Source organism: Ktedonospora formicarum (genome assembly GCF_016587355.1).
GTDB classification, from domain to species: Bacteria; Chloroflexota; Ktedonobacteria; order Ktedonobacterales; family Ktedonobacteraceae; genus Ktedonobacter; species Ktedonobacter formicarum.
The window spans coordinates 1-57,671 of sequence record NZ_BNJF01000006.1 but is presented as its reverse complement, the minus strand read 5'-3'; the positions used below and the strand labels follow the sequence as shown (position 1 = coordinate 57,671).

Below are 57,671 nucleotides of genomic sequence, written 5' to 3'. Positions count from 1 at the left end.
TTCTCGCGCGCGATGGGCAAGTCGATCACTCCCGCGCCCTGGCCGATACCAGCATGGAGCGGTGAGAGCGCATGAACAAAAGTAAGCTGGGCGTTCACAATTTATCTCCTTTTACTCATAAATTCCATGAAAGCGCGAAGCGTGTTTTTGCCTTTGTCGGTGACTATAGAGAAAGAGTGGCCTGAGCTTATAAGTACTTGCTCAGGTTCAGCGAGGTATGTCTCAAAAGTGCCAATCTCCTTCTTTTCTTTTGTTTGTTCTTCAATAAGATGTAAGATTAAAGAGCCCCTTTCGAGCCGAGAACCTTTAAGAAGTAGAGCAAAGCCTTTGTAACAACCACTCTCGCAAGCGATAGGCTTTAAGATGATAGGGCTGGAAAAACGTTCATGTGTATTGGGTTGCAAATGGAGTTGTGAATCTTTCCTTTTTATATTGTTGGGATGCTTGTTGTTATGCAGTGGAAAGACGATGGGAAGGCCAAACTGTGCTTTAGGAAACTTCTTAAGCCCTTTATAGTCTGTAGGAGAGGTCGGGTTGTTTTTGAGATAGTTTATGAAGTGTGTTTCCGGCCAAACGCTTTCTTGACGACGTTTTGATTGGCGAAAGTCCTTTAAACCTTGAATAAGCCTGTTCCATATCTCGTACAATGCCTTGTTTTCTTCCCCCGAAGTAGAAGTCTTAAAAATCACGATATCTGTGCCTTCACCGAATTCTTTGGGGAGATAAGGAACATGGCTGGGCCACGTTCCAACGATTACGTGATCCTTCAGCCTCTCGTTGAGCCAACCGATCACTTGATCACTTTGGCTTGGCGCAAGATTGACAAGTTCTGGGTCTCCATTGATGCTGAGGCAACGTAAAGCACCAAAACCACGGCGCGTGCGTGCTCCCACCCCACCAAAGGTTTCCCAGGCCCAAAGCGCAGCTTCAACATCCTCCTTGTAGTCCTTATGATAAGAAATAGTGAGGGTAAAGATGATACCTTTTCTTACCTCTTTCAAAGGGACATCGTGTGGAGTAAGTGCAGTTTGAAGCTCTTTTTGGCTTGGCTGTAATGGAAATGACGCATAACCAGGGATGTCCCTGATTGGATATGGTACAAATTTGCGTTTTCCGTTGCCTCCTCTTGTTTCTCTTACTATATAGGCATTGATAGGTTCTCCCCTATTCTCATTCAAAACTTCTATTGAGAGATATACAGTATTCAGTCTTCTTTGCACCTCACCCTGCTCTTGTTTGTGTATTTCTTCCTTATGCTTGGTGGCAGCACCCCAGATAGCATTTTCCCGCGCCAGCATGTCAGCCAGAATTTGTTCGTTTGAGCGGATATTTCTTTCTTTTTGATTCTTTTTAGTAAGACCACCGCGACAGGCACGCCACCAGAAGCGGAGTTGGCCGCGAATCTCAGTACCACGAATGGGTAGGTCTTCGTCTGCCTCTCCGGGAACAGCACCACCACCAAAGAGGGGGGTGATAAGCTCATATTCGCGTGTCTGGGTAATGATGTCACTTGTGTCCTTCGGGATAAGCTTGTGCGGTTCAGGTGGTTGCTTGCGTCCCATAACTACTGTTCCTTCCTTTCTGTTGCTATCGAACCATTATCGCTTGACCAGGTGCCAAGCACTGACAAGCCGAAGCCATCGTATTCCATCTGCTTGTTTTCGTTCTGCTCGTTTTCGCAAAGATTTTGCATCCAGACCTGTTTGATCCATTCTTCAATATCTTCGTCTTTATCATCCTTGTTCAGTTCGAGGAAGAGAACAGTGCCAGCAGGTGCCAATCGTACTGTCGGCTTACAGCAAGTATTAGCCATATCCCAGCCGGAGATAATTTGCGGTCGCTGGATAGCGATTGAACGCAGTGTGATATGTACGCTGCAATTCTTTGCGAGAAACTTCTCTTCTGGCTTATAGCCCTGGGCGAAAAAGGTTGGCGTCAGTAGAATGATCCGGCAGCGTTTGTGTTTAAGAATGCTTGCTATCAGCGCTTTGGGGCATTCAGGCCAGGGCTGGGTACTCTGGTGCCAACTGACGATACGCTTCTCCCCACCAAGATGTCCAAGTCCTGGCAAGAGGTTGAAACCTTTGGTATCGTCAACCGAGACAGCTAAGCCGAGGCGACGCATTTGCCCATTGTGTTTGATGGCAAACTCCAGACCAGAGGTTCCGAATAGAGCGCCATCACGTCCGGTCCGCCGCTCCGAGTCAATACCAACATGTACGCGTTGTTCACGCTGGGGTCCGCTATGGCCGAGTCTGGATGGATCGACGATGCGAGAGGACAGATCATCATTGCGAAGCCAGACTAGAAACTCCTCCCAGTACCAATATCCAGGTGGGGTTTTCATGGGCTTGTCAAATCTCGCGATGAAAGGGCCAACAGGCCAGAGCCCATCCTCAAGATCGGTCAGGGCAGTTGTCGGGATCGAGAGTGGGGAGAGGCGTACCCGTTCGCACTGCTTCTCCTTATTTTCAAAGAGCACGGCATCCGCAGGGGCAGGAACGAGCCAGCGCACATGTTGCTCCTGCCCTGGTTCGTCGGAGAACTCTACGAGGAGTGGGCCGCGTAGAGAGAGTTCTTTCAGTTTTTTGAGCCTATCATCCTCTACAGTAAATACGCCATCTGTCGCCTTGCCTGCGTGAGAGCGCACACCGCCCGCTATAGTAGCGGGAAATGGGAACGGCAAAGATGTCGCGATGATACCAGGTGTCGGGCCAAATGGTCGCCCATCACGAAAGATAAGTGGATCATGTGGCTCAATCAACCATATATTCATCTGCTTCTCTCCTCAACTTTCCGTGGACCTTCCGCCAGTTCGCGCGCATCCGCTAGAGCCTGGGAGATGATGAGGGCATTGATAAACTGCTCAGAGCGCTTATAGAAATCGGGACGTGTCTCACTATGTTCAGCATCTGACACCTTGTTCAGTTTACTATCCCGTAACCCTGCCACCTCTAAGAGCGGAATAAGAAGCTCTTGCGCTCTAACTTTGCCATGACGCATGACCAGCTTTCGTTTGAGAATGCGCTCACTATCGGTGCGTAGAACCTGCTCAAGATCAGGCTTAAGCTCATCTTTTTGCTGGGAAGCCATGTTCTTATCACTCATTTCTTCATGATGCACACGTAAACTGAGACGCTCGCGGAGCGCACGCAGCTCGTAGGCGATTCCACGAGGGAGGTCATCGGCTAACTGATAAGCAATGAGCTGCTCTAGAACCTCTGGCAGTTCTTGCAATGTCTCAGAATCACTCCTATCAAGCAGTATTTCGCGAGGTCCAGCGATCTGATAGGACTCGCCGCTCCGTCTCTGAAGCGTGATCGCGATGGCGTTCTTGCCCGGCACTCGTTTCGCTCGACTCTCGGCATCACGCGCAACGTCCAGCGCCTCTTGCCAGAGCGCGAGATGGTGAACAATAGCAACACCTGCTGAGAGCGTTGATTGCTTGCCCTGCTCATTCTTGAACAGGCGCATAGCTGTTTGATAGTTTTCTGCGAGTTCTTGCACACATGCAAGCATGCTGTGGAGTGGGAGAAGCGCCATAACATCATCGCCACCAGCATAAATGAGCGCTCCCCGGTGTTTCCTGACGGTTTCGCGAACACCTCCCGAAAACAGAGCAAGCGCGCGCGATAGTTGTCGATGTTTATCGATACCAAGATGAGCCTGATGATCAATCACTTCACCCATACCATCTCCGTCTGCTACCAGGATCGCATAGTAAGGAGAGGGAGAAACATTGGAGCCCAGGACACTATTGACCTTGTGAAAGAAGCGTGTAAGAGCCGTTTGTATCTGCGCGAACTGACTTTTGTCGATAGAATAGAGAAGGCGTTCTTCGAAGAGGAGGGAACCATCATGTTCTCGTAGAATAGGTGGCTCCGCAATAGGTTGTCCTCGTCCCCTGTAATAACCATACACAGTTTCCAGCACTTCTGATGTTTCCTGTATGTCTGTGTTCTGGTCCTTATTGCCAGATTTCGCTGCGTCGCGGACAAGGTTCAGATACGTTGTCCATTCCTTCTCAGCCTCTGCTCTTTCTAGCACAGTGAGTTTTTCCAACCGTAAGAGGTAAGGAATGGCGGAAATATGCGAATTGCTGGGATAGTGGGAAGCATCCGCAGGCCCGCCTCTGCGTTTGAGAAGATCAACGCCAGAGAGGCGCTCCGCAGGTCCAGCCCCATAGATAGTATAGAGTTTGAGCGTCTTCTGAAGGCGCCCTTCCCGCGCGTCCTTTGATTGCGGATACATCTCCCATGGAATGACGCTTTCTAGTTGACCTGTAAGCGAGGATTTGGGCTGACTGCCGTGCTTCTTGTCGTCAAAACTAACAGCAGTAAAGTTACGTGTATTCTTACGTGCTGCCAGAAGTGCCTCCAGATCCTTGCGGACAACAGGATATTCGCTTTCGTCCTCGAAAGGTATAGCAACCCAACTATATTCCACGAGTTCATCAACCTGCCTATGCGCAAGCTCATACAGCAGGGAGGCTTCTCCTGGGAAGGTAAGCGCTTTTGATGCGATCTCTTTAAGACGGTTACCAATCGCCAGCTTGACTATTGAGCCCATTTCGCGTGGCGATCCCTGTATTCGGGCAACAATCTTATTAGCGACGCTCAATGTGCTTCCCGCGATAAGGTCATCTTCCCTTGCTGGTGCAGGAAAGATCAAGGTTTCGAGGCTATTTCCTGGCGCTCTCACGATAGCAAGTGCGGCAGCCTTTGAGAGTTCGCTAAGAAGCCAGGATCCAGTATAGAGATCACGTGTGCGACGCGCGCTGGCGATAAAGTCCTGAACGGGGCCAATACTGGCTTCAAACAAATAGGCCATAGGTTTATATGTACCTCTTTCTTGATATCAATTCTGGCGGGCACATGTAACGTAATCCAGCATACTTGGCTTTAAGAGCAAACGCATCATCAAATTTGCTGAAGTTTTTCAGCAAATTTGATGATGTTTTGTAGCTTGTCATCATTTATACTCTTCCTCAGCATAGCGAAAGTAGTTGGCAAATTTCCTGTAAAAAAAGTGGTAGTCCAGGGAGACTGTCGGCTCTATCTCCCAAGCGTTGGCACAGAGGACGAGTAAAGCCGTTTTATGTGAGTTGACGGTCGCGGGTGAGAGGTGTAGTTGTATCGCAACCTGTTGTGTCGCCAATCCTTTGCTATAGGCGCGCAGAACACGCCTTTGCGCGGGAGTTGACTCCTGCTCAACGCGAGCACAACGTGAGTGTTCCAGCGTTTCTACCTGCCTTCGGCGCTCCTGCTGGGCATGCCGAAACGAGTCTGTTTGCGGATAGAAAGGACCAAGCAGGGGAACAGGGACCTCAATCAGGCGAACTCCCGCATCTGCGGGAAAGTGCATCTGGCGTCCATCCGATGCCACATCCTTGACCTGCTGAGGAGTATAGAGGTGCCAGATATGGTCATGACGATCAAAGTTGAGCGAAGCGACAGCGGTGGCGAGCAACGCCATCAGGCGTCGCCCACTACTCACTGAAAGGTGAACGCGATACTCCCGGCGCTTGAGATCTCCAATTAAGCGATGAAACGTGTCGAGCGTTCCGTCAGCTTGATCGTCACCATCAATATCATCGATGGCTGTGCCGTGCCATCGCAGGACATGTGATCTTAGATGAATAACACGTTCGGCAGCCTGGTAGTAATCGCTGATGAACTCAGACTGTATAGAAGAGAGAGCCTGCTGCAAGCGGGGTTGTGCGGGTCTAGGGTGGACAAGAATGACTTCGCCAATTGGGAAACCCTGGGCAAGAAGGAGATCGAGTGTGAAGGTTACGACCTGTGGTTGGCCACCCAGGGTCGCAATCAGAATATGCTTATGAGCAAACAAGGAGCGTTCTCGCAATTCTAATACAAAGCATACAAATGAACTGATGGAGGAAACAGATGCCAAATCTATTACCAGCAGTCCTCATTGGAGGACCAGCCCATGCGGGTAAATCAGTCTTGTTCTATAGTCTGACACAGGCTTTGCGTGAACGCGGTGTACGGCATCACGCTATTCGTGCTTGCCCCGATGGAGAAGGCAACTGGTCCCAGGAATGTGATCCCGAAGTTGTGAGTGAGATTCGGCTACGTGGTCCCTGGTCCAATGAGTTTGTGAGACGCATCTGTCAGGATCTGGAACATCGTTGTCTTCCCTTCCTAGTTGATATGGGAGGTCAACCCAAAGCTTCACAAATTTCGCTCTTCCAGCGGTGTACGCACGCGGTGCTGTTGTTACGCGAAGATAAGCCGGAGGCATCCGTAGACTGGCAAGGTTATGTAGATGCTAATGGTCTTATTCCTCTGGCAAAAATATTCTCGCGCCAATGGGGTGAATCGCTAGTGACCACCAGAACTCCCACACTTGAAGGTGTTCTGACACATCTGGAACGTGGCAATCAGGTTCGCGTGAAGGGGCCACTCTTCGACTTCCTTGTTGAGCGGATCGCGACCCTCTTTGCATCATATGAAGTACATGATCTGGAACGCGCAGCCTTCGAACAGGCACCAGGCGAGGTGCTCAACCTGTACGATGCGCTTCACGCCTTTGATCCCAAGACGAGTATTTGGCAACCAGAAATGTTGATGCCATTCCTCGCAGGAATGCAGCCAGGTCCACAAGCTTTGTATGGCGCAGGACCGAATTGGCTTTATGCTTCCATCGCCGCTCATACAAACCGACAAGCGCTTTACCTGTATGATCCGAGGCATCCCTTTGGCTGGATGCAGCCCGCCCAGGTCCAATTCGGCACAGAGCCCCACCCTGAGTTACAGATTGCGACGCAGGAACGAGATGATGCGACAGTGCTCTCTATCACCATTCCTTCGACTCACCTGGAATACTTCCAGCCTGGGCCAATCACTTTCCCACCTCTTCCTCTTCATAAGGGTCTGATCATTAATGGTAGATTGCCTTACTGGCTATTGACCGCGCTCGTTCGCCTGTATAAAGATGCAGGGATGTATTGGATTGCACCTTATCATGTCCCATTGCAAAGTGGCGTTATCGCCTATTCCCGAGACCCAGATCAGCACCCAGGAGACCGTATCAGTTACAAAACAGTATAAGTGAATATTAACATTCAGTACAACAAAATCCTGTAAATGGTTACAAATGGCTATTAGCGCATTAAAGTGTTTTAAAGCAAAAGAGGAAGAGTACCTAGTATAGGGAGGAGTGCGCATCTGCGACGTCGTAATGCCTCCCTATATTTTTAACAACGGCCCAATACTAAATCAATAGACCCTCCCAAGCCTTTTTGAGCGCTTGTGGGAGCTTGATTCGAAAACCGCCACACCACCAACGGAATATAGGGCCTAAAGCGCCCTGATAGAATCATCGGGCGCCCTAAATACATATAAAATTATCCAACACACATTTTATATTTTCGAAAATCTTCCGGCTTTTGGCGCAAAAAACGATTTTCGAAACAGTGCACTATCTGGTATACTAAATAAGAAGCATTCGAGAGATTCGACGCGCTGAGACGCCCAGGAAACAGCCTCAATAACTCAGAATGAGAAAACACTCCACCCACTATTCACAATAAGTATCTGGTAGCAATGCCTTCGATCCGCTTGAGGATCCTGGAAGGCGCCGCTCACGTGGGAGCACTTATATTGGTGCAACGTAGCAATGCCTTCGATCCGCTTGAGGATCCTGGAAGTATACCTGGGGTCATTGAAGTTCTTAAGATCATCCATGTAGCAATGCCTTCGATCCGCTTGAGGATCCTGGAAGAGACTGGATTACGCGTGATCTGTTTGAGCCACAACTCACGTAGCAATGCCTTCGATCCGCTTGAGGATCCTGGAAGTGATGGACAGCGGCGGTTAGTGTAAGGGTAGTCGAACCGGTAGCAGTAGCTTCGATCTGGTCGAGGATCCTGTAAGTACACACCATCGCCAGCAAAATTAAACCATCTGCACAATGTAGCAGGGCCTTCGATCCGCCTAAGGATCCTGGAAGTCTTCGTCAAGGATCATGATGTGTTCGTCGGAGAGAGGTAGCAGGGCCTTCGATCCGCCTGAGGATACTGGAAGTGCGCCTTTGCCCTGGCTCCAATCGGGCTTGTGAAGTAGCAGGGCCTTCGATCCGCTTGAGGATTCCTGGAAGAGGTGAGTGTCGCCAGGCCAGCGACGATCTGCGAGACGTAGCAGGGGCTTCGATCAGCTTGAGGATCCTGGAAGTGGCAGGACGCGACTTCTGCTCGGCCTAACCGCGCTTTGTAACAGGGGCTTCGATCCGCCTGAGAATACTGGAAGCTACCTGGGGATCAACAGCATGGCCGATAGCACAGGCATGTAGCAGGGCCTTCGATCCGCCTGAGGATACTGGAAGAACTCACGTGGTGGTCCTTCTGGTAAGTACATCATTGTAGCAGGCCCTTCGATCCGTCTGAGGATACTGCAAGAGGCAGAGGAAGCCGAGCATGCCCACCGAAATGAGAACCGTAGCAAGGGCTCCGACCCGGGGTAGGGTCCTGAACACGCCGCGCAGGGAATCCCTTGCTAAACCATACAAACTGTAGCAGAGGTCTTAACACGAGTCAGGATTCTACAAAGATAGTTGTAAAACTGTTGGACAACTATCCAGTATATAGTAGTCACCTTCGGGCCACATGAGGATGCATTGAATATGGTTTGACTTCAAGCACAATAGCCAGGAAAGAAGGGCATCAACTCTTCTCTCCTGGCTATTGTGGCATATGCAGTTGTAGAGCTAAGACTGGATCTGGTACCAGCCGTTGCCTTTGACGACATTCTTCCCAACGTGAATGAGTTCGTCAAGGGCGAGCAGTTCGAGGAAGGGTTCCAGGTCACCTTCAAAGGTCGCCTCCCCCATCAATCCACTGGTGAGAGTCGTACGTTTCTGGCGATTGGAGTAGCTGCGCAACTCTTGCCAGCATGTGTTGTCAGAGACACAGCGAACGCCGTCAGCTAGGCGTGCAATGGTGTCGCGCTCTTCCTTGCTAAACGCAATTTCGGCGTTGCCGTAATGTTGTTCAAGGGCCTGATAGCGTTCGAGCAGACGGCGAATGAGCGGGCGAAAGCGGGCCTGCTGGACCAGGTGATCCTGGTCGATGAGGCGCAACGGTGTAACAAACAGCAGCGTCATATGCCGCTGGTTCAATTGCTCGGCACGCCGCTTGTAACAGGAAAAAGCCTATCCGTACGGATAAATCCGCTCTTGTCAAGCCGCAGGGTGGAACCAAAGTATTGTTTGATGCTCTCCTAAGCTTCGATCAGTGTCCGATGTAATAGAAATCCTCTCATGCCTCTGCATCCCCGCTCTACAAGCCGTTCCATACCATTCCCACCACCTCTCATAAAGCCAGGTAACAATCTCGTAGCGAAAAAGTGATCAACATCTCAACGAAAAGGAATACCTCCCCTTTTCTGGCCTTTCTTGGGTCCCATCCGAAAATCGCCTCTTTCTCTAAAACAAATAGGATACAATCAGCCCTGATAAGCCCAGATCGGCGCACGTATAGTCCCTTAAGCACTATAATCCGCAATTTCTGTTCGAAAATCCCCTGGCTTTTGGCGCAAAAAACGATTTTCGAAACCTGACGCAATCTGGTATACTAGACGAAGTAATTCAATTAAAATCGATGCTCTGAGACGTCCAGGAAACGGTCTAACCTCATTCAAAGAGGAAAACACACCGCCCACTGCAAACTGCAACTACACGGTAGCAGGGGCTTCGATCCGACTGAGGATACTGCAAGACAGACACGCACCACACGCGCCGTCATCGAAACGAGTAGCAGGGGCTTCGATCCGACTGAGGATACTGCAAGGCCATACGTGTTCAGTACACGCAAGACGACCGAGCACTAGTAGCAGGGGCTTCGATCCGACTGAGGATACTGCAAGCTCCATAGATACCACTTCTGAGGAAGAAGCACGCGATCTCGTAGCAGGGGCTTCGATCCGACTGAGGATACTGCAAGTTGTAGATCAAGAAGGGGACGATCCTGACCTGGGAGTAGCAGGGGCTTCGATCCGACTGAGGATACTGCAAGACGCCGGCCCGGAGCCGTACACGTCGCCACTGTAGAGTAGCAGGGGCTTCGATCCGACTGAGGATACTGCAAGTACCACCACAGACAAGTGGTGCCGCGTGCCGAACGGGTAGCAGGGGCTTCGATCCGACTGAGGATACTGCAAGTACCAGAAGATAATAGCTTCGTCCTGGTAGAGCATGATGTAGCAGGGGCTTCGATCCGACTGAGGATACTGCAAGACGCTAACGCGCTGACAGAAGAGCCAAAGTTGTTTGGTAGCAGGGGCTTCGATCCGACTGAGGATACTGCAAGTTTCTCGCTGCTGCGCTCGTCGTCGCCGCTCCTCCTGAGTAGCAGGGGCTTCGATCCGACTGAGGATACTGCAAGGATCATGCGCGCCAGCTCGTCAAAGTGACCAGCCAGGAGTAGCAGGGGCTTCGATCCGACTGAGGATACTGCAAGTGGCTGTCATTGACGAGTTGCGCGACCTGCACCCCGTTAGGTAGCAGGGGCTTCGATCCGACTGAGGATACTGCAAGACGCGATCGCGAATGCGCTGCTCTTCGGCCGTATTGGTAGCAGGGGCTTCGATCCGACTGAGGATACTGCAAGCATCGTCACAGATGGGGATGATCTGGCGCGGCCAGACCGTGTAGCAGGGGCTTCGATCCGACTGAGGATACTGCAAGTTCGAGGCCAGGACCGTACGGACGAAATCCGATCTGCGGTAGCAGGGGCTTCGATCCGACTGAGGATACTGCAAGACTCTCCAAACAAGGGATCACGAAGACCGGCACCTCAGTAGCAGGGGCTTCGATCCGACTGAGGATACTGCAAGAGCCAGTGATCCAGAAGCCCTCCCTCCCGCGTCCTGGCGTAGCAGGGGCTTCGATCCGACTGAGGATACTGCAAGAATAAGAAACCAATCGCTACAATGCTTTGAATCGCCTGTAGCAGGGGCTTCGATCCGACTGAGGATACTGCAAGCTTCTTCGCCTGCACCTTTGGCTGGCATAGGTGGCGCAGTAGCAGGGGCTTCGATCCGACTGAGGATACTGCAAGTGGAGAGGAGTACAGTCAACCAGCGCGTACAGATCGGCGTAGCAGGGGCTTCGATCCGCTTGAGGATACTGGAAGGTTTTCTACGTAAAACTTGAACGTCGCATAGAAGCGCGTAGCAGTGCCTTCGATCCGGTACAGGATCCTGGAAGGCATAATGCGGGTGATGGGTGTCTAGAGCTGCTCGGTAGCAAGGCTTTCGATCCGACTGAGAATCCTGAAAGTGGATGCGGGACGTAAAGGCATGCAGCAGGGATGCAATCAAATTGCAGCTGAAAATTCCTTATGGATCGAAATGGCTCGACAGAGAGCAACTCGATCCAGGACAGAAGTAGTCGTAGAGTATCTCTCCCAATAAAACAAAATATGGCCCACTATGGCTATTTCTAAATGATCCTAACTTGGCAAAATTTTAAATAAGCCTGATACGGTCTTTTTCAAAAACTCATGCCTTTCAATACACTTTACCTATGTGTAGCGGCATCTCCGGTTTTAGTTGATATACAAACAAAACGTTGAATGAATTCATGCATTACTCTCTAAGCGCGAATATGCTTGTAACACAAAAGCATACCAACATATAATTTCAGTATTCGCATACCGAATAAGGAGAGAAATTGCCCCCCATGCTCGTCACATAGAAAAAACTGCAAGAAAGAGAGATTTACTCATTCATGCGATTGTCTAGCGAGACCCTAAACCCTTCATTTCTTCCTGTTTCAACGAGACCGCACAAATTGAATCCTAAATCCGTGCTCTTCTGACACTCGATTCGCGAACAAAAGGCATATTTGTTACATTTATATAGGAAATGGACAGTGCTCATGAAGCTAGTTTATTCTTCAGCACCTGCAGATTACACCTTCCGCGAACAACTCTCGGTGCGGCTCAATTTGCTCGTTCAAAGGGGCTTACTCACAGAATGGCATGAGCAACACATCCCCCCTGGTGCTGATAGAGGATCAGAACGTCACAACGCCTGGCAGTCCGCAGATATCCTTCTTCTTCTCCTGAGTGCAGACTATTTTGCTTCCGATGATTACCAGAGCAACGAAATGCAATTGGCGTTGAAACGGCACCAGCTTGGACAACTACTTATCATTCCCCTCCTCATACGTCCTTGTGATTGGAAATCAACCACCATTGCGCATTTACAATGCTTGCCTCGAGACGAAGTACCTGTGGCGACCTCAGCAAATCGGGATGCAACACTTCTCTCTATAGCACAGGAGATTCAGCAGCGTATCGTCTCACAGCCTGCATCCACAAAACCTCTCTCATCAGATCAACTCACAACTCGGCAACGCTTACTCAAACGAGTGCGTACAATTTGGATTGAAGGTTTACTTGAGCAATCACTTCAACATGCAACCTGGGTTGATTTACATTTACAAAAGCAACCATATGGTCTAGAGAACCCCTGGCGTTTAATGGTGCAAGAACTAGACCGTGGACCCCGTCCATTACCTCCAGGAACAAATATTATCCAGGTGTTTGATGAAGCCGATGAGGAATTACTCATTCTTGGCGAGCCAGGGTCAGGAAAGACCACTCTGCTGTTATATCTGACGCGCACTCTTCTAGATCGTGCTGAAGCCGATGAGCACCGCCGCATACCAGTGATTTTTAATCTTTCCTCCTGGACACGACAACGGCTTCCACTCTCCGAGTGGCTTATTGAAGAACTGAAGATACGGTATCAGGTGCCAGGAAAAATAGGGAGAGCGTTGGTGGAGGCCAATGAAATATTCCCTTTGCTCGATGGTCTCGACGAGGTTGCAGAGTCAGCTCGAGAGGCTTGCGTTCAGGCAATTGTATCCTACGCACAAAGAGAGCAAGACCATATTTCTCTCATCATTTGTTGTCGCACTGAGGAATATCAAGCAATCTCAGTACAACTTCCCTTACAGTATGCCATCATCCTTCTGCCTTTCTCAGATGAGCAAGTTGAAGCCTATCTTTCTAGCGTCTCAGGTCAACTTGAGACACTCCGTCAAGTTCTACGCGAGGATAAAGATCTCTTCGAGTTAGCACACCGACCGCTAATGCTTTCGATTTTCGCACGAGCCTACCATGGCGAAACTTCGGTCGAACTCTCAACCCCAGCGACGCATGAAGGGTATCCTCGCGCACTCTTCAAGCAGTACGTAAAGCATATGTTAAAGCGGCGAACACAATTGCAACATGGCACTGAGGAGCAGGTTCATCGCTGGTTATCCTACTTTGCAACCCAGTTACATGATCAGCAACAGACAATCTTTGCAGTGGAAGAACTTCAGCCAACATGGCTTCCAGAGAAATACCGTTCCAGGTATCGCTGGTGTATGATTCTTACCTATGGATTGGCCTTTGGCCTGCTCTTCGGACCGGTCTTTGGGCTCACCTTTGGTGCTATCTATGGGCTCATCTTTCAAACGCTCGCAAGATTCACCTTTGGTCTTACATTTGGCCTTATTTTGGGCATAGTTGGAGGAATAGCTGGTGGGTTAGTCTTCGGTCTGGTGTACAAATACCACCAGGTGATCCAATCTGCAGAAATTACCGTCTGGTCGCCAGCATCGGCCAAAAAAGGGCTTCTGGTTGGAGTTCTAGGAGGGCTGGTCTTTGGCTTAGTTGGTGGATTCGTTGGGTGGGTAGTCGCAGGGCCAATCGCAGGAGTCATACTAGGGTGTATCGTGGAAGGTATTATGGGGTCGGTAGGAGGACTTGTTGGAGGATTATCACCAACCCAATTACCCGAAAGAACCTCACTGTCTCCGAACGAAGGCATATGGCGCTCAGGAAGACGCGGTATGATTGCGATGCTGTTCCTTGTACTGGTCGTTGGGTTAGCTGGGGGGTTGATGGTTGGGTTATTTGGAGCATCAATTGGAAATCTCATCTATGCACTGGTTTTTGGCCTCGTCTTCGGATCGGGGGGAGGGCTGATATTCGGGCTGTTCTTTGATCTAGTGGGAGGGCGTACAGGGCTTGCTGCCTTTTTGCAACACTTCGTACTCCGCCTTTTCCTCTGGCGACTCGGGCTGCTACCATGGGATCTTATTGCATTTCTTGATGAAGCAACTGAGAGGCTTCTTTTACACAAGGTGGGAGGAAGCTATATATTTGTGCATCGTCTGCTTCGTGATGTCCTTGCATCGCAGAATAATGAGGCATGACCACACTGATCGCACATCGCCTTAGTGTATTAGGAGGCATAAAAAGACGAGGAACAATGATAGAAGTTTTGCTCCTCGCTTTTTTGAAGCAGAATCAAGGAGAGTGAAAGTCCTCGATACGAGAAATTAACCACTCTCCTGAAGCGCTTCCATTAGCTTGCAATGCGGAACGACGTTTTATTTTTGTCCATTGGTGGTGAGTCGATTTTATATAGTTCTAACCTCTAAGATGCCAAATTGGATGTCAAAATTTCCACCGCATGGCTTGCTATACAAGTAAGGTTATGGCTGTAGTATATTGCAGTTGTAAAAACAACTACATGCGGGCACCTGCTAGCCTATTTTCAAACCACTTTTCTAATGATGCTGCGACACATTCATTTCGCTCGTTGAAGAGCCGACCGCTGATTGCATCAATAGAGGTAAAACATGTGCAACCATGGTAACAGAGCGGAAGCATATATGTAGGCCAAGCATGATCTGGTAGTTCATAATGATAACTTTGGATCGCTCTCTCCTCCCAGACATTGCCCAGGTTGTACCAAACGTTCAATGTACATGGAATCTCTTCATAATCTTCCAAGTGAAGAAGTGTTTGCGCTTCAGAAATCTCTCGCCGGTACGATTGCACAATATCAAGTTTGGGACCGTCGAATAATGAGGGAGTGGTCATGCGAAAGCCGCCTGGTGTTCCGACAATACCTTCACCAGGGCCAAAACCACCATTGGCGATCTCTGTGTAGAGGAGTCGCAGCAACGGTGGTAATGGGAAGCCCAGTTGTCGCTCGGTTTCTTGAACCTGTTCTTCTGTAGCTGGAGGAAAGATAGATGGTCGCCAATGAGCGCGAATACGGGTGAGGAGATCGTCATATTGATGATCTGAATCCATTTCAACCTTCTTGAGTAACATGAGGAGCGCAAGGAATAAGCCTTACTGTTACGGCTTTCATTTCACTTGCCACTCGACATACATTGATCAGTTCTATTATACCTTATTTCTTAGGCTTTGTATGTGTTGTGAATCTATAGCTTGCCATTGATGCAGATGAAGGGATTCGACGGAGCTTGTTTGCGATACTGTTTGTCATCGTTCTCTTGGCGCTCTAAATCTAGTCTTCGCGTTTGTGTGTATTGGTTTGTTCTTATGCAAGTTTGTGTGTATTGCTGTACTTGCTGTACTAATTTTTAGGTTTGTGGTGTTTTATGACTTGTTAGGGACGGTTTGGGGATCGCTTTTGTATCTCTGATGGGAAGTATTGGGCAAATCTCGAATATATCCTATTGCTCTTTTGTGCTGTCGTGTTCCACTATCCATCTAGCGATGAATAAACCTATAGCCACAACAACTGATAGGACAACGATATTAAATGGATTAAGTTTATTGACTGGATTCTTCGTTCAAATGTCTAATACAATCCATATTAGCCCAATAAAAATTCCCATTGCCATTGGGAATACCCAATGTTCAACTCGTCTTCTTCTCATAGAAGATCTACTATTTTATCGTTAGCCATTAAAGGGCAGTCCTATCTTGATCGCGTAGATCAGGATTTTGATGCGGAAGTGATACGGAAACGAGTATACCAAGTTTTGCTTTCAGCATATGATTTGAAATTACTATTTTTTCTCTTTATCTATCTTCTCTGCTTGAGGGTTCAAATCTCGATAACGGCGCAAAAGCTCTTCAGCATCTTTAATATTATTTGACTCAAGTGAAATTTTCGTCCCTTCAATATCTATTGATATTTTTATTTCCGATTTTTTGCGCGTTGCCCTTAGAAAATATACTAATGTCCTTATTGTACTGTAAAGAGAAGACGTGATAATAAGCAGCGATGCGCTTGTGAGTGTAATATTGTCTGCTATCGGATAAATATTGATTATCCCTAAACCATTCAATATTTGTATGGTGAGGAGGATTATGGCTATTACGCCAGCAATAGCAGTTGTCACGCCAACTGATGAGATTAAATTTTTACTGCTATCTTTCATGAATTTGTACCCCCAAATGCAAGTATTTTTGCCATAAGGGAATTTAAAATAAATAAGGCGATACTAGCAGCTAACATAAGCCATCCAATTGGATTAGATGGAGTAGATGTGAGTAAATTAATTCCCCACCCCGTAAATACTGTTGATATTAGGATAAGTATATCTCCAAAGAATGACAGTATTTGGCCATTTTTCTTTCTTTCTGTTAATTTTATATTGCTTTGCTCAAGGGCCTTCCGCATAAAATCGATCTCTTGCTCTTTGAGCTTTAGTTTTGTAAATAAGTCATTACGTTCTTCCAGTATGGATTTTGCTTCAGCTTCTTTTTGACGAAGATCGTTTATAATTTTTTCGTGTTCTTTCTCTTTTTGAAGTGAAGCTTTAAGCTTTTCCCTTATCGTTATTAGTTCTGTCGATGGATCGTGATAATTATTTCGTTTTGCCCCCATTTAGGGTACTCCAATTATCTTTTTGCATTTAAAATATTGCATATTATGCTTTAATTATAGCATAGTTATTGTATCAAACTTAAATAATTTTTAGCGCTTTTAGCCTTGAATGCAAATCCGCAATAGATGTCAAAATGGATGCCAGGATTTCTCCTGTAAGGCTAGCCATGCACGCAAATTGTGAATGACCTCATCACAGTAGGTCTGAAAGAGTTGCTCCATTTCTTCTCCAGAGACAGTATGTCTTTTTGGGTTACCAACCAGAAACCAGAGGTGACGTGCGGCATCTCTACTGACCTGCTGCTTCACATGAGGATCGTTATCACTGACTTCCAGCCATATCTGAGTGATCGCATCCATAGTCAGAAGACGTATCGACAGACGCTCATGCGAAAGAAATGTCTCCAATAAAGAGATATAAGCAAGTTGGCGCGAAGTACCTAAGTGGTGCATCCACCAAATTAACGGACATTGGCCGGGATGGCAATCCCAGATGAACGACGAGGGCGATGACGCCGCCTTCGCCCCCAAACGAAAGGATGACGATGAGCGTTCCAGTAAACTGTCGCTCGATCAATAGCATCGCAGACCTGTTCCCAGGTCTCGAAGCGCCGCCCTTTGAGCGCCAGGGAACGCAGCGTTTTCCACCAGGGCTCAATCAGGTTCAAGTAAGCGGCATAGGTCGGCTGGAAGACGAATTCCCAACGCGGATACTGCAAAGCAAACAGCAGAACATCGGTTGCCCGATGCATTGCCAGATTATCCAAGATCGCGTAGATGCGTTCGACGCTTTGGGGAACCCACTGCTCAACCAGGTTGAGAAAATCGATCCAGTTTTCCGTCGTTCGCCGGTCGTAGGGCCTCGTCAACGCCTCGCCAGTGGCAGGTTGAAAGGCACCAAAGATATACCCCTTGGCCCGGCGTCCATAGTCGATCTCCTGGCTGGCCCGCTCGGCGGGCTTGCCCTTCTCTGGAGCGGGATGAGCATGAACCAGTTTCTTCCCCAGAAAACTTTTCGCCGACTCAGGGCCCATTTCATCGAGATTCACGACGGTGCTCCTCTTTGGTGGAACCGTGTAGAGGGTGGTAATGAGCCCCTTTTTTTGGCGAAGTCGGGATCGACCCGTTCGCCAAACCAATGCTCATCTTTGCGCCATCGCAGCCCTTCCGCCTGCAAGATTTCGTTGATCCGGCTACGCTTGATGGCGATCCCTTTTTCCTCATTGAGGTACACCTCAAGCCGATCTAGGGTCCAGTGCCCAAAGGGCAAACCGAGGTCATCGGGCTTGGTAAGAGCGGTCGCCACCACGACTGAGACCTCCTGGGGACTATATGTTGGCGGTCGTCCGGTTCGGTCCTCATCGAAGAGTCCAGGTAATCCTGCCTCGTTAAAGCGATGGAGCCAGTTGCGCACGGTATTCTCCGCGACTCCTAACCGGGTCGCGATCTGGGGAACACGCTGCTGTTCGCTCGCCCATTGCACTATCCTGGCTCTTTCTACCTGCCTTGCTGGCGCTGTTCTAGAACGGCTCAAATGCTCTATCATCTTGCTTTCTTCGTCAGTCATCGCTCGTACTTGTAAAATCTTTGGCATGGAACACCTCACTTTTGAGATGTTCCCATTTTACCATTACTTGGTGGATGCACCACTAAGATGCTAATAGCGAAATCTAACCCATGCAGTGATGGGAATGACGTCATTCTCTCTGCCAGAGTTTCATAATCAAGGTATTCGCGGATAGGATTATACTGTTCGGCAGTATCTACCAAGGAGAAAAGGTCCTCACGTGCTTCATTATCTGTCTCCTCAAGGGCCATTTTCAGCAGCTTTGAAGCGATGGTTCCGACCTCCTCAAGTTGAAAGACGTCGCCATTTTCCAAGCTCCAATCTAGGTCAGCACTGGCATGTAAGCGCGCTTGCGGGTCATGTAAACATTGAAGGAGCTTTTCGGTTTCCTGGTATAATCTCGATGAATCGTTCATCTGCTGCCTTGCTAAATTATAAAAGTACAAGAAAAAAGAGTCCGTAGTATATGCTATTGTAGCAATTTTAAAACATAGGCAATGAGGGATAATCGTATTCCATTCCCAACAGCTAGCCATTGATGCTGATAAAGGGATTCGAACCCCCGGCCAGCTGTTTACCAAACAATTGCTGGAATGGCCTGATTATCTCCGTACTCTCATCAAAATTTTTCCCTTTGGTCGAAGTGTCAATAATGGCTCTGGTTCTACTGGTTCAGAACCAACAAATTCAAAATTCAGGCGCTGCGTCAACGTGGCAAGAAGCAGATGGCCTTCGAGGAGCGCGAAATGCATACCAAGACAGATATGAGGGCCCGCACCGAAAGGAAGATAGGAGTAACGCACGAGCTCATGCTCCTGTTGAGGAGCAAAACGGTCAGGGTTAAAACGTTCGGGGTTAGGAAAAAACTTTGCGCGTCTGTGTAATGTATAAGGACTAATAACGACTGATGTTCCTTTCGGAATGTAATACTCGCCAAGTTGGACAGGAGCAGTGGATCCCCTGGTAAAGGCATAGACCGATGGATAGAGACGCAGAGCTTCCTTAAAGACTTGCAACGTATAAGGTAAATTCGACAAGTCTGTAACCGTTGGCAAGCGACCAGCAAGGACACGATCGCCCTCCAATTTCATTCGTGTGTAAACCTCGGGATGCTGAGAGAGGAGATACCAACACCAGGTCAGGGCGGTCGCCACTGTCTCGTGGCCAGCAACGAATAAGGAGAGGATCTCATTGCGAACTTGCTGATTACTTAGTACATCCGCGTGCTCTTCATCCTGTGCTCGAAGCAAGCTCGAGAGAAAGTCCCCACGATCATTATCGCCTTGGCGCCGCTCTTCTATCTTGCGATAGATAGTTGCATTCACATAAGCAAGCGCTTGCTGAGCACGTCGATTCTGAGGGGTAGGCCAGGATTGAGGCAGGCGAAGTGGGTTAGTCGCAGCAGAAGCGAAATGGCGGAAGGTGTACGTCAAAGCCTTACCCAGTTCACGCTCTTCACCAAAGATATCTGCATCAAAAAGAACTTTACTGATAATCCATAACGTCAGACGCATCATCTCATCAGCAAGATCAATCACTTCACCTTCATTCCACGTTTCTTGCAAACGTTCAGTGCAGTCGACCATAATCTCGGCATAGTTCCCCACACGGCTATGCTGGAAATGAGGCGCAAGGAGTCTGCGTTGTCGGCGATGCTCCTCCCCTTCGCTCAGAAAGACGCTATTGCCAAGGACCGGTGTTCCCAAAGCACGCACCGTAGCAGTCTTTTCAAAGACCGTGCTTTGATCGACGAGAACCTGGCGAATGAACTCTGGAGAGTTCAGAACTGGAACCAAGCTTGGTCCAAAGTGAAATGCTCCAATATCTCCAAACTCATGGCTAATACGCTGTAAGAGTTCCAAACGTTTATTGCGGAGTGCAAAAACGTTCCCAAACAAAGGCAATCCTGGAAGGCAAGGGATTGGTGTATGGTGAGATGATGTGAAGGCCACAAATATCACTCCTGCAAGGGGTCGTAAATATATACATCGTTTGCATTGCAAAAACGAGAGGAATGCTGTTTAGGGGATTACTTCTCTGTCGTAACAGGTTTTCTTCATTATTGTCTGTCCACTCTAGCTGAGAAGTTTTCGTTGGGAACCTCGTTCCCACAAATTACTCATTCTTAGAATTTGTGAATGCTGGCACATTTCTGACACGAAAATGGCTCCTCTTCCATAAGGTAGTTGCATCGCTGATTGATACGAGAGGAAATTTTGTATGCCTTCAACACGAGTTGATTCGGTCATACCTCTTGTAACTCACGTGTGCGTCAATATGCTCCCAATGTTATACCGAGCAGTATCCCAATCTAGTACATCAGCTAATGCTTGTCGAAATGCTTCTAGTGCCCGTTCGCGTTCAGCCTCGTTTGGCATGACAGTGCTCCTCCAGATCAACACAATGTCTATCTGCCCAGCGATGGTGTCGCTCTTCGCTATATAACGGGCAACCGTCCCTGGAAAGAGGTGTTTCCCGCTATTCTTTATCTCTTCAATACAATGCATCAGCTCTTCACTCAGATGGCTCTTCACCTGCACAGAAATAGAGGTCATAAACTGAGTGTTTTCAGCAGAGGATATTCGCCAGGCAAGAGTATTTTTACGTGGGCGACCAGCATTCTTCCGGGTAAAACTTTTGACATTCTCCAGAGGAATCATGAGAACATCGGCGGCCCGAACTGCTGGGAGACGTTTCATTTCAATATACAGGCGTATCCGTCGCTCTGAGATGCCAAGCATCCTTGCAGCTTCCTTTGTGGAGACGTAGCCTGGAAGATCAGGAATTTCATCGGCCATAGATATAGTATATTTGTCGGTATCTTTTGTTGAAAAAGACCTTCTTAGGACCAATTTTAAATAGTCCTTACATTGTTTATCCTATCTTCATCGTCTAAACGTTATAACTGCAGAAGTTCCGGCGATTCAATGGTATACTGCTCGCCCCCCATTGTGATACTATAAACACCTAGACATATATTGCAGCTATTTGCTCTAGAAGGAAGCAAAGTACGCGAATGAACAAGATAGACGCTCATGCAAGGTCCATCGCCGATCTTCTCAGCAATAAAAAATATACCGTTGACTATTATCAACGGGAATACAAATGGGAAGCAAAACAAGTGAGAGAATTGCTTGAAGATTTAGAGGCCAATTTTCTCAATGACTACGAAGAAGGCCATGCCCGTAGCGCCGTGGAAACGTATAAGCACTACTTTTTAGGCTCAATCATCGTGAGTAATCGAGATGGCAAGAAATTTATTATCGATGGGCAACAACGTCTTACCTCAATCACCCTCCTCTTGATCTACCTGCATAACCTCCAGCAGAATCGCCCTGACAATGAACACGTCGATATCAGCAACCTTATTTTCTCGGAAAAGTACGGCAAGAAATCCTTTAATCTGGATATTGATGAACGTGCTACTTGCATCGAAGCCCTGTATAACCAGCATGCAATCAGTTTTGACGCAAATAATGAGCCCGAATCCATTCGCACCATCCTGGCCCGCTATGACGATATCGAGAGACTCTTCCCTCCCACCCTGGCTAATGGTGTGCTCCCCTACTTTATTGATTGGCTCAAGGAGAATGTCGATCTGGTTGAAATTACGACCTTCTCTGACGAGGATGCCTACACCATCTTTGAAACCATGAATGATCGTGGCCTGAGCCTGAGCCCTACTGATATGCTTAAAGGCTATCTTCTCGCCAATATTACTGACACTCAGGAGCGTGCAAAAGCGAATGATCGCTGGAAAGAGCAAATGCTCAAACTCACGCGGGCGGGAAAGGAAGAGAATGCCGACTTTTTTAAGGCCTGGCTACGCGCACAATACGCATCCTCTATTCGGGAGCATAAAAAAGGGGGGAATCCAGGGGACTTTGATGTTATTGGAACTACATTTCACAAATGGGTACACGATCAGAGCAGAGATATTGGATTAAGCAATGCAGAAGATTTTCATGGCTTTGTGACAAAGCACATGCAATTCTTCTCGAGTCAATATATTAGTATACGGCAGGCTGCCGAGACCTTGACCCCCGGGCTAGAATATATCTATTACAATGCCCACAATAACTTTACGCTTCAATACCCACTCCTCCTTGCTCCGCTACGGCCAGAGGAAGATACCGATACCACACAACGCAAGATACGACTCGTCGCCGGTTACCTCGATATCCTCATTGCCAGGCGTGCTGTCAACTTCCGCACTATGGATTACTCTTCTATTGTCTATACTATGTTTAATCTCATGAAAGAGATGAGGGGGCTCGATATTCATTCGCTTGTCAGGCTCCTGAAACAGAAAGTTACGACCATGGAAAACTCCTTTGACAAAGGGGTGCCATGGTTCCGCTCGAACCTCTGGAGCAAACGATACGTTCACCATATACTTGCGAGAATGACCCACTATATTGAGACCCAATGCGGCATTGAATCAAGCTTTGTCGCCTACACCTCAAAGTCCATCAAAAAGCCCTTCGAGATAGAGCACATCTGGTCAAACAAGTACAGTTATCACCAGGAAGAGTTTTCTCATAAAGAAGATTTTGATATTCATCGCAGTCGCTTCGGTGGACTGCTTTTACTCCCGCGAGGATTCAATCAAAGCTTTGGGGATAAACCGTATAGCGAAAAACTGGATCACTACTACGGGCAAAATCTCCTGGCCAGATCGCTCCACCCTCTCTGCTACAAAAATAACCCATCCTTCTTACACTTTATAGAACAAAGCGGCCTCCCCTTCCGACCATATGAGACCTTCACCAAAAAGGATCTTGATGAGCGCCAACACTTATATCAGCTCATATGTGAACAGATATGGAACCCTAGCCGCTTTGATCAGGAATTACAGTAAGAGAGGGTGGCGAGATTTGCTCAAATCTCGCCACCCTCTCTTATGGATGATATTCTCTATCGGGATCAAGATTTTCAGCGATCCAACAAAGAATACCATTCCCTTTATGGCCTATAATTATTTCTCGCAGTTTTCTTGCCCTTTGCTTATCTATTGGCTTGCCATGAGCTAAATCGTTTCGTGCATTGGACACTTGCTCATCATATAACCTCTTCATAATCACTTCAAATTCTTTGGGCAACACGCCTGATTGAGTAGCCACCTCAACCATCAAGTCCCAATTGAAACGATTATTCCCTTTTCCTTCTCGAGACTCATATAAAAGCTTTGGAGTACCAAGAGTCCAACTTTTTTCTTTGATTGTATAGTCAAATCTTTTAGGTGCATAAATTCGACGTTTTATCTCTCGTTCTAACGCACGACAATACTGAATAGCAGGTGCAGCCCAATCCTTCAACCCTGATTTCTCGTATTCATCCCAGACATATTCTCCGCTAAGAAGGATATGTCTGGTTTCTTCCGCTAGAGAGCGCAAATGATGCTTCCAATAATCACCAAAAACCTCGCGCAAATATTTTTCCTGTGATTGCACATCACCATGCTTCTCAAAGTACTGCTCAACCATGCTCCCAACACTATGCAGAATCTGACTGCTCAATTGTTCAGCTACATTTTCACGGTCTACATCACTTATCTGGAGGAGAGATGCAGCACCATAATCACGAAGTTTATCAATCTGCAACTTCAGGTCATCCATATTCAATACCCGAGCAACCCGAGGTGGAAGAGCAACTTGACCAACTATGTGACAGACACGGGGATCTCTGCCACAATGATGTTTACTGTGTACTAAATCAAAAACGCCTGATCCTATATGAGGCTTAGGGCAGACAGTATCAAACGCTTGCAGACTATCATTGCTATCATTGATGCTATCGACATCGAGCATAAAACCATGGCAGGCAGGAGCAACTCGCTCAGGTAGAGACACTACTGCCTGGAAGAGGATAGCATGTAGGCGCTTTTGAAGGTGATCGAGAGATAAATCAGGTGCGAGCTTATAGAGTGTCAACGAAATGTGAGTGCTCACGCTATTCGCATACTGGCTCTCCTCTGGTTTTACAACACCAGAGATATCCTGGCCTGGCTCTGGCTCTATCACAAGAGGACAGCACAGAGCTCCCTGGGGCGCACGTTGCACCTGCATCAGGCCTAATAGGCGTTGGATAGCCTCTCCCAGGCGTTGCTCTTCATGCTCAGGTATTGGAAATACTGCCGATAGGACAAAAGGTGGCTCCTGCCAGATGAGTGTGTTTTTATGCTCTATCTTTAATGGATTTTCACGCGTGATAGTGATGCTAGGCTGCACCATGGGCATATTTTGCCAGGCAGATGGTGAAGCATCCTTGCTGGATGAGAGTTGGCGCTGGAAGTAAAAATGGAAGCGACGCTTCTCCCAGATAAAGCTCCAGCGCAATTGATCACACGTCACAATTACGTTGCTGAGATGGGCTTCTGGCGCCCCTTGAATGAAGGTCAGGAATTCAAGGGCTAACCAGAGTTCATACAGCCACTGGGTCATCTGCGCATCTCTACGTTTAGAGAGCAGGGTCAGGTGGCGCTGCTGCTCAGCCGCATTACCTGTAGCACCTATGTAGAGGGCACTTACGTGTTCCCACCAGGCAATTAAATCTCTGTAAGGATTACCACCTGGATGCAGTTGTGCACTTACCTGGGGTATCAGAGTCTCCAGATCAGCTGTGCGAGCGTCCTCTATCAGAGGACGTGTATAAGGAGTCGCCAATTCGCGCTCTAGCCGCTCATCGATACTGACAAGTTGCTGGCGCTCCTGGTTACTAAGCGTCTCCTCGCGCTGATCATCACTCAACGTATCCTGAACCATTTGACGAAAACGTAGAAGAATGGCGACGACTAGCACATTCTCGGGAATATGCATGCTCTGCTGGCGCAGACGCGTATCGAAGCGTAGCGGCGGCTGGTCTGGTGACTCACTCAGCGTTCGCGCTATTGTGCGTGCCCAGTCGATCTCTCCCCGCACAGGAGCTTCTTCATTGAGCGAAAGCTGGCTCGTTTGCAAACCCCACTGTGTCCGCACTCGAGGCAAAATATCATCTAACAGATCCGCACTAAACAACTGTAATTTCAGATGACGATCATAGAACTGTAGAAGCGGCAGTGTGGGGAGGCTACTCCCCACATAGAAGGTGCGAAATTGCCCCTGAAACAGCTTCTGGTCATGGCGTAAGAGAAGCTGCATGACGCGGCGCTGCAAATGCTGAAGCCACAAGCCACGCTCCTGGGTAGCCGCTGACAGTGAGTGTTGTATTTGGTGACTCATAGACCACGCTCCGCTTTATAGGAACGCAGGCGACGCGCAAACTGAGGTAGCTTAAAGGCGGGGTGATTCAGATGGAAGGCTACCTGAAGAATATTGGCGGAGACCGCTGGCTCATCCAACCCCAGCAAGATTTCAACCTCTTCATCTGTCAGCAACTGCCCTTGTTCGGACTCCACAATATTGCTTAAGGCCTCCAGGTGAGCATTAAGACGCCGAGGCTTGCCAGCCAGGCCCAGCAAGAACATATTATAGCGCTCGATGAAGGCATCCGCGTCTAGACGCACATACCAGAGCAAGACATCCAACTCATCTGGTAACAAGACCTGGAGTTGATCGGCAATAACATCACAGAGGGCAATATCTAACGCCTGCAACCACTGATCAAAGGTAGTATAGCCATTCAATATACCAGGCGTAAGCATCTGGCGTACGAGAGAGATAACCTGCGCAGTTCCTAACTGGCGGTAGACACGCAGAACCTCCAACAGCGGCCAGGCGATCTCGGTGAAGACCTGATAGAACGTAGACTCACCCTCCCAGGCACAGGTATAGCTTCCCTCCGAATCTGTCCCAATCATCACAACATTAGCCCAGGTCAGTGTGCTATCCTCTTCGAACTTGATGGACTCAGAATTGAGATGTATCAAGTCGCACAATGCCTTGTAGAGCACAATGCTTTGCTCTTGCAGTCGATACACACGCGTAGGGGGCAGAACCTCTATGAAAGCAAAGCGGCGCTTGAGTGCCTCACTTATCTGATTAAGATAGTTACGATCAAAGCTGTTGAGTGTACCAATGATACGGAAATCCTTTGGAAGTGGGACACGTACTGAGGTTCCATCGATAGGCACTAATAGTGATTCACCATTGCCCAATGCCGTCAGAGCTTCACCTAGTGCGCTATCGATTGGTGCGCGATTAAACTCGTCAATGATCAGCCAATGGCCTTTATATTTCGAGGAACCGTTCTGCACATACTTGCGTTTTGAGAAATGCCAGGTTGCAGGCGCTCCCTTCGCTGCCATCCAGTTGTGCAAAATGGCCTCGGTTAGGTGACCGTACTGGGTGCGATAGGTTAATCTCGCTTCACTAATCACCGGAACGATGCTACTAATCAGGGTGCGAGTACTCCATTCACTAGTTGCAGTCACCAGCGTCGTCGTATACGCAGTTTCTGTCTGCCACTGTCTCGAAGTAGCTTCGTCGTTCTGCCTCTCAGCAGTGTCATCTTCGCTACGCCAGAGTATTTCTGGAAGCAGACGAGCCAGTTCGGTCTTACCAGTTCCAGGAGGGCCAGTCAGAATCACATGACCATTAAGGAGAGCATGATAGATGCGTCGAACCAATGACTCTTCTACCAACACATGTCGACGAAGCTCAGCGATTAAACGGGAGAGTCTGGGTTCTGGGACTCTCGCTAATTTATCATCATCAAACTGCTCATCACCGTCTTGTTCAAACGCCTGATGGAATGTTTCGCGTTGCTGGGGAATAGCAAACTCAACTTCCTGGGTAGCATAGTGCTTCCCACGCAAGCCATAGACGCCTTTGTCCACCTTCTCAAAGAGATGAGGATTTTCTCCTAACACACGAATAACTGTCTTATCAGGAGTTTTTCCCCGTGTCTGCATACCTAACGCGATGGCTCTCGTCGCAATATCTACATACCGTAGCGGCTCCTCCGCATCCTCTAGCACCTGGATAACATAGTCACGCCATCCTCTTAGCGATGAAGCCTCATCTATGTCTGTATTGGAACGCATCAATTCTAGAGGCCTCTCATATACAAAATCATCAGATGCAGAAGAAAGAGGTTCTACGTCCCCAGAGAGAGTCTGAACCCGCTTCTGACGCAATAGAGGATCGTGCCTGGCATCCAGAATCCGACGCTCAGCCTCGATCAAATTCTGCACACGCTTCATTCGATACACTGTGGTCAATTTGCCCTCGATATCAGGAACCTGATCAGGCTGCTTCCAGGGCTGCAGAGAGAGCCATTCAACAGGCAGACAATGTGGGAATGTGCTGGAAGCATCGTAAAAATAGTCACCCGTCACCCGCCCTATACCAAGCACTGTCGCTCCGTCAGAGGCCAGTACCTGATCGCCTTGAGTAATAGACCAGCGAAAATCCAGGAATTGGCGACTGATACGTCCAATCTCTGAGGCGTGTTTATCAGGATATGCCTCTTGTAGTTTCGCACGAATCTCCTGCCGGCCAGCGTCATCGTATGTCAAGGAAGATAGGTCACCAATCTCTGACCACCCGATGGCACAATAATCACCATCCCGCATCTGCTCCCAGATGTTTTCGCCACTTTTCCATCCCCTCGTACCAAGACGCCAATAACGATGAGGATCTCCATTTCTATGATTGGTTAAGCGCGTCAGCGTATTCACAGCCATTTCCAGTTCACGAGCAATCGCCAGAAAGCGACCACCAGCAGCGTAGCGTCCTTCAATAGAGGGTGGTGCTTGTAAAAGCTTGATCAAGTGAAAACGCTGATACTCCAGCACATGATAATCGTCCAATTTGTCAGGAAAAAGCAAACTAAAATATTTATGGGCCCAGGCCGCATTACTCACATCAGGAGCCACACGGTCCATTTCTTGCTGAAGATACTCATAGTCTTCATCAGTGCCCTGAGCTGGCATACCCTCTAGAAGAGCAACTCCAGCTAATAATTGATCACGCTGCTGGAGTGCTTTGTCAATAGCCTGTCTACGAGTCAATATCACCTGGTTTTGAGAGGATCCAGTCATCCAGGTTCCCGTATCACGCTTCAGGAAGAGACCGAATTTAAATGAGCTTCCACCAGCAATACTGCCAAACCCCGAAGGGAACTCCGCATCATCTTTAAACTCTAACCAATAGGCAAGGCTATCTTTATTAGGACCATGCAAGGCATGTAACAGTTCCTCACCTTCCAGTGCACGCAATTGTTCAGGACCAAACTTATGACGGAAGGTATCATAACAACGCTGAAGGTCAGCCCCAACACGCAGTTCCCCAGCAGCAAGCAATTCTGGATAGAGCGCGAGAAGCTCCTGACGAATCCGTTCATCAAGTAGTGCCATTATGTACAAGGCTCCAATTCTAAAAAATATGAAATAGTGTGAGATGGGAAATTATACCAAGCAACCTATGAAAAGAGATAGCTAAATTTTTTATATAGAGAAAACGCTTTAAATGCAAAGCATGTCAATTATTGTAGGTACCTATCAGCTTACTTGTCAAGGGAAAATGGTATCAAACTCAACAATTTATACTTTTGGACGTTACCAACAAAAATAGTACGCTTTTTAGAAGCACATGACGCTCGGCTTCAACATGAAAGTGGAAGCTTGGTTAGCTATAGCGTACAATAATGATGCTCATTACTTAATAAGAGGCTATAAATGCTCTTAAGGGTATCTCCACTTCATCGCCAATTGCATCAATCTTCACTCACCATAGCCAGTATCAACAGAAAGAAACAAGAGAAAGCAGGAGCCAGGCTTTATGTTTGCATCAGACTATCTGACCGTCGGCAATATATACACAAGAAAAGAGTTGCAACGACAATTTCAGATTAAAGACGCAACTATTAACACTGGAGTATTTCGCCCATCTGGTTACGATTCCATCTGGCTTTTCATTACTGAGCTAAAACCCAAAGATAGACCACAACTGCACGACAAACTTGAAGGTGAGACGCTATACTGGGATGGTCAACCAACAGGAAGGACAGACAAACTGATCATACATCACCAAACGCAAGGGCTTGAACTACTTGTCTTCTACCGCCACCATAAAGATGAATTCCCTGGCGCTGGCTTTAAATACGAAGGGCGTTTTAACTATATTTCTCATGAAGGCTCAGAACCTGCCCACTTCATTCTTAAAAAACAGAGCCTCTCTTTGGAGGAAATAGTTACGAAAGATATTGAGGCATTACTCATAGAAGAGGATATAAAGACGATTTACCAAGCAGGGAAAACTATGCCTACGCTAGTGAACACCTATGAACGCAACCCTAAATTGAGAACCGAAGCTGTCAAACTTCATGGGACGCGGTGCCAAATATGCGGCTTTTCTTTTGCTGAAACCTACGGAGAGCTTGGAAAAGACTACATTGAAGCGCATCATCTTCAACCTATCGCAAGCTATCAAAATCAGGAGGAGGTAGATCCACAAGAAGAGATGGTTGTTGTCTGTGCGAACTGCCATAGGATGCTTCACAGAAATCCGGAAAAGCCGCTGATGCCAGAAATATTACAATCGATTGTTGTATCTAGAAAACAGAAAGTTGAAGAAGACGAATAAAGCCCTCTACAACGATGTGATGTTAGCTCCTCTTCATCTATTCTGTATCGTCTCTTGTAAAGCTTGGTGTTCCGCCATCGGCTCAATAGCGAGAGGATTCTTTGTTTAGAATCTGCCCTTACCTGAAGCAATTTAAAGACTAACATATGAACTCAAATTGTAGCCGTTTTGACTGGATGATTTTATCGAGACCCTAAACGACTATCCCTCTCAAAAATTACTACACTCATATTAGTGCACAAGCGCAAGTACATAACCACCAAACGAGCAGTAATCATTATTACTGTAATTCAAGTGCAGTATCAACAAACAGGGAGGTTGGCAAAAGCGCTATGACGTTTCTTCACTCAAGTTGGTGTGGCCTACAATGGACCCCTTGGGTCCCTTTTGAGAGTCCTGACATTTGTACACTGCCTACAGGGCCTGGCGTCTATCGCATCAAAGCCATCAATATTGACGAGCTATTTTACATTGGGCAAACGGGCCGTAACCTTCAAGAGCGCTTAACAGCTTTAATCCGCAATACATTAGATAACCCCAAACAGATGCCTTTTAACGATCCACACACAGCAGCTCCCTCTCTGTGGGCTTGGAGAGATGCAGAAGGACTCGACTTTGCATGTTCCGCTGCTTCAATCCCAGCCACGCTTTCTACTGAGAAACGCGAAGCGTTCGAAAGCAGCATTCTCTGGCGCTATCGCCTTGAATATGGTTCATCAACTCGATGCAATCATGGGCGTTTTCATCCACATTATATCAAGTCGCGGAATGGAGCGAGCGGTTTCCGTGGTGGCAAATTGCCTGAAGGAGAGATCAATCCAGCTTGGGAGCCAAGTTATCCAGCACTCCTATTCCAAGGAGTACCACAAGATGAGCATTGGATGTCACTAGAATGGACTCCATTGTCTCCTTTACGCTCATCCGAGATCGCTCATATTCCCAAGCAACCAGGCACCTGTAAACTTCTTGATACGGAAAATAGGCTTGTTCTCGTTGAATTCGATCAAAATATTTATAATCTTCTTGTTCGCCTCTGTCTAAGAGCTTGGAAACCATCAGGTATACAATTTTCTGTTGCAACATTTGCTCCAAATATCTCACCCTATCAACTACGTGAAATAAAAAATGATCTCATAGCGGGGTACTATAGGCTTACAAGGCAACCACCACTAGAGCAACAACGATTCAATTAACATAAACCATGAAGGTGAAAAGCATCTTGAAAATATAGTGAGGCCATCAATCAGGGAAGATTTGTTTAGAATGATCATGCCCTCTGCCTTGCATCGATACTACTGAGTGTACAAACAACTCAAAAGTATTCAAAGGACTCTCACATCATTTCATTACCACGGATGCCAACCAGTTCGTTTACAGTAGCGGCCTCGACTGCAGCAATGTACTTAAAGATTCCAGCCTCCAAGGCTGGAACGCTTTCCTGCATGCTAACTACAGTTCCATACAAGAAATTGGTAAAGTGGCACAGAATAACCTCATTACGGATGCGTCGGATACATAAAATGAAGAGCATTCTATGTCAATTATGGTCCTCAACTCATCACACATCATATTCAGCAACTGGGATTATTGTCAGCAACTACAATTTGCGCATAGACTCTGAGCGATCTTATACTCAACCATCAAAGCAAGCCGTACCAGCGCCTATACCTTCCTGAAAGCCCTCTTTATAACGGGTCTAGAGCTCGACCTGATATATTCCTGTATCAACAGCATTACGATTCACTCCGCCAAAGGTCAGGAGTTTCCCCATTGTAACTGAAGGGCTTTATCGAGAGCATCTGACGTGCGAGTATACTTCATTCTCCTAGCAATAAAATACTTAAGTAACGCGCCTTACTCGAGCACCGAACCTTATTCCTCTGTTTGGCATGCACTATGCTTGCATTCTTATTATATCTAAGAAAATGCCTCATCACTGATGGAAGGGTTTAAAAAGCACTTCCATATCAAGAGATAAACTACTTCCACAATAACAAATGCCACTTTAACTGAACTATATAGACTTTTTGAGATTCATATATTATAATCCCCCTATACATTTTTATGCTTCTTTGTCCTCTTTGATTAGAAAGTCTTACCTATATATGCCTAATAATCGCCTTACGGCTCCCGTAACTGCTGCCTTAAATATTCGAGAGCAGTATCACAAAGATGTGTTAGAGCGGTTGCGTATCGAAGGTATAGAAGATGATATCTGCCACTCAATTGTTACTGATATTTATGCAAAAGATGATATTTATTTTTCGCTCAATCGTCACTATGAGCCTATCCAGTCTGCCTTCCCAGACTTTCGGCAAGCTCAAGGATTGCACCCAAGGCTAGATCAATGCTTCGCTACTAGCTTGAGGCTCTATAAACATCAAGCCCTAGCCATCCAGAGCATACGCGCCGGGCAAACCACTATTATTGCAACTGGAACTGGTAGTGGCAAAACAGAGTCCTTTCTTATTCCTATCCTGGACCATTGTCTGAGGCAAAGAACTACTATGTCAAAGGGTATTAAGGCCCTCATACTCTATCCACTTAACGCATTAGCAAATGATCAAATTCGCCGCATCCTTGACGCTGTAAAGGGTACAGGAATTAGAGTGGGCTGTTTTGTTGGCTCTACGCCAGCCACACCAGATGACAAACTCAGAACTGGGAAGGATCGACCAGAACATGTGATATCGCGTAAGGAAATGATAGATAATCCACCTGATATCCTGATCACCAACTTTGTTATGCTCGATAGGTTAATAACCAAAAGTAATACACGGTCAATGTTTACCAAATCTTCCGCAACACTTAGATATGTCGTAGTAGATGAGCTTCATTATTTTCGCGGTACAAAGGGTACTAATTTAAGTCTGCTCTTACGTCGCTTGCGTACTTTCTGCCAACAACCTCTTCTCTATATTGGAGCCAGTGGTACCTTGAAACGTAGCGGAGGTTATTATCCCGATTCGACAGATAAGAACATCAAAACGTTCATCAAACAAGTTTTTGGCAAAGAGCCAGACCTTGAAGACCAACAATTTCAGGTTATTGAACCTGTCTTTCTCCCTTTAAAGGATGCAACGCTCGAACCACTTCCAGCTACAGATGATATAGATGGCAATTCATTCTTTAACCGCCTAGATGCAACCTGGGCCCAACAAATCAGCAACCAGTTGTTTGGACCCATATATCAACCAACATCGGTTGGGTCATATATTCCCGGATATGAGGCAGCAAGCCATAGTCTCTTTATTCATAAAATAAAAGAAAAACTGAGCCAGGGTGCCTGCACCATTGATGATTTTGTCGCTCAATTTACCGAATTGTATCAAGATACACATCACAAAGCACCACGCAACCCGCGCAAGGTCGTCGAGGCGTACTGGAGCCTGATAAATTATCTCAATCAACGCTGTAGCGAGAACGCTCAATCTCCCTTCCTAGATTATCGCTTACATATTATTCTCAATAATATTGGTGAAGAGCTTACACGCTGTCTGCTCTGCGGGAAGTACCATGATGGGCGTTGCTCGTACTGCCGCTTCTGTAACAACGGATTACTCTTCCAGGTCTCTCGTACCAATCCCAGGCTCTGCATTGCCTACCTTTCAGGAAACTTACTCTTCCCACAAAGACAACACACTCACACGCAAAATGCGCTACCTGTTCTCGCCGAGTTTATTGACCCTTCAATATCTTCAACGCAGGCACAAGTTACGCTCCAAGCGGACATACAGCCACTCGATGATATTAAAAATTACCATATCAGCACCGCACAACTTGGCGAATGTGGGGTCAATATTCAATATGCTCATGAGATTTCAGACCAACAACCACTATTACTGAGCGATCGCTACACCTATTGGCACAATGTATTGAAAATAGCTGATGCCCTTGTCCTGGATCCACAGGTACACATTGCTGAGAAGCTTCTCAGTTTTATCGATAACAAAGAACATGCCTCAAATATCAAAGTCAGACTCAGTGATGAAATAGCAGACCGTGTACTCTCGCAAAAAGCTGCTTTGATTTGGCAGCAAAACGGCCCTACTCTTAATCTTCAGCACGCCTTTAATTATATTGCGGAACGTGGTGAAGTACTTCTCCAGAACGACGATAAGGATGATATAGATGACAACAAGTCCTTTTTCGCTAATCTTGAGCTAGAGTTCCCCTTCTGGTTCAGCCGCATGCTTTCTTACACAGACACACAAGATGTCTATCGCTATTGGCGCCTCTCGGCTACACCAGACACTATACTTAATGAAAACGAGCAGACATTCCTAGATATGCTGCTTCAAGTAGGTGCAATAGACCGCACAAGCTTCTGGACGGAAACAGAAACAGATACTAACATTCAGCATTTTCATCTAGATAAAGCGCGTCTTACTACTGAATATGGGGTGGGACTACAAAGTGTACGCGAACAAGGGCATGCAATTTATTCACTGGGAGAACAAGGAAAACGCTTCCAAGAAATTGTCGAACGGTTTGGCAGCCAGCAAGTAGAAAGTGTGCTTGAATCCCTCATGCAACGAGAGATCATTGTACGCAAAGAAACACCTGCTGGCATACCATTTTACCAACTGAGTCCTGAGTCTGTTAACCTTGAGGTCTTCGAGGATCTAGCTATTGAGCTACCTCAAACCTACCCTATCATTGCGTGTCATACAGCTGATCATTCTGACCAGGAAAGAACTCTTATAGAAAAAGATTTTAACGATGATAAAATTAAAGCGCTCATCTGTACGCCAACCCTCGAAATGGGCGTAGATATTGGGAGGCTTTCCAGTGTCTTAATGATTGGTTTTCCTCCCAGTCCTGCCAACTACACCCAACGAGCGGGTAGAGCTGGTCGTGGTAATGGGAAAGGCACCCAGAACCGCCTCGCGACCATTGTCACACTTGCCTCACAAGATGCGCATAATCAGTACTACTATGCTGACCCACGCAAAATGATAGATGGCGAAGTCACCCCCCCACAACTCTCACTCACTAACTACAGTTTGCTTACAGCTCATACTCTTGCATATCTCGCAGCTGTAGCCACCACACCCCAAATATTCACACAATCGATAGAGTTGGCACAAAGAGTACAAGATTTTTGTCGTAAGGATCCCTTGCAGTTGCGCCTGGAATTAGATAAAGATGAATATAAAGAGTTCACACACCATCTACAAGCAACAAGTTCCATGCTTGCTCAAAGACTCGTAGGCCGAAGAATCGACTGGGAATTTTGCTATAGACAACGTATCTTCCCCGATTATGGGTTTCGCCAAGACGGCACACCACTTCTGGACCACCGGGCTTTAAATCAGAACAACGATAGGAACACATACACCGACAACGAGGAAGAAGACTGGGTCCTTACAGCTCGGGAACCAGAAACGGCGCCACGTAAGCTTGTTCCTGGAAGAACGCTCTTTTGCAGTGGACGCGTCGCAAAAATCGCCTCTCAGCAGCCCGGGCTTTCTTACCGCATCGTCACAGATCCCTATAATCAATCATTTCGCATGTTCAGGTATCTCATAACAGATCCAACAACAAACATTCACGTTGAACGCTGGCGTGATTCCGATACTCTCTATCGCGTTTCACACCTATTGCAGCTCTCAGATGATCTCGAAGAAATCCCACATTTAGGACCCAGCTATTGTCGTTCGTATTACATTCGCAAAGGGTTAGTTTACTTTATCAATGAAGGAGAAGTGAAAGATTCGATCACACCTTTTTCGGATAATAAAGGAACATATCGCCTCGGAACAAAACTCACACGCGAGGGGTTACTCATTCGCTTTGCAGATAATATTCTTCCTACGAGCTTTAAGGCCAATCTACTAGCGGTGCTTTTACGGTGCATTCCTGATTACTGTAACCTGGATGATAGCGAAGTGCGTATTCTACAACATATAAACATACATACGCCATCCCACCAAACAAAGTATGCCTCATCACCCATCAAAGAGAGTTATGCCTTTCTCTATGGGCAAGACGAAAGCAAGCTGGTACCATTCCTCCACATATTCCAGGCATTCCAAGAGATGCTCAATATTGCCCGTGCAACTTTGCAAAATTGCTCATGTAAGGGAAAAGGCTGTTACCTCTGTCTCTTTAGCCTCAACTCTTCTTCGCTAATGGGACACTTATCTCATCAGCATGCCATGGAGACATTGGAAACCTTCCTTCAATATACATTATTGAAGCCCCACATTCTTGTTCCACAGACATCCTTTTTTACTCCCGACGTGCTCCTTACCCTCAGCCTACGTGCCGGCGTATGCTATATCCGCGCCGAAAACCCGCAAACAAGGCAAAAAGAAGAATATCAAGAGCGCATCGGAGAAGACCAAAACACAACTATCTACCATGTTCTCCTGGAAGCGCTGCAGAGCGAATGGCAAAAAGGGGCGAGATCAGTAAAGATTTTTAGTTCTTTAGGCTACATTACTCAACAGCTACAGAGCGAAAATATCGTGAAAAAGGGGCGTGGCGCCTTTGTCAATCTCAAAATGCATCTGCTTTCCTGGCAAAACTGGACTATTGATCACATTAGATAGGATATGCCACTATGACTGCTCAAATTATAAATGCATCCGGACCTCATTTCAGCCAAGGAGGTGGGGCTGCTGAGAGAGACTTATTAGTCTTCTTGCAAAATTTGCCCGGTGATTACTACGTTATCCGAGAAGGAAAACTTACGCCTAGTAGGCAGAAACAATCCCAAGGCTCTAAAGAGGATCGACCAGACTTCATAGTCATCGGTCCAGCAACTGGTATCATGATTTTAGAGGTAAAAGACTGGAACGTCCATACCAGCACATTCGAATTCGTGAATTTCGACCAGGTGCGATATACAAAGCGACGTCTACCTCAGACAAGTGAATATATAGACAATCCCTGGCATCAGGCCAAAGAGTATAACCATGCCATCCGCAATCTTTTTCAAAAGTTAGGCGAAAGACAAATTCCATGGGTCAGCCATTTCGTTGTCTTTCCTAGATTAACTCGTGCAGATTTTAACAACAACATTTCAATCCCCCCTCCTACGAATCCGCAAAACGTTCAAGTACTAGATAGTGAAAAGCATGCCCTCTTCAAAGACGATTTAGATAAGTATAAATTTTACCCATTAGACCTTTTAAAGTCAGCTCTCGCGCCGCACCTTCCAAATGCATACATGTCACTTTCCTATTCGCCAGAACAAATCCAGAAAGTAGTAAAACGACTTATTCCCCATGAGATTCTTGTTGGGGGTCTTTCTCCTCATATCGAAGCAGAAAAGAAACTTGCACTTCTCGACCAGAAGCAACAAGAGTGGGCATTAAGTAATCAGTTTGATGAGAAACGATACCTTGCAGATGTAGCTGGAAGTGGTAAAACAAACGTCCTTCTCTCACGCGCAATACATCTTGTACGCAAACAACTTGAGCAAGGTGGTAGTTGTAACATTCTTGTTACGACATATAGCAAGCCGCTCGGTGAAGAACTTAAGCGTATTTTTCACACCAAACTTGGCCAGGAAGACCTTGATTATGATGACTTGGTCAAGGCTATCAAAATTCAAGACATTCACAGCCTGATGGAAACGATTGCGCAAGAAGGTAAACAAGTTGGCCTAGATTTTACTAAAGAAAATAGGGAAATGCGAGAGACCACCCCTGATAGTTACTATAACGAATGGCTGCCGGGGCTTTGTAAAGACATCATTGCTCAGGACCAAGAGCGCTTTAAAAAATATGACTTTCTCTTTATCGATGAAATCCAAGATTTTCATAACGAGCTTATGAATATAGCACGGGGAGTGCTCAAAAATCCAGATAATATCTTAGCTGTAGGCGATATTGGACAAAAACTCTTACCACATACACTCGATTGGGGACAATATAATATCATTCGCAATCGTATTGCCCTCCAAGGCACCTTCCGTATGTATCGCAATCCTAAACCAGTAGCCAAGCTGGCTTGGCAGTTCCTTACAAGCGATAGAGATATTAGCCAGGAACTTCAATCAGAAGGCTACCAACTGAATATTGCACATAAAAGCCCTCTAACCTACAAACCCGTCTTTATACAGTGCACCAATGAAGACGAGTTGCTTCAAGATGTATGCCAGAATATACAAGACAAACTATATACGATGAACCCCGCTAAAATTTTATGCGTTGGGCTCAACAATCACCTCCTCTTACAGCTCTATCATCGTTTAAAAGCCGCATCCATTCCTGTGCGTATGACGACCGAACAATACAAGGCAGGGGATTATATTATTCTGGCTGACTACATCGATGCGAAAGGATTGGAGCGAGAACTCGTCTATATAATTGATGCAGATAATCTGAATCAGACTGTGCCGCAATTCACCTCTTTAGAAGTCCAAAGAAAGTATACACAGCGGGAAAGGATTAAATTGTTTGTTGCTCTTACCCGTACCACTCGTGAAGTCAGGCTCTATTATATCGACAGAACCCATCCATTCATCCGTGAATTGCTGTCTTACTAATAAGAGACAATACAAGAGGAGAGAGCATGGACGAACAAATAACAAAAATTTTACAAGATAAAGCGCGAGAGGTGCGTGACTTACTTGCTGAGCATCAAATTATATGTACTACTTACACTGTTATAAACTACGGCATCAACTTTCCACTGCAGCATAATGGGAAAAGAGTCAATTTGAATCTTAGTTATAGCTCCAACAAAAACCGCTGGACTGCCCAATCGGCTGATAGCTGGATTAAGACAATTGTAATTCCATTATTAACCCCCTTGCTCTCACCTTCTCAAGAGTCAAAGCTAGTGTCCAAGCAGATCAGAGAACATACATCTTCTGCCTCTTATTTCGAGACTGCTAAATACTGCCTTACAATGCTTGAACCATTCCAGGACGATAACATCGACTGCTCAATCATCATCGAACAAGCCCAACGAGACATACAATTTCTGCTTCAAGATGTTCAATATGGCCGTCTCAATAGAAACATATTACAGGAATTACTTGCACATCCAGTCACAGTTGACTTCCAATCAGCAAAGGAGTTCCTCTCACAATGCCTGAATACAATAACGAACTAGACCAGCAAGCCAAAGCGTACTTTAGTCAGGGAGATTTTGTCCAGGCAGCATCCCTTTACAAACAGCTCTATGATCAATCACCCAATACAGCTTTTTATGCTAACCACTATATTAGAAGTCTTCGCAAATTAAACAAATCTTCTGTCGCCGTTGAATTTGGCCGCCTGTTGTCCAAAAAGGTGCTCGATAATGCTTATGTTCATACCTCTCTCGGCTGGGCTATTTATGATACCTACTTTAAGAAGCATAGCCAGAATAACCAGGAAGAAAATACCGAAACTATACCTAGCTCCCCGAATGAAGTGGATTTCGCCCATCTACAAAAGAGAGCTGCTTATATCCTATCCCACAAAGAGGTAGACAACCTGCTACGCAAGAAAATCGTTTTTGCACTCTGCGCTCAAGCAAAGCACCGGCAAAAATGGCAGATTATGTACAATTTTGCGTCTCAGCTTGATCCAGAAAAGCTCAGTACCCAGGAGGAAGATTTTAATGGTAGAAAATCTCGCTCAGAACATCAACGCTGGTTAGAAGCCATGACAAGGTCCTTACTCGAACTAGAACAGTATGAAGAATGTCAAACATTCACTCAAAAAGGGTGCGAACTCTATCCTAAGGAGAAACTCTTCCCTTGGTGGGAGGCAATACGGAAACAAAAGCAGGGTAAGATCGAAGAGGCTCTTACCGATCTCCTACGCATTAATACTCGCTTCGCAGAAGAGTGGTACATTCAACGCGATATAGCACAAATTTACGAGCTAACTCAACGCCTCGAGGAGGCATGGTTATGGTACTGTAAAGCTGCAGCTCTTCCCGGCGACAAAATCATGCGTTATAAGATGCTTATCTCCATGGCCCAATACTTAGAACACCATGATCGCTTGCAAGAAGCCTATGAACATCTAAACCTCGCCTACTTCTATTGCCTGCAAGAACAATGGGAAGCCGCTGCAAACAATCTCAAGGGGCAAATTGACCACTTTGTTCAACAACATTCTTTCCATCTCACTCAATTAGAAATAGAGCCCAAGGATTATGCCACCCTTGAGCATAAATGCCTTCGCTTATGGCAGAGTACAATATCGGCATCGCGCCCTCAGCGGGTCGGCACAATCAAAATGTTTAATCAAGAAAAAGGGTTTGGCTTTATACAGGCAGAAGACGGAGATACACACTTCCAAGTTCGCAACTTCCAACGAAGAGTAACGCCCCAAGTTGGCATGCGCGTGCAGTTTGAAATCGAGTCATCTTATGACCGGTCCAAGCAGAGAGAAAGTACGAAGGCGGTTAATATCAAGCCAATCCGCTGAAACAAAACGTATCAGTCATTATAGCTGCTGCATCTGTGTTTCTCACTACGCGCTATGTAGACGCTCAACCCAAATGATGGAAATTGCGTTTAGTATATCTCGCTTGCTAAATCAGAAGGATAAACACCTGATATATCGATAAACAACATCATTTAAATAAAGCAAGCTGATGGCGCTGTTCTTCAGTTAGCAATAATGTCTGGTTACGTTGAACAGGAAAGATCTCATTTTCAAACCATGTTTGTTCTATGACACTAGTAGCAACGCCAATCTTCACATTACGCAATTTTAGAGCTTGATGCAGCCTTTGAGTCTCAAAAAAGTAGACATATTCAATTAACCAAGGTCGAATTGCACCACGTGAGGATATTGCGGGAGATTTGGGTCCAGTAAGCACAAGATAATAATCAGGAAAATGATTAAGATTTAAATCCAGTAAATTTTCCCGCTTGGGATACCACTTGATATTCACAGTATGTCCTGCTAGGGAACTAGAAACAAAGTGTCCGTCACTGCCTTTTTGCGTAGCAGAGGCATGAAGTCGGATGCCAAAAATAGCTGATGCAATATACTCACCTGCATGACCTACTTGTGCAGGGCGTCCTATAATACTAGCAATTTGATTATCGACAATATTTTTCTCTTTGATTAAAAGAGCTAGTTTAGCGAGATCAACCATACCTATTCCTTTGCATTTCAAAACCAGGAAGCACGAAATACATATAATTAACGGCAATATAACCTAAACACCATCTAGAGCTAATTCAAATATATCATTATATACTAACTTATAGCAAGTTTTTTTGTGTTAGTTTAACATAGAGGATAATTAAAAACTATAAGTAAAGTCTCCATGAAGAGGCCGCGAGCAACGAGCCTGACAATTGAACACATAATGTTGGCGGCAAAAAAAGATCGAACAAGCCCAGGACATCGCCAAAGGAATTGTGAATCAATGGTGCAAAAAAGTCGAGGAGCAGAGGTAGATGCCCTGCTCCTTGTCTGCGTTTTCAGGAGCCATCCATGGTTTCATTCTATGTTTCTTCCATCCTCGGCGGCTCGATTGGTTGTCCGATGACATGACAGATGCGTGGATTCTTCAAGCAATCTCTATCCCGATTGACAATGTCAAATACACTCGGGCCGATATGCGGTTTTGGGCAGAGTATGTTGCATGACTGTGGTGTATAACCTGCTGCATTGACGGTTCTCCTCTCTAGAAAGGTTCCCTGACAGACTGGTTTGGGTCGTTCCGGCAGGTTATTGGTGGCTCTGTCGAGGATGGCCCGTAGCCGCTGTTGCGAGATGGAGAGTGGAAGCTCCGGACTGATCTGATACAGGTGGATTTCTGGCGAGGCGATTGGGGATGGCTGATAGTGCCCCTCTCGACGTTGAATGGTGCGCGTTATCTGAGTATCCTCTGTTGGCTCAGCGATGAGGGGAAAGAAGAGCATTCCGCATGATGATCCCAGCAACTCCATATCGCCGAGCATCTTTTTGATCGGTGTATGAGTACTGGTTGGGTCGCTACCGCTGAGATAGTATTTGGCGTCGAGAATAACGGATGGTTCACGCCAGATCAAATCCTCCCGATGCTTGACTGTGAGTGGCGTTTCGCGCTCGATGGTGTAATCGGGACGCGTTGCGGGGCCATACTCCCATGTCGATCGATAGTTGCTTGATGTGTCAAGCTGGCGGTTGTAGATCAACCGGAAGCGTCGTTTCTGCCAACTAAACGTGCACTGCAACAGATCGGTAGCAATTGTCATGTCCTGCGGCTGAATTGCGGTCTCCTGCTGTAAAAGGTGAATCATCTCCAACATGATCCAGAGTTCGTATAACCATGCGTCCGTCTTTTCATCGTTGCGGGTGGTACTCAGGGTTGTGGACCGTTTGTCGATTGCACGCCCGATCCTGAAGTGGGTAAAGTGTTGCCACCATGCCAGGAGATCCCGATAGGGTCCGCGATGCAGGCGGGGTGCAATCGTCTGGATGTGAGCCTGGATATCGATCTTGCTGGCATGTTCTTTGAGTAGACGGGCATAGGGAACGCTAAGCTCGCGCTCGACACGTTCGTCGGCACCGACCAGTGTCTGGCGCTCCTGAACGTTCAAGGCTTCGTCGTCAAAAAATTCTCCGATGGCCTGCTGGACTTCCTGACGAAAGGCGAGCAGAATGGCGACAGTCAACAAGTTCTCTGGCGTTTCCATACTGCGCTGACGGATACGGCTCTCGAAGAGCAATGCAGGTTGTCCGGGTAGCTGCTGCCAACTTCGCTCCAGTGTACGGTTCCAGTCGATGGTGCCACGCGTTGGCGCTTCCTCTCTCAGATGGAGGTGATTGGTCTGTAAACTCAGTTGTCGCCTGATGCGAGGCATGATGTCATCCAGGAGCTCATTACTCAATGTTTGTAATTTGATGTAGCGATCGTATTTCTGTAAGAGAGGGATGGATGGTAATGTGCTGCTGGCAAAGAAGAGATGAAACTGGCTGCGCAGGAGCGGCCGGTCGTGCTGTATGAGGAGACGCAGCACACGTCTTTGCAATTGTTGCGACCAGCTGTATTCTTGTGCCTGTTCCGTTCTCTTGTCACTGATGGTTGATGTCTCGCTCACGTTTATGCTTTCTAGTTCTTGATCCTCATCCCTCTATAGACCACGTTCCGCTTTAAATAAGCGCAGACGACGGGTAAACTGGGGAAGCTCTGGAGGTGAACTTTCGAGGTGGAAGAGCCAGTGTAACACTGCTAGAGAAACTTGCGGCTGATCCTGGGCAACGATGCGTTCTATCTCCTCGTCGCTCAATATTGGTTGGTTCTGGTTATCGCGAACACTGCCAAGTGCAAGCAGTTGCCCAGTGAGACGTTGTTGCGTACTGGTCAGGTTCATCAGTAGAGTGTTGTACTGTGCACCAAAGCTCGTATGATCGATGCTAAGGTAGGTATGCAGAACGTCGATTTCATCGGGCAGTAGAACCTGGAGCTGGTCCGCGATGGTATGACAGAGGGCATGATCCAGAGCCTTGTGCCATTGCGCTTCTGTAGTGTAGTTTTCGAGTACACCCCGAATGAGCATATGCTGAAGCAGCGTAATCGTCTGGGCTGTTCCCAACTGACGGTAGATGCGAATAATCTCCAGAAGATTCCACATCTGCTCGAAGATATTCTGAAAGGCGAGCTTCTCCTGCTCCCAGTCGATGGTGTAGGTCCCATTGCTGTCGGATCCAATGGTTACGTAACCCTGCCAGTAGATGCTGTCGTCCTCACCGATGGCGATAGTTGGGCTCAGATGGCTGATCTTCTTCAGGGCCTTATAGAGCGCGATGCTTTGTTCGGCGGCACGTTGTGTTCTTCCCGGTGGATTGATTTCGATGAAGGAGAATCGACGTTTTAATGCCTCGCTAATCTGGTTGAGATAGCTGCGGTCGAAGCTATTCAGGGTCCCGATGATACGGAAATCCTGCGGAATGGGCAATGTTGCGGTGCCTCCATCAATAGCAACACGCAAAACGTCGTTGCCACCCAGCGCGGTGAGCGCATCGCCGAGCGCAAGATCGATGGGGGCGCGATTGAATTCGTCGATGACGAGCCATTGCCCTCGAAAGTATTGCGCCACGCCACGCTGGAAACCACTGGTAGTCGTCACGGTGTTTCGCTGGAGTGTGACATTACTCCAATCCTGCGGTTGGTTGCCCTGGAAAGACCAGTTTTTGAGAATGGCGGTAGTAAGATGGCCGTATTGTACGCTGTAGGTGATAGAGCCATTCTGACTCTGGGGGGCGATTCCACTGATTAGGGTACGCACACTCCACTCGTCGGTAGCAGTAACCAGTTGCGTTGTATAGGCGGATTTCGTGGTCAGGTTCGGCTCACTCTCATCATCGCTCTCTGGATTTTCCTCGCTCCTCCACAGATATTCGGGTATGATGCGGGCCAATTCGGTTTTGCCGGTTCCCGGCGGGCCCGAGAGGATGACGTGCCCTGCCAGCAAGGCGTAATAAATGCTACGAATCGTCTCTTCATCGAGGAGAATCTGCCTTTGTACCTCTTGAATCAGGCGCGTGAGAAGTGGCTCCGGGGTGGCTTGCAGCGGCCCGTTCTCGATCAGTTGAGTGGTACTATGCTGGGTGATGCCCGATTCCGGAACGCTATCGGACGATTGCTCACCGTCTATATCGATGACATAGGTGTCTAACGTTTCATGTGTGGTTTCGGGCTGGGATGGTCTATGTGAGAGCCTAGTATTGATATCTATCTCTTTGATCAGCGTGTTGGTTGGCTCAGCGAGAGATTGCAGATGCTGGGTAATCCAGAGACAAAAATTTTCGGCCCAGTAGGCGTCGTTTTTGATGCGTGCATCTTGCTCGGCGAGAGAATCCAATAGGTGCAAACAGGCCTGGTGATCGGCATTCGAATGCACTTCAATGGCATTTGGCCCTAGCTGGAGGTTTGGCGGCTGCGATACTATATAGGCTTTGATCAGCAAGAAGACTCCCTTGCGCAAACTTTCATAATAGATGATGCTGCTATGCTCTGCATCGAGCCAGAAGGCGAACAGCGAGATCATAAAGGCGCTGTTGCGGGCGGCGACAATCATATTACTGGATTTACCTTCGCGACGGAGACGATCGCGTTCCTGGAGTAGGAACTTGTAGCATTGTTCGATGCGTTGTCCCAGGTTGCTTGCACTCAGGTCACGCAGGATATTGCGTAACTGCTCCTCGGCATAGGAACTGGTATCATTATGATATTTTCCAAATTTATTGAGCTCCATCATAAAGCCAGTTCCTGTAGCACCCCAGTCTTCTCTGGCGTGTAGCGTTTTATCCAGCTGCTTGCGGAAACTCTGTATATCGATGTCTCCGCCTATAAATTCCTGAACGAGGACGCGTAGTGCTGGAATACTGGCATCCCGCCTCGCAGCTCGCTGGACACGAGCTTGCCGAAAGTTTGTATCGGCTAGATAGGCATGTATGACTTCTACCAAGGTGGTTGGCATGGATATGCTCCTTGTGACCGCCATCGGCGGTGGGGGAAGAGGGAAAAATTGCTGGCATCCCCTGCATCCCTGCTCATACTAGATGACGGGAAAAAAGGCCAGGTTGCTGCTGTCAACGGTGGGTACAAAGACCGAACGATCCAGGTATTTGTTGCCACGTTCGCAGGACGTTTCGGGTAAGAACATGCAGGCATGGCAAGCCGCCCCATGCAGTTTGTTGTCGTCAAAGTGCGTATGCTCGGCGCATAATGGATCTGAGGCGCAGCGCTGCATCTCTTCACGGGCACCGTCAATGTGGTAGCCAATGCGCTTCCCCAGGCTGACCAGACCACCCAGCGTCCCTTCGCTGTCCGATGCGGCTGTATAGAGCAGGATTCCCGCCATGGGCCCGTTTTCGTGTTCGGGCGGCAGGGCATAGATGCGTTCACGTATGCTTGCAGCGGTATACCCAGATTCAAGGGTGAGCTGGCGTATCAGGGCATGGGCGAAGGTGTGCAGCAGCACATAGCGTATGCCAGGATAGTTGGCCTCTGGACTTTCGATGTGACGGGCACGACGCCATCGGCGGTGCGCATCGAAGAAGCTAGCGTTGTGGCGTTTGACGTCGTAACTCTGCAACCACTCCTGAATGGTGTCTTCACGAAACTGGATGAATAACCCCTCACCACGGACTTCGGATGCCGGGACCCAGGTGGTTCGCTTACGTACCAGCGGCATGATATGATCTGTGGGCAGATTGTCCTCTTCGGCGTAGTCATTGAGCGATTCTATACGCGTGAAGCCGGTGAGTGCCCGCACTTCGCGTAGCCGTTCAACCAGCACTACCTGCTCTAAATAGTGCTCATAACCATCAGGCAGCACCACTGGAGTGACTTCGAAATCGGCGGATTTTGGTGCCTGCTCTGGATGGCTGAGCGTCTGCCACTCTGGAACTTTGAGATCGGCTGGTCTGACCGTTTCCTCAGCATTGCCAGTAGTTTTCTTTAACTCGACCCGGTCCCAGATCTCGTCGTCGCTATATTCGCTGAGATCGCCCAACAGCCTCATCCGACGCAGCATGGCGATATTCTCGGCACTCTGGACCTCCTGGAGGATGGGCCATTTGTTCTCGACACGCTGGCCCAGCAGATCTGGCGTGCTTGGTAGGGAGAGTGTCGAGAAGATGAGCGGAAACCAGGTGTTTGATGCGGCCAGTAAGATCGAACGTGCTTTGTTCGAGCACGCTTTTTCTTTGTCACGCAGGTGGGGGCGTCGACCAGTGCACGTTGGATGATACTTTTGCTTCTCGTCATTACTTAGTGCATCAGACATCGGACGTTTGGCCCCACAGGTGTCGCAGACAATCAAGATGTCTGATGGCTCACCCGATACTCCCAGTTCGAGCATGCGTACCATAGCGTTGCAGTGTTTATCGCCATGCAAGAAGTGCATCCACGGGAAATCATCCAGATGACCGGCTTCGCAGGCAATCATAAAGCGTGAAGGAAGGACAGTTGGTTGGTGCTGACAGTTGACATGGATATAGCGTGTCTGTTCTGGCTGGTAGCGATTGACTTTGAGCTGGAAGTAGCCTGACTCAACGGGCGCGAGCAGATGACAACGAGGGCAGACAAGCCAGCGAGGAAAGGCGGCAACCGGCACGCCGATGCGGGCCTCATAACTAAAGGGATTCCCTGGCTCAACTTCACTGGCCGGTGGTGCCAGAAGACGCTTGACCTGAGAACCAAGCGCGCTTTGAATCGCATGCAACAAACGCTCTTCGGTAATCTCTTGCGAATTGTTGACGTCCCAATCATCCAGCCCCATGATCAGGGCTGAAAGGTTGGGTAATGCAATCAGTGCTCCAACACCGTAGGTCTGCAGGAGCTGGCTGGGGCGTATATCACCAACGTGGTATTTTTCCTTGATCTTCATACTCATGTGATCCCTCTGCTTGCTATTGGGCAGCCTGTTCGCCAGTTGCTATATCGTTATCGTCGCCGCTCTCGTTATCGCCACCTATTGGGCGCTCGTCGAAAATAAGCCGGACCGTTGGTTCAACGTCGCGGAGTGAGTTCAGGCAGGTAAAGGGTTCCCAGTTGCCACGCTCTGGTTGCTTCAGCAGTTCCTGCGTTTTGCCGTCACGTCGCGCTTCGTAGCCAAGAACTGGGACAGTCTGCGCTTTGTGTACCCAGTAGTGCTTGAGGCGTTCCAGGTCACTCTGCACACGATCAACCTCACCATCGTCATTATTAGTGATCTCCTCCGCGCGCCGTGCGATGGCCTGCCGGGCCTGCTCAAAGTAGAGCGTCTCATCAGTGATATCACCAGCCTCCTCGTTCTTGTTGTATGCAGGACCCGAGAGACGTACAAAGCTGGTGAGTAGCGCGGCGAGTCCACGATCCAGTGCACGCGGCGCGAATGGCGTGACCGAGAGCGCTTCGACCTGCTGATAGAATGTGGCATGATAGTGCTCGAACTGTTCGTAATGCGAAAGATCGCGTGGGCGTGCCCAGTTGAAGACGGTGCAAACGAGGCCGGGAAACGTACGTCCAACACGGCTGGTGGCCTGGATATATTCGGCAGTTGTCTTTGGTTGTCCAGTAACAACCATCAGACCAAGGCGCCGTACATCGACGCCAACCGAGATCATGTTGGTTGCTAGCAGGACGTCTATAGGTTTCTCGCCCTCGGAGCCAAAGCCAACCTCCAGTCTCCCGAGAATCTCTGGGATAACGCTTGAGCTCTTTCGTGAGGTGAGCTCTTCGACAATGGGTCGTTTGCGTTGGGCCAGCCCACGTTGGTTCATACGCCAGATACGCATGCGCACATCATCTTCGACCAGGCGGCGTGTGCCGCCAAGTTCACTCATCGAGTTAAAGTAGCCAACGAGCGTCATCCAGGGATCCACAGCTGCACCATATTTGTTGTAGAGCGCCTGTGCAGCCGAGAGATAGGCAGCATAGACGCGAATGAGGGCAGCTTTCAAGCGGCGACCATTGGCACAGATGCCAAGGTAGCGTCGTCCTGGCGTCTCCTCGCTCGGTGTACGCTGGCGCGAGAAGAAGTTGTCGCCAACGTCGAGTCCCTGCGGTGGAAAAATATTGACCTTGCGCAGGAAGAGCGCCTGCAATTGATATTCCGCACGTCGAATGGTGGCGGTGGCGGCAATCACCTTGGGACGTACTTTCTTGCCGTTGACTTCCCAGGTTGCCAGATGATCGACGGCGGTTTCGTAGAGTCCGACAAGGGTGCCTAGTGGACCTGAGATGAGATGCAGTTCGTCCTGGATAATCAGGTCGGGTGGGCGTAACGGGGCATGCGGCGTGGATATGGCACGCGGCAACTTGCCATGGGCGGGATGAGCATCTTTATCTTCGAGGTCGGGTGAGCGAAATCCGTGACGGCTGCACTTTTGATTAACCTGTCCAAAGAGCATCTGTGTGGCGCCGCGCCAGGGAAGCTGCGCGAATTTGTCGACGGTGGCGATCAGGAGTGCTGGGAGCAGACGGTAGATCTCTTCATCGACGACAACAACGGGGAGCCCTTCCTCAGACGATTTCCGCTCGCTAAAGGGACACTGCCCCAAGTTATCGCCACAATAGATCAGTGTACGTCCTCGACCACGATTGAATGGCTCAACTTTGATATGCTTGCCACCTTCGATCAAGGTGCCGCACCAAGGACAACTAGTCAACTGACGTGGGCTGCCGATACCACCGACACCACTGTTATAGACACCATGTGCCAGCTCGTTGGCCTGTTTGCTCTGCTCGGTGGTATTGGGCGTCGAGCGCATACCAACCCACAGACCGAGACGAAATGGTGTGCTTCCCCAGGTCGCGGGATCTTCACGGCGGATGATCTCACAGGCGCAGATTAATGAAGCGGCACGCTGGAACTGCTGTAACGTCAAGAGACGCAGCGTGTAGCGCATGATCACGGCGACACCATCCATGCCAGAGCGTCCCTCGACAGTTCCCTGCAAGCGACGAATGGCGAGCGTGTAGGCGGTCAGCCCAAGATAGGCTTCCGTCTTACCACCACCAGTCGGGAACCAGAGCAAGTCGGCGATAGCATTAGCGCTTTCGCTCCGATTGGGATGGTTCAGATCGGTCAGGGATGGCAGGTTGAGCAGGATGAAGGCGAGTTGGAAGGGCCGCCAGCTACGATTCTTGCTCTGATCGACATCTTCCAGGCTGATGTTGTGCCCTTTGCGGCGCTCTTCGGCGTAGAGCGTATGGATACGCTGCTGCCACATGGCGCGGTTCATAAAGGCAAAGGCCTGAGCGGCCTCGTCACTATTCCCTAGTTGTTGAATGCCTGTCTGGATACGAAAGAGTGTACGGTTGCAGCCTTTCAAGGCATCTCTGGCGGCGGTATCGTAATTGGCCAGACCGCTCGCGGGGTTGTTGATACGTTGTTCCTGCTCTTCAATCCACTGCCCGTAGGCGGTAATCAAAGGCTGCAATTTATCAGATAGCTCCTGTGCCGGGGTTTCGGCCAGCTCGCGCATGTCCAGGCAGAGGCCATCCAGAACTGGCACTTCCGCTGCGGTGGGAGCGTCAGTGCGCGGGACATCGTATGCAGGAACAATGCGCGTTGAGAGACGCACGGCACAGGTAGGATCGTCAGAGGAAGTCTCGGCGTGGACGCTCACGCCGTGCCCGATGGCGAAGCTAACATGCTGGCGATAGAGCATGGCCATCGCTTCCTCTTCTTTGGTATAGTGCTTCTGCTGCTCGTTGGCCCGACGCTGAAAGACTGGGCTTCCGTCCGGTGCCTCGACAACAAGCTCTGGCTGAAAGAGCCATGCCTGGTCTCGCAGGCGTTCGGGCTCCTTCTGTCCATTGACGAGGAAAAGCGTGATCATCCAGCCATCGCCAATATCACGAATGAGTCCCTTGATGTGAACCTCCGGCTGCTCTTCCTCTTCCGGCGACCACGGCATGATAGGTCCAGCTTGTAAGGAGATCTGTTGTGGTGTGCCACCGCGCGGTGTGCGCCGCCAGACGGTGTAAGGGTCTCCGTTGGCTTTCATCTGGAATTCACTAGTGGTTCGCTGATATTGTCCCCAACTAGCCGTGACGAGCAGGGCGGTGGCCTGTTTCTCGACACAGAAGCTCAAACCCATCGATGAGGGACTGAGGCTGGACATCTGCGCGACATCGGCATCGACGGTGCTCTCCTCGCTATTGCCCTCTTCGAGCGTTGTCAACGAGTCGAGCTCTTCGGGTTGAGTCTGCACTTTCATCGGGGCAAGCATCCCAACGAGGTAGCGATCGCGTACGCGGCTCTCTGTATGGTCGAGCTCTTCGTGCTCACCACCCGCTGGTCCCAGCAGATCCCGCAGCACCAGCTCTTCAAGCTCGTCGCGGATCGCACTCGGCGTTGGGGCCTCCAGCAGGGGAGCGGTATCCTCTTTCTGGATTTTCGGTGACGGCTTTTTGCTGATCACGGTGGCTAAGGGTGGATCGTCCTCTTCGTCCACAATGGGCGTCAATTCTTCCTCCGGAAGCCAGACATCTGGGACGCCGCCGACGGGCTGCTCGGTCTCTGGATTGTCCTGTCCCTCGTCCACCACATCTTTCTTCTCAAAGTGGGCCAAGACCACTGGTAAGACACTCTCGGATATCGTCCCGTTGTCGAGAGCGTCTATATAATCGGCGAGACCTATATCCTGGAATAAGGCTACCAGTTGCTCGCTTGTGATCGGCAGCTTCACATCCGACCAATCGAGGGTGACCTCTCGATCCCTGAGTTGTTGATTGAGGAAAGCCAATTCTTGCGGATCATCTGGTAACTGCTCTGGTAAACGAATCCTTTGCACACTCGTTCTCTTTCTATCGTCTCTCTATCTCAACCATCAATTTCTTCTATGTTCATATCTTTCTGGTAAAGTTCCAGTATGTTGCGTCGAAGCCCTCGAAAAGCGATGTGCCTGGATCGGTCGGCGTGATGACAAGTAGGGCGCGCATGGCACGGGTCATTCCGACAAACATCGTGCGCCGTTCGCGGGCCAGGATCTCTCGTTGCGCCTCTTCCGAGGCGGAGGAGGGGAAATAAGGATAGCTGCTACCAACGAAACCAGCCAGCGCCACAATCGGAAACTCCAGCCCTTTCGATGAGTGCAAGACCAGCACCTTGATTCCGGATCGAGTCAGGTTGAGATCATCGCCAGTCATAAATGTAGCCTCTAATCCCTGATCACTAAGAGCCTGGGCCAGCGTCTTACCAGCGTGCTCACTGGGGCAGAGCAATGCACACGAGCCAAGCGTCAGTCGAAAACTGCGGGCGGCCTTCCGAAAGAAGCTGGCCAGCAATTGCGCTTCATAATATGCATTGTGGACCGAGCGTGCATCGGGCATGGGGCCGCTATGAATATACTGCCGCTCAATCTGTTCAGGTTCTAGCGCACCGTAGGTGAGATAGGATTGTGCGGCCTCACCAATCTCCTGCGTCGAGCGATAATTGGCACGTAAAATACTGGTACGTCCCTGGAACTTCAGGCAGGCATGGACATCCTGCCAGGAGAAGCCACTTCCATAAATAGATTGATTAGCATCGGCAGTGACAAAAATGCGATTGGGTGCCTTGCAGAGTTTGATGAGCAGACGGATCGCACTTGGATCAAGATCCTGCGCCTCGTCGATCACCACCACATCATACGATTGGGCGAGTGGGCTCTGTTCCACAATGCGCTCGGCATGTGCGCGGCGCTGCTGCCACGTCTCCTTGCCGCTTGCTTCTTGTAGAGCACAGAAACGTTCGTAGATCTTCCAGAGCATTGCACGCTGATTGGCATTCAGACGCACCTTGCGTCCATTGCGTGACGCTTTTTGATAGTTATCAACACTGTTCAACTGACGGGCGATGATGACGGTGTTGAACTCCTGCAAGAGATACTCGTAGCCCATGCGTTCGAGCGTCTGTTTCTGTGCAAGCTGCTGGAGCGGACTGCCCGTCTTTGGCGTCTCGTCCACCGCCTGCTTAATCAGGGCAAACTGTTCTCGCTCGCTCAGGATATCTTTGACCTGTCCAGCGTGGTGGAGGAGCTCACGTGCCAGCTTATCGACGGTATCGACGCGTACATACTGCGCCTGATTGCCCAGCAGTTGCTGCAAGAGTTGCTCGGACGATTTGATCAACGCCTTCGTATACGTGGTGAAGAGGATGCGTGGAGCTTTGTTGGTTTTGGTGAGCTGTTCTAACAGAGAGCGAATACGATAGAGCGCCACGGTACTCTTGCCGGTGCCAGGACCACCTTTGACGAACGTGGGACCGCTGGCGTTCATCGGCCAGTGGGCATACTTCTCCTGTTCGGGCGAGAGGTGTAGCAGGAAGGTGAGTAGCTCGCCTTCTTTATAGCGCAGCAGATCATCTACCTCCTTGAGAACGAGGTTGGGCTGCTGCATGGCCTGCTCAAGTGGCGTCTCGAAAAGTTCATGGATCAGTTGCAGAATGACAGCATCATCGACCTGACCTTCGCAGTTGTACAGTTCTTGCTCTGTTTTGGCAGCCAGCAGCCGCTGATGATAGCCCTTCGGTACATGGAGTTTATTCAACAATTCTGATGTGATCGGTTCCGGCAGGAGCCGACTGGTATCCCGTGGCTTGAACCACTCCTCCTGATACCATGCATCGCCAGTTGGAGCTTCACTGAACGCTCTGACATCATCGAATTCGTTATCAAGTCCCTCGATTGGCGCTGTCATGAGATTCTGCTTATAGGTATTTTCATTGCGTCGCTCAATCCGATAGACGCAGACATTTGCATCATCGAAGTTATAGAGAATACGATAATCGCCGGAACGAATGCGATAGGGTTTCCCTGGATGATAGATCAACTGTTTTTTGACATCGCCATCAGGCAAGGGATTGTGGACCAGCGTATTGACCTTGGCAATGATCTGGTGGGTATCCTTAGGTTGGAGTTTTCCCAAATCCTGCAAAAAAGCCTCTTTCATCAGCATTTGCCATTGTGTTGCCATCGTGCCAGACTTTCCATCCGGGCGGCGGAGCAGTTCGCCATTGACCTGCATTATGCTATTCAACATGCATCCCTGCTCGCCCGTCCAGAAAAACGAAAACGTGTTGTTGGAGCCTAGAATAGCATGCTTTGTAGTGTGCTATCGTTATTCGTAGCGTTGCCATTCTGTCCGTTCTGTGCCCCCTTCGACGCTGGTGTGCTGCGTTTCCCCTTCGTACTTTTCCCTTTGCTCCCTTTCGCCGCTGTCAGACCAGCTTGTTCCTCTTCGGCGTGCCGTTGATGGTTGAGCAGTAGTAGCCTATCGAGTACTTCACGACGTGCAGCTTCACTGATGGTGTAGCGTAGCCCCTGCTTGGTTTCGTGGAAGCCATGCTCGAGTATGAGATCATCCCAGCCGTAGGCGTGAGCTACCGCTTCATCCATCTCTTTGTGCAGTTTGCGCAGTTGAACGATGTCGGATGAGGATTTGTCGGGATTGTGGAAGCGGTTGTAGGTTTTGGTGAGCCCTTCCTGCTGTACGAGCATGATGGATTGGCGACAGATATAGTAGCGTTCGCCGATGTCGACGAGTGCTTCAGTTGTGGTGGGGAAGGGAAAGGTTCCAAAGCAATCACTTGGTGCATATACTGGAGTGTTCCCTAACGTCGAACTAGTCATCAATACCCACTCAGTATGAAATGAAGATTGCAGCTGTGCAAAATCTCTATAAGAATCCAATGCAAAAATTACCAATTTCTGGTCAAATACCATAGTTGTAGGTGCAAAGATAAAACTATGATATTTACTAGTTTGTGCTACAATTAACACCCGTTCCATGTTAGAAATTGTAGAGTAGAGTGCAGGGCGTTTGTCTGCGTACATCCACCACTTTTGAGGCAGTGGTTTGCGAAGAGCATACTCCCCTGTTTCTTTTTTTCGCTGTCTTTCCGGTTTGACTTTCTCCTCTATAATTCTAAAACAGTCAGGATAGGTTTCAGCTCTCTCAAGAGGCCAATCATGGAAATTGATGATCCAGCGGCTTGGTGATTGATCTGGGCGAGTATTTAAATCTTCTCCATTTAAGTAAGGGAAGATAACATCTTGATTGTGAGCATCTTTTTGTATTAGTGCTTGTACTTCTTCTAGTTTTAAAATGAAACCTGTTCCTAATACATAAGAGCCAATGAATGATTTATTGGTATTGGCTTGAAGAGGATATGATTTCCCTATAGTTTTCCCTTGTATTGTGAGAGATGAAGCAATATTATGCACTACTTTATCATCCAATAAACATGTTCCTTGCCATTTGCCATTTCTTAACCAGACATGAGCAACTTCCAGTGCTGCCTCTCCTGGCCATGTGCGGCTTGGTATCGCACGGGGAATGGTCCAGCCTGAAGATGTTATTTGATCGAGCCCGACTTCTAGTGTATCGCCCTGCGCAATCGTATTTGTTGCAAGAAGAGCACTCATTCCGTTTTGCCGTGTTAACATCGTCCCTCTTAGGAAGAAATATGCACACAAATCGGCGTGGCCTGTTACATTATTTGCTAAATATTTTAGTAAGTAATCTCGATAATCCGTTCCCAATGCCCCAGTAATCTTTTTGCCACCTTGAAAGGGCGGATTTCCCACAATCGACGCGAAGCCCGCATCATTGCCCTTGCCCACAAATATCTCAGGGAATTCCAGGTGCCAGTGGAACGGACGACGATATTGCTGGTTGTAGGTTAGCAACTCATCTACTTCTTTGCGCAGCTTGTTAAATGCATCCTTTTTTGCTGCCCAACCGGCTTCCGTTTGTCCCTCGTAAATCGCCTCTTCATAGGCTTTGGCCAGGATTGAGTATTCAAGCGTCAGGGTATCCTGAAGTGCCTGCTGGCGTTTGGGATCACTCAATGTAATGCCTATTAATAGGTCTGCTCCGAGGGTGAGAATGCAGGTCACCTCCCCGGCCTTCTTGAGATTGTGCTCTTTTTTCTCAGTATCATGAATGTCAATATTTGGTAAGTTGATGATTTGTTTGCGCAACACGATGGCGGTATCCAGGTTGCGCCTGATCTGATCTCGCAGGCCCCAAACGGTCTTGCCGATCTCACCGGATTTAGCATCGAGAGACCAGTTGGCGAGTTGACGATCACTGACACCTAGCAAGGCATCGCCGCAGCGCAGGGCATGGTCTAGAAAGGTGAAAGGGCGACCTTTGGCAAGCGTGATAAGCCACATCGAGAGCTTGGCCATTTCTACGGCCATTGGGTTTTTGTCGACACCGTAGATGCAGCGCTCGCTGACGAGGCGACGAGCCATGATCAGGCGTTCTCCTCGATCGATCGGGAGAATTTCTTCGCTGATGCTACCCTGTGATGGCCCTCCTTCGGGAGCTTTCTGGGGTTTGGATGTGAGGCTATTGCCGTGCAAGGCAAGATCGACGTTTTCCCATGCTTCGACGAGTTTCTCCGAAAGGTAGCGACAGGCCTGGACCAGGAAGGCGCCTGATCCCATGGCGATGTCACAGACCGTGAGATTAAGGATCTCAGCCGCCGAACGTAGTTGCCATTGCTCTTCAGGCCACCCCTCCGCCGGTCCTATGTAGACGAGGGGATCGAGGGTGTGCTTAACGATGGGTTCGGTCAGGCTGCGGGGTGTGTAGTGGGTACCGGTGGAGCGGCGATCCGTGCCCTTGGTCATGTAGACCGAACCAGGGGCGACGATCACGAAGTTGTTGAAGGTGTCTCGACGCAGCAGGCCCACGAAGGGGAGAACACGTTGAAAAATGCCTTGTTTGTTGTCGCAGGCTTCCATCAGACGGCTGCGTTCGGTCTGCTTCTCCAGCACCGCAGCGAGACTTTTCTTGAGCGTTACGGCACTGCGTCCGGTCAGTATATGGAGGTAGTCGAGGAAGGTTTTTTCTCCCTTACTGGCCTCGTGCTCTAGATCATCCAATGTGGCTTCGGGCTCGGTGTCACTGGTTCCCTGGAGCCCTAGCAGTGCCCGTTCGGCACGTTTCACCGTATGGTCTAGGAGACCTTCATAGACATGTCCAATTTGTTCGATGTCCAGGCTGCGGAAGGAGAGACGGCGCGCCTCAACGATATTGCCGACTTTGATCTGCAGGTATTGCAGGGCATTGAGCAGATAGAGAACGGTACGGTTATCAATGCGCAATGGGTGTGCCTGGACATCGCGCCAGGATGTTCCCGTCGTACGGCCTTCGAGAAAGGGGAAGCGATCAGGATCAAAGAGATGTCCACCATATGCGGGCAGTTGCAAGTCGGGATAGTCAACTCCACCAAAGACCGCACGGAAGATGGCAAGCAAACGACTCCAGGCATCGTAGCGCAATCCCAACACCTCCTCACCATGCTGGTCGGATTGCTCCTGGAGCTGTTTCTGGAGCGTCGAGACGGCATAGTTACCGTCATAGACCGGATCGTCCAGCAAGAGCAGTTTTTGCTCCTCGGCTGAGAGCAGGAAGACCAGCCGCATCATCATCGTCAGCGCTGCCTCATAGAGTTCAGTCTCGGTAATGTCTTTGAGCAAGGTGCGCTGGCTATCCTTGTCAATGCGATCGAGCGTCTGCACCAGCACCTCGACTGCGCGGCGGACCTGGTCACCGAGCTGGGTCGTTACCTCCTGTTGCTTGTCTGCACTTTGCGTCAGGAGCGCCTCGACGGTCTGATCATCGGGAACGCCGAAGAACCGCTGCATCCCGAGCAGGCTATAGAACGCACGTAGCGTCATCGGCTCTTCTAGCCAGAGTGAAGTATACCAGGAGTAGTAACCCGTTGGTTCATTGGCGGGTGCATCGACGAGCATCCACTGTTCGCCATTAGTGATCAGTCCCAGACGCGTACTGGTTGAGCGTAGTAGATCCATCATGCGTGCGGCAGGCGTGGCCTTCCAGGTGCTCTCTGCAACAGATTTTTCGAGATTCTGTTGTGTTGGGTACAGATGGATCAGCAGGCGCGGTTTGGGTTCAAAGGGTGAGCGAATCATCAGTGTCGGACGGAGGAGCATGCCATTTTCTTTATGCTCATAGCAGATTGATGCGGGAATCTGCGGTCCCTCTAGGATTGTTTGTGGTTCCATTTCCAGGATCTCTTCGAGCACAAAGCGAAGCCATTGATGGTGGATGGCTGGATCAGGATGTGCACCACCCTGGTTGTCGGCCCACTCTTCATAGGCCAATCGTAGACGACGACGAGTTTCAACGTCATCCTCGCGTAGATCGAGGCCATCGGGGAAGGTTTCCTGGAGAACCGGCAGGCTAACGAAGGGGCCGGATATTTCAATCAGCGAGAGCCAATCAGCATGTTGGTGCGTAATGGTTTGTTGTGCTGGCATGGTTGTGCCTCAATCCTTTCAAAAAAAGGAGGGAGCCATCCATATATGGATCAATCGATATATGGATGGTGCGCTTCCTGTGCGTAATGTTGCTTACTTCTTGTGTGATGGGTTGCCGCCTACGGCGGTGAGGAGGAGGGAAGGGGGATTTTGGAGCACAACTCCCAAATCCCAGTTAGAGGATTGCATTCCCTGCATCCCTGCCTCTCGCGAAAACTACCGTGCCAGATGTGCC

General features: G+C 48.5%; 33 protein-coding genes and 1 CRISPR repeat array (1 of these 34 running past the window's edge). Of the genes, 9 read left to right on the top strand and 24 right to left on the bottom strand.

The window, feature by feature from the left end; genetic code table 11:
• From cmr4 to K3T82_RS38230, 5 genes are all read right to left on the bottom strand, one after another.
• On the bottom strand, positions 1–98 hold the 5' portion of the coding sequence (gene cmr4, locus K3T82_RS38250) for a type III-B CRISPR module RAMP protein Cmr4 (protein ID WP_220198774.1). 814 nt of this gene lie to the left of the window's left edge; the window shows 98 of its 912 coding nt (coding positions 1–98); its start codon is at positions 96–98; the stop codon falls past the left edge of the window.
• A 3-nt stretch (positions 99–101) separates the two neighbouring features.
• Positions 102–1,562, bottom strand: coding sequence for a type III-B CRISPR module RAMP protein Cmr1 (cmr1, locus tag K3T82_RS38245; RefSeq protein WP_220198773.1), 1,461 nt, complete (start codon positions 1,560–1,562; stop codon positions 102–104).
• Between the two features lie 2 nt (positions 1,563–1,564).
• Positions 1,565–2,776: a type III-B CRISPR module-associated protein Cmr3 gene (locus K3T82_RS38240; protein ID WP_220198772.1), complete on the bottom strand. Its 1,212-nt coding sequence runs from the start codon at positions 2,774–2,776 to the stop codon at positions 1,565–1,567.
• Positions 2,773–4,830: a type III-B CRISPR-associated protein Cas10/Cmr2 gene (cas10, locus tag K3T82_RS38235; RefSeq protein WP_220198771.1), complete on the bottom strand. Its 2,058-nt coding sequence runs from the start codon at positions 4,828–4,830 to the stop codon at positions 2,773–2,775. Before cas10 ends, K3T82_RS38240 begins: the two co-directional genes overlap by 4 nt.
• Positions 4,831–4,971: 141 nt before the next feature.
• Positions 4,972–5,850: a CRISPR-associated ring nuclease gene (locus K3T82_RS38230; RefSeq protein WP_220198770.1), complete on the bottom strand. Its 879-nt coding sequence runs from the start codon at positions 5,848–5,850 to the stop codon at positions 4,972–4,974.
• 56 nt (positions 5,851–5,906) lie between these two features.
• Here K3T82_RS38230 and K3T82_RS38225 point away from each other — a divergent pair, with 56 nt between their 5' ends.
• Positions 5,907–7,073, top strand: a complete 1,167-nt coding sequence (locus K3T82_RS38225; RefSeq protein ID WP_220198769.1) for a CRISPR-associated protein Csx3 — start codon at positions 5,907–5,909, stop codon at positions 7,071–7,073.
• A 537-nt stretch (positions 7,074–7,610) separates the two neighbouring features.
• Positions 7,611–7,847: a hypothetical protein gene (locus K3T82_RS50470; RefSeq protein ID WP_420799389.1), complete on the top strand. Its 237-nt coding sequence runs from the start codon at positions 7,611–7,613 to the stop codon at positions 7,845–7,847.
• A gap of 880 nt (positions 7,848–8,727) precedes the next feature.
• Here K3T82_RS50470 and cas6 read toward each other — a convergent pair.
• Positions 8,728–9,123 (bottom strand): CRISPR system precrRNA processing endoribonuclease RAMP protein Cas6, encoded by a 396-nt coding sequence (gene cas6, locus K3T82_RS38220; protein ID WP_220198768.1) that lies wholly within the window; start codon positions 9,121–9,123, stop codon positions 8,728–8,730.
• A gap of 576 nt (positions 9,124–9,699) precedes the next feature.
• Positions 9,700–11,152: a CRISPR direct-repeat array (repeat unit 37 nt; unit sequence GTAGCAGGGGCTTCGATCCGACTGAGGATACTGCAAG).
• 746 nt (positions 11,153–11,898) lie between these two features.
• Here cas6 and K3T82_RS38215 point away from each other — a divergent pair.
• Positions 11,899–14,232 carry a TIR domain-containing protein gene (locus K3T82_RS38215; RefSeq protein WP_220198767.1) on the top strand — a complete coding sequence of 778 codons (2,334 nt, stop codon included), beginning with the start codon at positions 11,899–11,901 and terminating at the stop codon, positions 14,230–14,232.
• Positions 14,233–14,548: 316 nt separating this feature from the next.
• On the opposite strand, the gene K3T82_RS38210 is transcribed toward K3T82_RS38215, so the two are convergent.
• The 9 genes from K3T82_RS38210 to K3T82_RS38170 all read right to left on the bottom strand — a co-directional run bounded on the left by K3T82_RS38210 (position 14,549) and on the right by K3T82_RS38170 (position 21,038).
• Complete coding sequence (locus K3T82_RS38210) at positions 14,549–15,121, bottom strand: SMI1/KNR4 family protein (RefSeq protein ID WP_220198766.1); 573 nt, start codon at positions 15,119–15,121, stop codon at positions 14,549–14,551.
• 728 nt (positions 15,122–15,849) lie between these two features.
• Positions 15,850–16,224, bottom strand: coding sequence for a hypothetical protein (locus K3T82_RS38205; RefSeq protein ID WP_220198765.1), 375 nt, complete (start codon positions 16,222–16,224; stop codon positions 15,850–15,852).
• Positions 16,221–16,673 (bottom strand): hypothetical protein, encoded by a 453-nt coding sequence (locus K3T82_RS38200; protein ID WP_220198764.1) that lies wholly within the window; start codon positions 16,671–16,673, stop codon positions 16,221–16,223. Before K3T82_RS38200 ends, K3T82_RS38205 begins: the two co-directional genes overlap by 4 nt.
• A gap of 129 nt (positions 16,674–16,802) precedes the next feature.
• Complete coding sequence (locus tag K3T82_RS38195) at positions 16,803–17,126, bottom strand: hypothetical protein (RefSeq protein WP_220198763.1); 324 nt, start codon at positions 17,124–17,126, stop codon at positions 16,803–16,805.
• Between the two features lie 8 nt (positions 17,127–17,134).
• Positions 17,135–17,722: a transposase gene (locus K3T82_RS38190; protein WP_220198762.1), complete on the bottom strand. Its 588-nt coding sequence runs from the start codon at positions 17,720–17,722 to the stop codon at positions 17,135–17,137.
• Positions 17,719–18,267, bottom strand: coding sequence for a helix-turn-helix domain-containing protein (locus K3T82_RS38185; RefSeq protein WP_220198761.1), 549 nt, complete (start codon positions 18,265–18,267; stop codon positions 17,719–17,721). Before K3T82_RS38185 ends, K3T82_RS38190 begins: the two co-directional genes overlap by 4 nt.
• An 8-nt stretch (positions 18,268–18,275) precedes the next feature.
• Positions 18,276–18,656 (bottom strand): hypothetical protein, encoded by a 381-nt coding sequence (locus K3T82_RS38180; RefSeq protein WP_220198760.1) that lies wholly within the window; start codon positions 18,654–18,656, stop codon positions 18,276–18,278.
• Positions 18,657–18,842: 186 nt separating this feature from the next.
• Positions 18,843–20,192, bottom strand: coding sequence for a cytochrome P450 (locus tag K3T82_RS38175; RefSeq protein ID WP_220198759.1), 1,350 nt, complete (start codon positions 20,190–20,192; stop codon positions 18,843–18,845).
• 309 nt (positions 20,193–20,501) lie between these two features.
• Positions 20,502–21,038, bottom strand: coding sequence for a helix-turn-helix domain-containing protein (locus K3T82_RS38170; RefSeq protein WP_268886718.1), 537 nt, complete (start codon positions 21,036–21,038; stop codon positions 20,502–20,504).
• A 218-nt stretch (positions 21,039–21,256) separates the two neighbouring features.
• Between K3T82_RS38170 and K3T82_RS38165 the strand changes: the two genes are divergently transcribed.
• Entirely contained in the window at positions 21,257–23,101 is a 1,845-nt protein-coding gene (locus tag K3T82_RS38165; RefSeq protein ID WP_220198757.1) for a DUF262 domain-containing protein, read from the top strand.
• A 40-nt stretch (positions 23,102–23,141) separates the two neighbouring features.
• Here the strand turns inward: K3T82_RS38165 and K3T82_RS38160 are convergent, their stop codons facing one another.
• Both K3T82_RS38160 and K3T82_RS38155 read right to left on the bottom strand, forming a co-directional pair.
• On the bottom strand, positions 23,142–25,460 hold the full coding sequence (locus tag K3T82_RS38160) for a hypothetical protein (protein WP_220198756.1): 2,319 nt from the start codon (positions 25,458–25,460) through the stop codon (positions 23,142–23,144).
• Positions 25,457–28,537, bottom strand: coding sequence for an AAA family ATPase (locus K3T82_RS38155; protein WP_220198755.1), 3,081 nt, complete (start codon positions 28,535–28,537; stop codon positions 25,457–25,459). Before K3T82_RS38155 ends, K3T82_RS38160 begins: the two co-directional genes overlap by 4 nt.
• Positions 28,538–28,961: 424 nt before the next feature.
• Here K3T82_RS38155 and K3T82_RS38150 point away from each other — a divergent pair, with 424 nt between their 5' ends.
• The 5 genes from K3T82_RS38150 to K3T82_RS38130 all read left to right on the top strand — a co-directional run bounded on the left by K3T82_RS38150 (position 28,962) and on the right by K3T82_RS38130 (position 40,147).
• Complete coding sequence (locus tag K3T82_RS38150) at positions 28,962–29,765, top strand: HNH endonuclease (protein WP_220198754.1); 804 nt, start codon at positions 28,962–28,964, stop codon at positions 29,763–29,765.
• Positions 29,766–31,951: 2,186 nt separating this feature from the next.
• Positions 31,952–36,322 (top strand): DEAD/DEAH box helicase, encoded by a 4,371-nt coding sequence (locus K3T82_RS38145; RefSeq protein WP_220198753.1) that lies wholly within the window; start codon positions 31,952–31,954, stop codon positions 36,320–36,322.
• An 11-nt stretch (positions 36,323–36,333) separates the two neighbouring features.
• Positions 36,334–38,265: a nuclease-related domain-containing DEAD/DEAH box helicase gene (locus tag K3T82_RS38140; RefSeq protein WP_220198752.1), complete on the top strand. Its 1,932-nt coding sequence runs from the start codon at positions 36,334–36,336 to the stop codon at positions 38,263–38,265.
• Positions 38,266–38,291: 26 nt separating this feature from the next.
• Positions 38,292–38,837 carry a hypothetical protein gene (locus tag K3T82_RS38135; RefSeq protein ID WP_220198751.1) on the top strand — a complete coding sequence of 182 codons (546 nt, stop codon included), beginning with the start codon at positions 38,292–38,294 and terminating at the stop codon, positions 38,835–38,837.
• Positions 38,813–40,147 (top strand): cold-shock protein, encoded by a 1,335-nt coding sequence (locus K3T82_RS38130; RefSeq protein WP_220198750.1) that lies wholly within the window; start codon positions 38,813–38,815, stop codon positions 40,145–40,147. Before K3T82_RS38135 ends, K3T82_RS38130 begins: the two co-directional genes overlap by 25 nt.
• Positions 40,148–40,295: 148 nt before the next feature.
• Here K3T82_RS38130 and K3T82_RS38125 read toward each other — a convergent pair whose 3' ends face one another.
• The 7 genes from K3T82_RS38125 to K3T82_RS38095 all read right to left on the bottom strand — a co-directional run bounded on the left by K3T82_RS38125 (position 40,296) and on the right by K3T82_RS38095 (position 57,436).
• Positions 40,296–40,826, bottom strand: coding sequence for a hypothetical protein (locus K3T82_RS38125; protein ID WP_220198749.1), 531 nt, complete (start codon positions 40,824–40,826; stop codon positions 40,296–40,298).
• A gap of 355 nt (positions 40,827–41,181) precedes the next feature.
• On the bottom strand, positions 41,182–42,762 hold the full coding sequence (locus tag K3T82_RS38120; RefSeq protein ID WP_220198748.1) for a hypothetical protein: 1,581 nt from the start codon (positions 42,760–42,762) through the stop codon (positions 41,182–41,184).
• Positions 42,763–42,795: 33 nt separating this feature from the next.
• Positions 42,796–45,144 (bottom strand): AAA family ATPase, encoded by a 2,349-nt coding sequence (locus tag K3T82_RS38115; protein ID WP_220198747.1) that lies wholly within the window; start codon positions 45,142–45,144, stop codon positions 42,796–42,798.
• A 78-nt stretch (positions 45,145–45,222) separates the two neighbouring features.
• Positions 45,223–47,058, bottom strand: coding sequence for a DUF1998 domain-containing protein (gene drmB, locus K3T82_RS38110; protein WP_220198746.1), 1,836 nt, complete (start codon positions 47,056–47,058; stop codon positions 45,223–45,225).
• 22 nt (positions 47,059–47,080) lie between these two features.
• Positions 47,081–50,953, bottom strand: a complete 3,873-nt coding sequence (gene drmA, locus K3T82_RS38105) for a DISARM system helicase DrmA (protein WP_220198745.1) — start codon at positions 50,951–50,953, stop codon at positions 47,081–47,083.
• A gap of 52 nt (positions 50,954–51,005) precedes the next feature.
• The gene (locus K3T82_RS38100) at positions 51,006–53,180 is read right to left on the bottom strand and encodes a UvrD-helicase domain-containing protein (RefSeq protein ID WP_220198744.1); all 2,175 of its coding nucleotides are present in this window, start codon (positions 53,178–53,180) and stop codon (positions 51,006–51,008) included.
• A 47-nt stretch (positions 53,181–53,227) separates the two neighbouring features.
• Positions 53,228–57,436 carry an Eco57I restriction-modification methylase domain-containing protein gene (locus K3T82_RS38095; protein WP_220198743.1) on the bottom strand — a complete coding sequence of 1,403 codons (4,209 nt, stop codon included), beginning with the start codon at positions 57,434–57,436 and terminating at the stop codon, positions 53,228–53,230.
• Positions 57,437–57,671 lie beyond the last annotated feature (235 nt).

Excerpts from the sequence above, each read along its gene's own strand:
- cmr1 (WP_220198773.1), bottom strand. The coding sequence starts at position 1,562 with ATGGGACGCAAGCAACCACCTGAACCGCACAAGCTTATCCCGAAGGAC.
- K3T82_RS38240 (WP_220198772.1), bottom strand. The coding sequence starts at position 2,776 with ATGAATATATGGTTGATTGAGCCACATGATCCACTTATCTTTCGTGAT.
- cas10 (WP_220198771.1), bottom strand. The coding sequence starts at position 4,830 with ATGGCCTATTTGTTTGAAGCCAGTATTGGCCCCGTTCAGGACTTTATC.
- K3T82_RS38225 (WP_220198769.1), top strand. The coding sequence starts at position 5,907 with ATGCCAAATCTATTACCAGCAGTCCTCATTGGAGGACCAGCCCATGCG.
- cas6 (WP_220198768.1), bottom strand. The coding sequence starts at position 9,123 with ATGACGCTGCTGTTTGTTACACCGTTGCGCCTCATCGACCAGGATCAC.
- K3T82_RS38215 (WP_220198767.1), top strand. The coding sequence starts at position 11,899 with ATGAAGCTAGTTTATTCTTCAGCACCTGCAGATTACACCTTCCGCGAA.
- K3T82_RS38210 (WP_220198766.1), bottom strand. The coding sequence starts at position 15,121 with ATGGATTCAGATCATCAATATGACGATCTCCTCACCCGTATTCGCGCT.
- K3T82_RS38205 (WP_220198765.1), bottom strand. The coding sequence starts at position 16,224 with ATGAAAGATAGCAGTAAAAATTTAATCTCATCAGTTGGCGTGACAACT.
- K3T82_RS38200 (WP_220198764.1), bottom strand. The coding sequence starts at position 16,673 with ATGGGGGCAAAACGAAATAATTATCACGATCCATCGACAGAACTAATA.
- K3T82_RS38195 (WP_220198763.1), bottom strand. The coding sequence starts at position 17,126 with ATGCACCACTTAGGTACTTCGCGCCAACTTGCTTATATCTCTTTATTG.
- K3T82_RS38185 (WP_220198761.1), bottom strand. The coding sequence starts at position 18,267 with ATGCCAAAGATTTTACAAGTACGAGCGATGACTGACGAAGAAAGCAAG.
- K3T82_RS38180 (WP_220198760.1), bottom strand. The coding sequence starts at position 18,656 with ATGAACGATTCATCGAGATTATACCAGGAAACCGAAAAGCTCCTTCAA.
- K3T82_RS38170 (WP_268886718.1), bottom strand. The coding sequence starts at position 21,038 with ATGGCCGATGAAATTCCTGATCTTCCAGGCTACGTCTCCACAAAGGAA.
- K3T82_RS38165 (WP_220198757.1), top strand. The coding sequence starts at position 21,257 with ATGAACAAGATAGACGCTCATGCAAGGTCCATCGCCGATCTTCTCAGC.
- K3T82_RS38160 (WP_220198756.1), bottom strand. The coding sequence starts at position 25,460 with ATGAGTCACCAAATACAACACTCACTGTCAGCGGCTACCCAGGAGCGT.
- K3T82_RS38155 (WP_220198755.1), bottom strand. The coding sequence starts at position 28,537 with ATGGCACTACTTGATGAACGGATTCGTCAGGAGCTTCTCGCGCTCTAT.
- K3T82_RS38150 (WP_220198754.1), top strand. The coding sequence starts at position 28,962 with ATGTTTGCATCAGACTATCTGACCGTCGGCAATATATACACAAGAAAA.
- K3T82_RS38140 (WP_220198752.1), top strand. The coding sequence starts at position 36,334 with ATGACTGCTCAAATTATAAATGCATCCGGACCTCATTTCAGCCAAGGA.
- K3T82_RS38135 (WP_220198751.1), top strand. The coding sequence starts at position 38,292 with ATGGACGAACAAATAACAAAAATTTTACAAGATAAAGCGCGAGAGGTG.
- K3T82_RS38130 (WP_220198750.1), top strand. The coding sequence starts at position 38,813 with ATGCCTGAATACAATAACGAACTAGACCAGCAAGCCAAAGCGTACTTT.
- K3T82_RS38125 (WP_220198749.1), bottom strand. The coding sequence starts at position 40,826 with ATGGTTGATCTCGCTAAACTAGCTCTTTTAATCAAAGAGAAAAATATT.
- K3T82_RS38115 (WP_220198747.1), bottom strand. The coding sequence starts at position 45,144 with ATGCCAACCACCTTGGTAGAAGTCATACATGCCTATCTAGCCGATACA.
- drmB (WP_220198746.1), bottom strand. The coding sequence starts at position 47,058 with ATGAAGATCAAGGAAAAATACCACGTTGGTGATATACGCCCCAGCCAG.
- K3T82_RS38100 (WP_220198744.1), bottom strand. The coding sequence starts at position 53,180 with ATGTTGAATAGCATAATGCAGGTCAATGGCGAACTGCTCCGCCGCCCG.
- K3T82_RS38095 (WP_220198743.1), bottom strand. The coding sequence starts at position 57,436 with ATGCCAGCACAACAAACCATTACGCACCAACATGCTGATTGGCTCTCG.